This window comes from Pelagibius sp. (genome assembly GCF_965227505.1).
In the GTDB taxonomy this organism is placed as follows: domain Bacteria; phylum Pseudomonadota; class Alphaproteobacteria; order Kiloniellales; family Kiloniellaceae; genus Pelagibius.
This window is the reverse complement of record NZ_OZ245757.1, coordinates 4327390-4383144: the sequence shown is the minus strand read 5'-3', so window position 1 is coordinate 4383144 and position 55755 is coordinate 4327390. Positions and strand designations below refer to the sequence as shown.

Annotated in this window: 55 protein-coding genes (1 of these 55 only partly in view); 26 read left to right on the top strand and 29 right to left on the bottom strand. The window is 66.7% G+C overall.

Features of this window, described 5'->3' with window-relative positions:
* A protein-coding gene (locus tag ACO06P_RS20675; protein ID WP_420347117.1) for a pentapeptide repeat-containing protein crosses the window boundary here: on the top strand, positions 1-168 show its final stretch. Its footprint begins 915 nt before the window's first position; the window shows 168 of its 1083 coding nt (coding positions 916-1083); its start codon lies beyond the left edge, outside the window; it ends in the stop codon at positions 166-168.
* Between the two features lie 14 nt (positions 169-182).
* On the opposite strand, the gene ACO06P_RS20670 is transcribed toward ACO06P_RS20675, so the two are convergent.
* Positions 183-1475, bottom strand: coding sequence for a class I SAM-dependent RNA methyltransferase (locus ACO06P_RS20670; protein ID WP_420347116.1), 1293 nt, complete (start codon positions 1473-1475; stop codon positions 183-185).
* A gap of 237 nt (positions 1476-1712) precedes the next feature.
* Between ACO06P_RS20670 and sppA the strand changes: the two genes are divergently transcribed.
* Positions 1713-3545, top strand: coding sequence for a signal peptide peptidase SppA (gene sppA / locus ACO06P_RS20665; protein WP_420347115.1), 1833 nt, complete (start codon positions 1713-1715; stop codon positions 3543-3545).
* Positions 3546-3589: 44 nt separating this feature from the next.
* On the opposite strand, the gene ACO06P_RS20660 is transcribed toward sppA, so the two are convergent.
* Together ACO06P_RS20660 and ACO06P_RS20655 are read right to left on the bottom strand one after the other, a co-directional pair.
* The gene (locus tag ACO06P_RS20660; RefSeq protein WP_420347114.1) at positions 3590-4357 is read right to left on the bottom strand and encodes a TlyA family RNA methyltransferase; all 768 of its coding nucleotides are present in this window, start codon (positions 4355-4357) and stop codon (positions 3590-3592) included.
* Complete coding sequence (locus ACO06P_RS20655) at positions 4354-5760, bottom strand: MATE family efflux transporter (protein WP_420347113.1); 1407 nt, start codon at positions 5758-5760, stop codon at positions 4354-4356. Before ACO06P_RS20655 ends, ACO06P_RS20660 begins: the two co-directional genes overlap by 4 nt.
* 249 nt (positions 5761-6009) lie before the next feature.
* On the opposite strand from ACO06P_RS20655, the gene ACO06P_RS20650 reads away from it, so the two are divergent.
* Positions 6010-7329, top strand: coding sequence for a GAF domain-containing sensor histidine kinase (locus ACO06P_RS20650; RefSeq protein WP_420347112.1), 1320 nt, complete (start codon positions 6010-6012; stop codon positions 7327-7329).
* Positions 7330-7409: 80 nt separating this feature from the next.
* Here the strand turns inward: ACO06P_RS20650 and dxs are convergent, their stop codons facing one another.
* From dxs to ACO06P_RS20630, 4 genes are all read right to left on the bottom strand, one after another.
* Positions 7410-9356, bottom strand: a complete 1947-nt coding sequence (gene dxs / locus ACO06P_RS20645) for a 1-deoxy-D-xylulose-5-phosphate synthase (protein ID WP_420347111.1) — start codon at positions 9354-9356, stop codon at positions 7410-7412.
* 140 nt (positions 9357-9496) lie between these two features.
* Complete coding sequence (locus ACO06P_RS20640) at positions 9497-10381, bottom strand: polyprenyl synthetase family protein (RefSeq protein ID WP_420347110.1); 885 nt, start codon at positions 10379-10381, stop codon at positions 9497-9499.
* Between the two features lie 24 nt (positions 10382-10405).
* Positions 10406-10657: an exodeoxyribonuclease VII small subunit gene (locus tag ACO06P_RS20635; RefSeq protein WP_420347109.1), complete on the bottom strand. Its 252-nt coding sequence runs from the start codon at positions 10655-10657 to the stop codon at positions 10406-10408.
* A gap of 113 nt (positions 10658-10770) precedes the next feature.
* Positions 10771-11700 (bottom strand): histone deacetylase family protein, encoded by a 930-nt coding sequence (locus ACO06P_RS20630; RefSeq protein ID WP_420347108.1) that lies wholly within the window; start codon positions 11698-11700, stop codon positions 10771-10773.
* A 270-nt stretch (positions 11701-11970) separates the two neighbouring features.
* Between ACO06P_RS20630 and ACO06P_RS20625 the strand changes: the two genes are divergently transcribed.
* Positions 11971-13104: an efflux RND transporter periplasmic adaptor subunit gene (locus ACO06P_RS20625; RefSeq protein WP_420347107.1), complete on the top strand. Its 1134-nt coding sequence runs from the start codon at positions 11971-11973 to the stop codon at positions 13102-13104.
* Complete coding sequence (locus tag ACO06P_RS20620) at positions 13104-16409, top strand: efflux RND transporter permease subunit (protein ID WP_420347106.1); 3306 nt, start codon at positions 13104-13106, stop codon at positions 16407-16409. The genes ACO06P_RS20625 and ACO06P_RS20620 overlap by 1 nt, the downstream gene beginning before the upstream one ends.
* Before the next feature lie 98 nt (positions 16410-16507).
* Here the strand turns inward: ACO06P_RS20620 and ACO06P_RS20615 are convergent, their stop codons facing one another.
* A complete protein-coding gene (locus ACO06P_RS20615; RefSeq protein ID WP_420347105.1) occupies positions 16508-16735 on the bottom strand; it encodes a sulfurtransferase TusA family protein in 228 nt (75 codons plus the stop codon).
* A gap of 193 nt (positions 16736-16928) precedes the next feature.
* Here ACO06P_RS20615 and ACO06P_RS20610 point away from each other — a divergent pair, with 193 nt between their 5' ends.
* The 9 genes from ACO06P_RS20610 to ACO06P_RS20570 all read left to right on the top strand — a co-directional run bounded on the left by ACO06P_RS20610 (position 16929) and on the right by ACO06P_RS20570 (position 24012).
* Positions 16929-17339: an ArsR/SmtB family transcription factor gene (locus ACO06P_RS20610; protein WP_420347104.1), complete on the top strand. Its 411-nt coding sequence runs from the start codon at positions 16929-16931 to the stop codon at positions 17337-17339.
* 345 nt (positions 17340-17684) lie between these two features.
* Positions 17685-18131 (top strand): helix-turn-helix domain-containing protein, encoded by a 447-nt coding sequence (locus tag ACO06P_RS20605; RefSeq protein ID WP_420347103.1) that lies wholly within the window; start codon positions 17685-17687, stop codon positions 18129-18131.
* A 142-nt stretch (positions 18132-18273) separates the two neighbouring features.
* The gene (locus tag ACO06P_RS20600; protein WP_420347102.1) at positions 18274-18723 is read left to right on the top strand and encodes a thermonuclease family protein; all 450 of its coding nucleotides are present in this window, start codon (positions 18274-18276) and stop codon (positions 18721-18723) included.
* 122 nt (positions 18724-18845) lie between these two features.
* Positions 18846-19358 carry a hypothetical protein gene (locus ACO06P_RS20595; RefSeq protein ID WP_420347101.1) on the top strand — a complete coding sequence of 171 codons (513 nt, stop codon included), beginning with the start codon at positions 18846-18848 and terminating at the stop codon, positions 19356-19358.
* The gene (locus ACO06P_RS20590; protein ID WP_420347100.1) at positions 19355-19987 is read left to right on the top strand and encodes a hypothetical protein; all 633 of its coding nucleotides are present in this window, start codon (positions 19355-19357) and stop codon (positions 19985-19987) included. The genes ACO06P_RS20595 and ACO06P_RS20590 overlap by 4 nt, the downstream gene beginning before the upstream one ends.
* Before the next feature lie 155 nt (positions 19988-20142).
* Positions 20143-21192 (top strand): tRNA preQ1(34) S-adenosylmethionine ribosyltransferase-isomerase QueA, encoded by a 1050-nt coding sequence (gene queA / locus ACO06P_RS20585; RefSeq protein WP_420347099.1) that lies wholly within the window; start codon positions 20143-20145, stop codon positions 21190-21192.
* Positions 21189-22346 (top strand): tRNA guanosine(34) transglycosylase Tgt, encoded by a 1158-nt coding sequence (tgt, locus tag ACO06P_RS20580; protein WP_420347098.1) that lies wholly within the window; start codon positions 21189-21191, stop codon positions 22344-22346. The genes queA and tgt overlap by 4 nt, the downstream gene beginning before the upstream one ends.
* Positions 22291-23454 carry a tRNA epoxyqueuosine(34) reductase QueG gene (queG, locus tag ACO06P_RS20575; protein ID WP_420349663.1) on the top strand — a complete coding sequence of 388 codons (1164 nt, stop codon included), beginning with the start codon at positions 22291-22293 and terminating at the stop codon, positions 23452-23454. Before tgt ends, queG begins: the two co-directional genes overlap by 56 nt.
* A 3-nt stretch (positions 23455-23457) precedes the next feature.
* Entirely contained in the window at positions 23458-24012 is a 555-nt protein-coding gene (locus ACO06P_RS20570; protein WP_420347097.1) for an AAA family ATPase, read from the top strand.
* Positions 24013-24037: 25 nt separating this feature from the next.
* On the opposite strand, the gene ACO06P_RS20565 is transcribed toward ACO06P_RS20570, so the two are convergent.
* Complete coding sequence (locus tag ACO06P_RS20565; protein WP_420347096.1) at positions 24038-24415, bottom strand: hypothetical protein; 378 nt, start codon at positions 24413-24415, stop codon at positions 24038-24040.
* Positions 24416-24778: 363 nt separating this feature from the next.
* Between ACO06P_RS20565 and cysG the strand changes: the two genes are divergently transcribed.
* The 7 genes from cysG to ACO06P_RS20530 all read left to right on the top strand — a co-directional run bounded on the left by cysG (position 24779) and on the right by ACO06P_RS20530 (position 31058).
* On the top strand, positions 24779-26212 hold the full coding sequence (cysG, locus tag ACO06P_RS20560; RefSeq protein WP_420347095.1) for a siroheme synthase CysG: 1434 nt from the start codon (positions 24779-24781) through the stop codon (positions 26210-26212).
* 14 nt (positions 26213-26226) lie between these two features.
* A complete protein-coding gene (locus ACO06P_RS20555) occupies positions 26227-26547 on the top strand; it encodes a DUF2849 domain-containing protein (protein ID WP_420347094.1) in 321 nt (106 codons plus the stop codon).
* A 20-nt stretch (positions 26548-26567) separates the two neighbouring features.
* On the top strand, positions 26568-28223 hold the full coding sequence (locus tag ACO06P_RS20550) for a nitrite/sulfite reductase (protein WP_420347093.1): 1656 nt from the start codon (positions 26568-26570) through the stop codon (positions 28221-28223).
* The gene (locus ACO06P_RS20545) at positions 28210-28779 is read left to right on the top strand and encodes a DUF934 domain-containing protein (RefSeq protein ID WP_420347092.1); all 570 of its coding nucleotides are present in this window, start codon (positions 28210-28212) and stop codon (positions 28777-28779) included. The genes ACO06P_RS20550 and ACO06P_RS20545 overlap by 14 nt, the downstream gene beginning before the upstream one ends.
* Positions 28780-28860: 81 nt before the next feature.
* Positions 28861-29628: a phosphoadenylyl-sulfate reductase gene (locus ACO06P_RS20540; RefSeq protein ID WP_420347091.1), complete on the top strand. Its 768-nt coding sequence runs from the start codon at positions 28861-28863 to the stop codon at positions 29626-29628.
* A gap of 116 nt (positions 29629-29744) precedes the next feature.
* Positions 29745-30059: a hypothetical protein gene (locus ACO06P_RS20535; protein ID WP_420347090.1), complete on the top strand. Its 315-nt coding sequence runs from the start codon at positions 29745-29747 to the stop codon at positions 30057-30059.
* A 201-nt stretch (positions 30060-30260) separates the two neighbouring features.
* Entirely contained in the window at positions 30261-31058 is a 798-nt protein-coding gene (locus tag ACO06P_RS20530; RefSeq protein WP_420347089.1) for a cell wall hydrolase, read from the top strand.
* 122 nt (positions 31059-31180) lie between these two features.
* Here the strand turns inward: ACO06P_RS20530 and ACO06P_RS20525 are convergent, their stop codons facing one another.
* From ACO06P_RS20525 to ACO06P_RS20485, 9 genes are all read right to left on the bottom strand, one after another.
* On the bottom strand, positions 31181-31531 hold the full coding sequence (locus ACO06P_RS20525; RefSeq protein ID WP_420347088.1) for a PilZ domain-containing protein: 351 nt from the start codon (positions 31529-31531) through the stop codon (positions 31181-31183).
* Between the two features lie 110 nt (positions 31532-31641).
* Complete coding sequence (locus tag ACO06P_RS20520; protein ID WP_420347087.1) at positions 31642-33177, bottom strand: class I adenylate-forming enzyme family protein; 1536 nt, start codon at positions 33175-33177, stop codon at positions 31642-31644.
* 12 nt (positions 33178-33189) lie between these two features.
* Entirely contained in the window at positions 33190-34440 is a 1251-nt protein-coding gene (locus ACO06P_RS20515; protein ID WP_420347086.1) for an MFS transporter, read from the bottom strand.
* 4 nt (positions 34441-34444) lie between these two features.
* The gene (locus ACO06P_RS20510) at positions 34445-35845 is read right to left on the bottom strand and encodes a cytochrome P450 (RefSeq protein WP_420347085.1); all 1401 of its coding nucleotides are present in this window, start codon (positions 35843-35845) and stop codon (positions 34445-34447) included.
* A gap of 162 nt (positions 35846-36007) precedes the next feature.
* The gene (locus ACO06P_RS20505) at positions 36008-36268 is read right to left on the bottom strand and encodes a hypothetical protein (protein ID WP_420347084.1); all 261 of its coding nucleotides are present in this window, start codon (positions 36266-36268) and stop codon (positions 36008-36010) included.
* Between the two features lie 62 nt (positions 36269-36330).
* A complete protein-coding gene (locus ACO06P_RS20500) occupies positions 36331-36951 on the bottom strand; it encodes an acyl-homoserine-lactone synthase (RefSeq protein ID WP_420347083.1) in 621 nt (206 codons plus the stop codon).
* A 188-nt stretch (positions 36952-37139) separates the two neighbouring features.
* Positions 37140-37910 (bottom strand): helix-turn-helix transcriptional regulator, encoded by a 771-nt coding sequence (locus ACO06P_RS20495; protein WP_420347082.1) that lies wholly within the window; start codon positions 37908-37910, stop codon positions 37140-37142.
* Between the two features lie 218 nt (positions 37911-38128).
* The gene (locus tag ACO06P_RS20490; RefSeq protein WP_420347081.1) at positions 38129-38581 is read right to left on the bottom strand and encodes a helix-turn-helix domain-containing protein; all 453 of its coding nucleotides are present in this window, start codon (positions 38579-38581) and stop codon (positions 38129-38131) included.
* A 615-nt stretch (positions 38582-39196) separates the two neighbouring features.
* Entirely contained in the window at positions 39197-40702 is a 1506-nt protein-coding gene (locus ACO06P_RS20485) for an ATP-binding protein (protein ID WP_420347080.1), read from the bottom strand.
* Positions 40703-41416: 714 nt separating this feature from the next.
* On the opposite strand from ACO06P_RS20485, the gene ACO06P_RS20480 reads away from it, so the two are divergent.
* A complete protein-coding gene (locus ACO06P_RS20480; protein ID WP_420347079.1) occupies positions 41417-41983 on the top strand; it encodes a sigma-70 family RNA polymerase sigma factor in 567 nt (188 codons plus the stop codon).
* Positions 41980-42738 carry an anti-sigma factor gene (locus ACO06P_RS20475; protein WP_420347078.1) on the top strand — a complete coding sequence of 253 codons (759 nt, stop codon included), beginning with the start codon at positions 41980-41982 and terminating at the stop codon, positions 42736-42738. Before ACO06P_RS20480 ends, ACO06P_RS20475 begins: the two co-directional genes overlap by 4 nt.
* A gap of 114 nt (positions 42739-42852) precedes the next feature.
* Here the strand turns inward: ACO06P_RS20475 and ACO06P_RS20470 are convergent, their stop codons facing one another.
* The 4 genes from ACO06P_RS20470 to ACO06P_RS20455 form a co-directional block, all read right to left on the bottom strand.
* Entirely contained in the window at positions 42853-43968 is a 1116-nt protein-coding gene (locus tag ACO06P_RS20470; RefSeq protein ID WP_420347077.1) for a DUF1513 domain-containing protein, read from the bottom strand.
* Positions 43968-45011, bottom strand: a complete 1044-nt coding sequence (locus ACO06P_RS20465; protein ID WP_420347076.1) for an imelysin family protein — start codon at positions 45009-45011, stop codon at positions 43968-43970. The genes ACO06P_RS20470 and ACO06P_RS20465 overlap by 1 nt, the downstream gene beginning before the upstream one ends.
* A gap of 66 nt (positions 45012-45077) precedes the next feature.
* Positions 45078-46586 carry a di-heme oxidoredictase family protein gene (locus ACO06P_RS20460; RefSeq protein WP_420347075.1) on the bottom strand — a complete coding sequence of 503 codons (1509 nt, stop codon included), beginning with the start codon at positions 46584-46586 and terminating at the stop codon, positions 45078-45080.
* A gap of 73 nt (positions 46587-46659) precedes the next feature.
* Positions 46660-47937 (bottom strand): imelysin family protein, encoded by a 1278-nt coding sequence (locus tag ACO06P_RS20455; protein ID WP_420347074.1) that lies wholly within the window; start codon positions 47935-47937, stop codon positions 46660-46662.
* 234 nt (positions 47938-48171) lie between these two features.
* Here ACO06P_RS20455 and ACO06P_RS20450 point away from each other — a divergent pair, with 234 nt between their 5' ends.
* Positions 48172-48357, top strand: a complete 186-nt coding sequence (locus tag ACO06P_RS20450) for a (2Fe-2S)-binding protein (RefSeq protein ID WP_420347073.1) — start codon at positions 48172-48174, stop codon at positions 48355-48357.
* Positions 48358-48639: 282 nt separating this feature from the next.
* Here the strand turns inward: ACO06P_RS20450 and bfr are convergent, their stop codons facing one another.
* Together bfr and maiA are read right to left on the bottom strand one after the other, a co-directional pair.
* Positions 48640-49122 carry a bacterioferritin gene (gene bfr / locus ACO06P_RS20445; protein ID WP_420347072.1) on the bottom strand — a complete coding sequence of 161 codons (483 nt, stop codon included), beginning with the start codon at positions 49120-49122 and terminating at the stop codon, positions 48640-48642.
* Positions 49123-49255: 133 nt separating this feature from the next.
* Positions 49256-49900: a maleylacetoacetate isomerase gene (maiA, locus tag ACO06P_RS20440; protein WP_420347071.1), complete on the bottom strand. Its 645-nt coding sequence runs from the start codon at positions 49898-49900 to the stop codon at positions 49256-49258.
* 200 nt (positions 49901-50100) lie between these two features.
* Here maiA and ACO06P_RS20435 point away from each other — a divergent pair, with 200 nt between their 5' ends.
* Positions 50101-51192: a TRAP transporter substrate-binding protein gene (locus tag ACO06P_RS20435; RefSeq protein ID WP_420347070.1), complete on the top strand. Its 1092-nt coding sequence runs from the start codon at positions 50101-50103 to the stop codon at positions 51190-51192.
* 181 nt (positions 51193-51373) lie between these two features.
* Here the strand turns inward: ACO06P_RS20435 and ACO06P_RS20430 are convergent, their stop codons facing one another.
* The 4 genes from ACO06P_RS20430 to ACO06P_RS20415 form a co-directional block, all read right to left on the bottom strand.
* Positions 51374-51898, bottom strand: coding sequence for a peroxiredoxin-like family protein (locus ACO06P_RS20430; protein WP_420347069.1), 525 nt, complete (start codon positions 51896-51898; stop codon positions 51374-51376).
* Positions 51899-51981: 83 nt separating this feature from the next.
* The gene (locus ACO06P_RS20425) at positions 51982-52563 is read right to left on the bottom strand and encodes a TetR/AcrR family transcriptional regulator (protein ID WP_420347068.1); all 582 of its coding nucleotides are present in this window, start codon (positions 52561-52563) and stop codon (positions 51982-51984) included.
* Between the two features lie 219 nt (positions 52564-52782).
* Entirely contained in the window at positions 52783-53205 is a 423-nt protein-coding gene (locus tag ACO06P_RS20420) for a GFA family protein (RefSeq protein ID WP_420347067.1), read from the bottom strand.
* A 31-nt stretch (positions 53206-53236) separates the two neighbouring features.
* Positions 53237-54010: a sulfite exporter TauE/SafE family protein gene (locus ACO06P_RS20415; protein WP_420347066.1), complete on the bottom strand. Its 774-nt coding sequence runs from the start codon at positions 54008-54010 to the stop codon at positions 53237-53239.
* Between the two features lie 105 nt (positions 54011-54115).
* Here ACO06P_RS20415 and ACO06P_RS20410 point away from each other — a divergent pair, with 105 nt between their 5' ends.
* Positions 54116-54979: a protein-L-isoaspartate O-methyltransferase family protein gene (locus ACO06P_RS20410; protein ID WP_420347065.1), complete on the top strand. Its 864-nt coding sequence runs from the start codon at positions 54116-54118 to the stop codon at positions 54977-54979.
* A gap of 4 nt (positions 54980-54983) precedes the next feature.
* Here ACO06P_RS20410 and ACO06P_RS20405 read toward each other — a convergent pair whose 3' ends face one another.
* On the bottom strand, positions 54984-55688 hold the full coding sequence (locus tag ACO06P_RS20405; protein ID WP_420347064.1) for a 5'-methylthioadenosine/adenosylhomocysteine nucleosidase: 705 nt from the start codon (positions 55686-55688) through the stop codon (positions 54984-54986).
* Positions 55689-55755 lie beyond the last annotated feature (67 nt).

Below are 55755 nucleotides of genomic sequence, written 5' to 3'. Positions count from 1 at the left end.
AATCTGCGCAACGCCACCTTCTCGGGCAGCGATCTGCGCGGCGCCAACTTCATCGGCGCCATGCTGGAAGACACGCGCTTCGGCGACGCCAACATCGGCGCTCTGCCGGAAACCGGGATGGAGACGGTGTTCCCCGACGGCTTCCTGCTGGACCGCGGGGTCGGCTGAGCGTCTCCGCAAGCTCAGCGCGCGAAAACCGCAACCAGTTCCAGATGCCCCGACCAGGGGAACTGGTCGATGGGGGTCGCCTCCGTCAGGCGGTAGCCGCCGTCCACAAGGCTGCGGGCATCGCGCGCGAAGGTGGTCGGATTGCAGGACACGGCAATAACCAGAGGAACGTCGCTTTGCGCCAGTGCGCGGACCTGTTCCCTGGCCCCGGTCCGAGGCGGATCGAAGACCACGACATCGCCGCCGGAAAGCTCGTCGGCCTGCACCGGAAAGCGGGCGAGGTCGCGCTGCTCGGCGGTGATGCGCGCGCCCCGCGCATCCTGGCGCGCCGCCGCGGAGAGGGCGGCGACCGCCGCCTCGGAACCCTCGGCGGCGTAAACCTGAAGGCGCTCGGCGAGCGGGAAGGTGAAGGTCCCGCAGCCGGCAAAGAGGTCTGCGGCGGTCTCCGCCGTCGCCGGGATGGCGGCCAGCACGCGTTCGACAAGCGCCTGCTGCCCTTCGGCGGTCGGCTGCACGAAGCCGCCCGGCGGCGGCACCACGGCAGTGGCGCCGAAGGTCAGAACCGGGCTGCGGCGCAGGGCAACCGGTTCCGCCTCCTCCCGGCCGGCACTCCAGGAAAGGCGGGCAAGATCGGCCCCGGCGGCAAAGTCCGCCAACCGCTCGCGGTCTTCCATGTCCAGGCGGTGGCGCGATTCGATCAGCACGTCCAGCCCGGTCTCGCTGTCCAGCGCGGTGACCCGCGCCTCCTCCCGGGGGTCCAGAACGCCGTCAAGCAGGCCGCGCAGGGGTGCGATCAGCGCAGTCAGAGCGGGGGTCAGCAGCAGGCAGTCATGGATGTCGACCAGGCGGTGGGACTCGCGCTCGTGATAGCCCAGCAGAACCGCCCCGCCCTTGCGCTCCGCCGAAAGCACGACGCGGCGGCGCCGGCCGGGCGGCACCCGCAGCATCGGGTGCAGCCGTTCCGCCTGCAGCCCCCGGCGCGCCAGGGCCTGCGGCAGCAGGGCCGCCTTCCAGTCGGCATAGGCGGTGTCCTCGAAGTGCTGCAGCGCGCAGCCGCCGCAGGGCCCGAAATGCGGACAGGGCGGCTCGACCCGCGCGCCGCCCTCGGCCAGCAGTTCGACCGCCTCGCCCTTGAAACCGCCGCTGCGTTCGCCGGTGATCCGCACCGACACCCGGTCCCCGGGCAGGGTCATGGGCACGAAAAGCGGGCGCCCTTCGCATTCGCTGAGCCCGTCGCCCTTGGCCCCGAGGCTTTGCACCACGACCTCGACCTGGCGGCCACCACCCTGGCGCGCCCTACGCCGCACGGGGGGCCCGCAATCGGCAGGTTCCCGGGCTTTGGCGGACCGCGGGACTGTGTGCTCTGGACTTCATGCTGGCTCCGGCTGCGCGAAAAGCGCGAGACTGCGCCCAAGCCCGTCCAGTGACAAGAGGGCGTTTTGCTGCCCAGCCCGTCCGGCCGGCCCGCAGGCAGCGGCAATCCGTCCTAGGCTGGCACGGAAATTTAACTGGCCCTCGGGCGGCCCAGCCGCTGATATAGCGCCATGACCCGAATCATCCTGTTCATCCTCAAGTGTTTCGTCGGCCTTTTCGCGGCCGTTGGCTTCCTTGTCGCTGCCGGCATCCTTTTCGCCGGCCTGCTGCTGCAGCGCTTCGACGGCTTCGAACCGCAACTGGCCGAACTGCCGCAGGAGACCGTGCTGGTGCTGGATCTGGCCGACGGCCTGGTGGAACAGCAACCCGACAACCCGCTGGCGCGGGCTTCGCTGGGCTCGGCGCTGGTGCTGCGGGACGCCGTCGACGGCCTGCACCGCGCGGCCCGCGACGAGCGGGTGAAAGCGCTCATCCTGCGGGCCGGCTGGGGGCAACCCGGCCTCGCCCAGGTGCAGGAACTGCGCGCGGCCATCGACGACTTCCGGGCGCAGGGCAAGCCGGTGACCGCCTTTGCGGAGACCTTCGGCGAGGCCGGCAACGGCACCCTGCACTACTACCTGGCGAGCGCCGCCGGAGAGCTCTGGATCCAGCCCTCCGGCGATGTCGACATCACCGGGTTTTCCATGCAGCAGCCCTTCCTGCGCCAGCTTCTGGAGGACTATGGCGTGCGCGCCCAGGTCGGCCAGCGCGAGGAATACAAGGGCGCCATGGCGATCTTCACGGAGGCCCGCCTGCCGGAGGCGCAGCGCCAGAACCTGCAGCAGTACCTGGACTCCAGCCTGTCGCAGATCGTCACCGCCGTCGCCAAGGCCCGCAACCTCGAGACCACGGCGGTCCGCCAGCTGATCGACAGCGCCCCCCACCGGGGCCCCGACGCCTTGCAGGCGGGGCTCGTCGACAACCTCGGTTACTGGGACCAGGCGCGTGACGCCGTGGAGACGGCGGCGGGGTCGGAGTCCGAGCTGGTCTCGCTGCGCGACTACGCCCGCGCGACCCGGGAGGACTCCGAGGAGGGCCCGATCATCGCGCTGGTCCACGGCAGCGGTCCTATCGTGCTGGAACCCGGCGAGAACGACCCGGTGTTCGGCCGGGTGCGCATGGGCGCCGTCGACGTGGTGAACGCACTGTCGGAGGCGATCGACGACAGCGAGGTGGCGGCGATCCTGTTTCGCGTCGACAGCCCGGGCGGGTCCTACGTCGGCTCCGATGCGATCTGGCGCGAGGTCCAGCGCGCCCGCGACCTCGGCAAGCCGGTGGTGGTCTCGATGGGCAACATCGCCGGCTCCGGCGGCTACTTCGTGGCGGCGCCGGCGCACAGCATCGTGGCCCAGCCCGGCACCCTCACCGGCTCCATCGGCGTGGTCACCGGCAAGTTCGCCCTGAACGAGCTCTGGCGCGACCTCGGCGTCAACTGGGACGGCGTCCAGGCCGGCCGGCGGGCCAACCTCTGGAGCCCCCATGCCCCCTTCACGCGCGAGGAGTGGGAATGGCTGCAGGCAACCCTGGACGCCACCTACGCCGACTTCACCGACAAGGTGGCGCGCGGGCGCAACCTGTCGCCGGAGGCCGTTCAGGCAGCGGCCGGCGGACGCATCTGGTCGGGCGAGGACGCCCTGGCCGCCGGACTGGTGGACGACCTTGGCGGATACAGCAAGGCGCTGAGCGTCGCCAAGGAGGCGGCCGGCATTCCAGCCGACGCCGCCGTCCGGCTGCTGCCCTATCCGGAACGGCGTGACCCCTTCTCGGCCTTCTTTGAGGACACGCTGGGCGGGGAAATCGACAATCCGGGCGCTCAGGCCCTGGTGCGCAGCCTCGCCCGCCTGGTCCAGGCCGTCGCACCGCTGATCGAGGCGATGGAAGCGATGAGCGGCGATCCGCGCGGCCAGACGCTGCACAGCGGCCCGCTGCCGCAAAGCGCGCAGCCGCGCCCCGGCGCCTTTTAGGGAGCATCTTCGGGATAGCGCCGGCCCGCGAGGGAAACGCCGCGTTAAGTCGGCGTCTTGCGGGCCACCATCAGGAACTCCTTGTTGCCCTCCGGGCCGGTCACCGGGCTTTCGACGATGCCCTCGACCTGCCAGCCGGGCTGGGCGTTCATCCAGGCCTCGATCCGCTGGCAGACCTCTTCGTGCAGCGCCGGATCGCGCACCACGCCGCCCTTGCCGACACGGTCCCTGCCGACCTCGAACTGCGGCTTGATCAGCACGGCGAGGCGCGCCTCGGCCCGGGTGAGCGCCAGCGGCGCCGGGAGGACGACCTCCAGGCCGATGAAGCTGGCATCGCAGACCAGCAGGTCGACCGGCTCCGGCACCTCCGCCGCGCTCAAGGTGCGGGCGTTGCAACGCTCCAGCACGACCACGCGCGGATCGTTGCGCAGCTTCCAGGCCAGCTGGCCGTGCCCAACATCCACGGCATAGACCCGCGCCGCCCCGTGCTGCAGCAGCACATCGGTAAAGCCGCCGGTGGAGGCGCCGATGTCCAGGCAGACGAGGCCCGCCGGATCGAGATCGAAATGCGCCAGGGCGTGGGCCAGCTTCAGGCCGCCGCGGCTGACCCAGGGATGGTCCTGGCCGCGCACCTCCAGCGGCTGGTCCGGCGCCACCGCCTCGCCAGCTTTCTGGACCTTGCGCTCGCCGGCAAAGACCTTGCCGGCCATCACCAGCGCCTGCGCCCGGGCGCGGCTTTCCACCAGTCCGCGCTCGACCAGGGCCACGTCGATGCGAATCTTAGGGGCGCGGGTCTTGGCCGCGCGGCTCATGCGAGCGCCAAGCCCCCGTTGGGCAGGAAATGGGCACGGCGGTGGAACCGCCAGACAGCGGTCAGCGCGACAAAGGCCAGCCCCACCGCAAGGCCGGTCCAGACCCCCTGTCCGCCCAGGCCAAGGGGAAAGGCCAGGACGACGGAGGTCGTGAAGCCAACGCCCCAGTAGCCGGTCATGGCCAGCCACATCGGCACCTTGGTGTCCTTGAGGCCGCGCAGGGCCGAAATGGCGATCACCTGGGCCCCGTCGACGAGCTGGAACAGGGCGGCGATCACCAGGAAGGCGACCGCCAGTTCCACCACCGGCGCGTTGGCAGGCAGGTCGCGATCCAGAAACAGGCCCACCAGCTGGGGGCCGGCGAACCAGAACACCAGAGCCGAACCGGTCATGAACAGCATGCCGACCAGCAGCGACGACCAGCCCGCACGGCCGACCGCCGCGGGATCGCGGGAGCCCGCCGCCAGACCGACCCTGACCATGGACGCCTGGCTGATTCCCAGGGGCACCATAAAGGCCACCGCAGCGCACTGCAGCGCGATGGCGTGGGCGGCCAGGGCCTCCGTGCTGATCAGGCCGGCGAGGAAAGCCGCCCCCGCAAACAGGCTGGTTTCGGACAGGAGCGTGAGGCCGATCGGCAGGCCGATGCGAAACAGCTCGCGAAAACGCGGCCAGTCCGGCCGCCAGAAACGCACGAGGATCGCATAGCGTTTGAAGCGCCGGTCCCGCAGCACGAAAACGAGCATGGCCAGCAGCATCAGCCAGGACACAATGGAGCTGGTCACACCGGCCCCCATCAGTTCCCAGCGGGGCAGGCCGAAGTTGCCGAACATCAGGCCATAGTTGCCGATCGCGTTGGCGGCCACCGCCGCCAGGGTGATGATCAGGACCGAGCGCGGGCGCGAATGCGCCGTGACGAAGCAGCGCAGGACGACGAACCACAGCGACGGCAGCATCGCCCAGGTCACCGCCTTCAGATAGTCGTCGGCCCGCAGCGCGGTGTCCGCCTCCTGGCCGAAGAGCAGCAGCAGCCAGCGCCCGTTCCAGATGATCAGGCTGAAAAGGGCGGCAAACAGCAGGGTCAGCCAGAAGCCCTGGCGCACCGTCCGGCGCACGCCGTGGAAGTCCCGCGCGCCCAGCGCCTGGGCCGTCATCGGGGTGACGACGGTGGCGATGCCCATGCCGAACAGATAGAGCGGGATGAAGATGTTCATGCCGAGGGCGCCGGCCGCCAGATCCGCGGGCCCCAGCCAACCCATCATGACGATGTCGGTGGTGTTGATGCCGATCATCGCAAGCTGGGTGAGCGCCAGCGGCGCCGAGAGGCGCAGCGTGGCCCAGATCTCGCGTCGCCATAGGGAGTGCGGTGGGGGCGCTGTCAGAGGGGCGGTTGTCTCAGCCATTGTTTTTGACATCGTTTGCACTATGAAGACTATATATGGCCGTGAAAACCCGCATAAGCTGCAGGGCGGTCATGCAAACGGCGACTTGAAAGCCTGGAACACAGGCCCTGCATGATCTGCCATGGGCTCCGGACAAAGGCAACGGCGAAGAAGGGCCCCGATTTGCACAAGTGTTAACAGTTCATTAATCATGACAAGACTAATGACCATCTGGGCCAAGCGATACTCATCCGGGACGATCACCGCCGCATGAACCCGATTCCCTTTGACGAAGTCCAGCGACTGGCCTCTCTGCAGGCTCTGGATATCCTGGACACCCCGCCGGAGCCGGCATTCGATCGTATTACCCGCTTGGTCGCGGGACAATTCGACGTCCCCATCACCCTGATTTCCCTCATCGATCCGGCCCGGCAGTGGTTCAAGTCCAAGGTCGGGCTGGCTGTCGACGAGACGCCGCGCGAGTACTCCTTCTGCCAGTTTGCGATCATGGAAAACCGGGTTCTGCAGGTGCCGGACGCGACCAAGGACCTGCGCTTCGCGGACAATCCGCTGGTCCTCGGTGACCCGGAGATCCGCTTCTACGCCGGCGCCCCGCTGGTCACCCGCAACGGCTTCCGCCTCGGCACCCTCTGCCTGATCGACACCAAGCCCCGCCAGGCTATGGACGAGGCCCAGCAGGCACAGCTGCGCGACTTCGCCGATCTGGTCATCGGAGAAATGGAACTGCGGCGTCTGCGCCGGCTTCTGGGCGCCGAGTCCCAGGGGATCAGCCAGGAGGTCGCGGGGGCCCTCAACAGCCTGCAGCGCGCCGAGGAGGAGCTTTCCCACCAGGCGCAGATGGACGTCATCGCCCATCTGGCGCATGAACTGCGGACGCCGCTGTCGGCCATGCTGGGCTTCGCCGAGATCATCCGGCGGGAGTTCTTCGGCCCGATCGAGGACGAGCGCTATCCGGCCTATGCCACCAAGATCGAGAACTGCGGGCATCATCTGCTGAACGTTCTCAACGGGATGATGGACCTCGCGCGGGCCGAACGGGGCGGTCTGCGGCTGCAGGAATCGGTCATCGACCCGGAAAGCGTTGCGCGGCTCTCCGTCGAACTGGCCCAGCCGGAACTGGACCGCTTCGGCGCAACGGCGGTGGTGAGTTCCAGCCTGAAGGACCCGAGGATGCTGGCCGACCAGCATCAGCTCACCCAGATGCTGGTCAATCTGGTCGGCAACGCCGCGCGCCACGTTGCAAAGGGCAGCGAGATCGCCATCCGTACCGCGCAGCGCGCCGATGGCGGTTTCGATATCTCGGTCTCGGACGACGGCTGTGGCATGAGCGAAGCCGAGGTACGCGAGGCCGTCGAACCCTTCGGCCGGATCAGCGGCAGCGAGGCACGCCACCCCTCGGGCCTGGGCGTCGGCCTGCCCCTGACCAAGCGCCTCATCGAGATGCATGGCGGCACCCTGGCCATCGACAGCAAGCGCGGCGCCGGCACCACGGTCACCCTGCGGTTCCCCGCTTACCGGGTGCGCGAACCCGGAGCGCCGGCGAGCACCCAGCCGATCAATCTGCAATAAGGGACCGGGCGCGCCGCAACGCCGCCTCTCCTTTGCGCCCCGGGGATCACGGGGCGGATCAGCCGGGGATTAGCCGGAGATCAGGCGCGGGCCGGTGACTCGACCTCCTGCTGGCCCAAGGCCTGCAGCGCCGCGGCGAGGATGCCTTCGCGGTCGACCCCGGCCAGCGCCAGCTGACGCTCCGGCTTGTCGTGATCGATGAAGAAGTCCGGCAGGGTGACCGGGCGGAAGCGCAGCCCCTTGTCGAACAGTCCCTGGCGCGCGAGGAACTGCATCACCTGGGTGGCAAACCCGCCGATTGCGCCCTCCTCGACCGTGATCAGAACTTCGTGCTCGCCGGCAAGACGCCGTACAAGGTCCTCGTCCAGCGGCTTGGCGAAGCGGGCATCGGCCACCGTCGTCGACAGGCCGCGGGCGGCGAGATCGTCGGCAGCGGCCAGGGCATCGGCAAGGCGCGTGCCCAGCGACAGGATGGCAACCTTGCTGCCTTCACGCAGGATGCGGCCCTTGCCGATTTCCACTGCGCTCCCCCGCTCCGGCATCTCGATCCCCAGCGCCTCGCCGCGCGGATAGCGCAGCGCGGAGGGCCGGTCGTCGATCTGGCAGGCGGTCGCCACCATGTGCATCAGTTCGGCCTCGTCGCTGGGCGCCATGATGACAAAGTTCGGCAGACAGCCCAGGTAGGTCAGATCGTAGCTGCCCTGGTGGGTAACCCCGTCGGCCCCCACCATGCCCGCGCGGTCGATGGCAAAGCGCACCGGCAGGCTCTGGATCGCGACGTCGTGGACGACCTGGTCATAGGCGCGCTGCAGGAAGGTCGAGTAGATCGCCGCGAAAGGCCGGAAGCCCTCGCAGGCCAGGCCGGCGCAGAAAGTGACCGCGTGCTGCTCGGCGATCCCCACATCGAAGGTGCGATCCGGGAAGCGTTCGGCAAACTTGTTGAGGCCGGTACCGGACGGCATGGCGGCGGTGACGGCGACAATCCTGTCGTCATGCTCCGCCTCGGCGATCAGACCCTTGGCGAAGACGTTCTGATAGGCCGGCGCCTTGGGGGCGGGCTTGGCCTGCTTGCCGGTGACGACATCGAACTTCGCGACGCCGTGGTACTTGTCCGCCGCCGCCTCCGCCGGCTCGTAGCCCTTGCCCTTCTGGGTCACACAGTGGATCAGCACCGGGCCCTCGTAGTCCGCGTCGCGCACGTTCTTCAGCACCGGCAGAAGATGGTCGAAGTTGTGGCCGTCGATAGGCCCGACGTAGAAGAAACCCATTTCCTCGAACAGCGTGCCGCCGGTCAGCAGGCCGCGGGCATATTCCTCGGCGCGGCGCGCCGCCATCTCGATGGGGCGCGGGAAGCGCTTGGCCACAACCCGCCCGAGGCTGCGCACGGACTGGAACGGCTTGGAGGAAATCAGCTGCGAGAGGTAGGCGCTCATCGCCCCCACGGGCGGCGCGATGGACATGTCGTTGTCGTTGAGGATGACAATCAGACGGCTGTTCATGGCTCCGGCGTTGTTCATCGCCTCGTAAGCCATGCCGGCACTCATCGCGCCATCGCCGATCACCGCAATGACCGCGTTGTCATCGCCGCGGAAGTCGCGCGCAACGGAGAAGCCCAGGCCGGCGGAAATCGAGGTCGAGCTGTGCGCCGCACCGAAGGGGTCGTAAGGGCTCTCCTTGCGGCTGGTGAAGCCGGAGAGCCCGCCGCCCTGGCGCAGGCTGCGGATACGGTCACGCCGGCCGGTCAGGATCTTATGCGGATAGCACTGGTGGGAGACATCCCAGATCAGCCGGTCATCGGGCGTGTTGAAGACATGGTGCAGGGCCGTCGTCAGTTCGACGACACCAAGGCCGGCGCCCAGATGGCCGCCGGTCACGGAGACCGCCTCGATCATCTCCGCACGCAGTTCGTCGGCGAAGTCACGCAGCTGTCCTTCGTCGAGTTTGCGCAGATCCGAGGGGTCGGAAACGCTGTCGAGCAGCGGCGTCGGGCGCCGATTATGACCGATCTCTGCCAAGGCTTCTGCCACTCCTATGCTCTATCTGCTTTATCGTTATCTTTTGCTGCATCTTTTGCTGCGGCATCCTTCAGCGCGGCGCCTCTTCCTGCGAACCCCTTGCCACGGCTTTGGAGCCCCGATCGCGGAAGCGTCCGGGTCTTACCGGGGCCTCACGACCGTCGCGCGACCACAAAGGCCGCCGCCTCTCTCAAAAGGTCCGCCTTTTGGCCGAAAAGATCAAGCCGCCGACAGGCTGAATCCACCAGGGCCTCCGCCTTGTTACGGGCGCCTGAGATGCCAAGCTGGCCGACGAATGTGGCTTTTCCGAGACTTGCGTCCTGGCCCGTCGGCTTGCCGAGCGCTTCCGGCGTGCTTTCGGCGTCCAGGATGTCGTCGGCGATCTGAAAGGCGAGGCCGAGATCGCGGGCATAGTCCTTCAGCGCCTGCCGCTGAGGCTCGGGCGCCTGTGCCAGGATCGGGCCGGCCTCGCAGGAAAACAGGATCAGCGCCCCGGTCTTCAGGCTTTGCAGGTGGGAGATTCCGGCCAGGTCAAGCTCAGCGCGCTCCGGCGACATATCGATCATCTGGCCGCCCACCATGCCCGCCGCCCCGGCCGCGGCGGCCAGTTGCCGCAACAATTCAACCCGCACCGCCGCAAGGTCATGGGTCTCGGGCCCGGACAGAACCGCGAAAGCCTCCGTCAGCAGCCCGTCGCCGGCCAGGATCGCGGTTGCCTCGTCGAAGGCGATGTGAACCGTCGGGCGGCCGCGCCGCAGGTCGCTGTCGTCCATCGCCGGCAGATCGTCGTGGATCAGGCTGTAGCAGTGCACCATCTCGATGGCGGCCCCGACCCTGAGCGCCTGCTGCTCGGGGACATCGAAGAGGCGGGCCGATTCGCGCACCAGGAACGGCCTCAGGCGTTTTCCGCCCGACAGGGCGGCATAGCGCATCGCCTCGACAACGCGCCCGCGCGGTCCGTCGGTCTTCGGGAGCATCCGGTCGAGCAGGGCCGAAATCGTTTCTCCCTGGCTGGCCAAGGCATCCTGAAGTTTCATCGTCTGCGCCCCGGTCACCCCTGTTCAGTCGACATCGAGCGCGGTGGTGTCGGCCGTGCCGTCGGCCGAAAGGCTGATTTTCTCGATCTTGGCCTGCGCCTCGCGCAGTTTCTGATCGCAATGGCGCTTCAGGGCCGCGCCGCGCTCGTAATCCTCGATCGCGGAGTCAAGGGCGCCCTGTCCCTGCTCCAGCTTGGCCACGATCTGCTTCAGGGCGTCGAGCGCCTCCTCGAAGCTCATCGCCTGGATGTCGTTGGGAACCTCGTTCTTGGGCATCCGTTTCCCCCCCGGGGTGTGTCTGGTCCTCGTGCGCCATGTCGACCGCTGCGGGCGGCCGGCGTCGTTCCCAATTCAGCGGTCCCGCCCTTTAACGCAGTCGGCGCCAGAGGTCAAAAGCGCATCAGCGTGCGGACATGGGCTGCGGCACAGCTGGCCAGAGCCGCATGATCGTAGCCCCCCTCCAGAACCGAGACCAATCGCCCCCCACAGGCGCTGCGGGCCAGCTCCATCAACTGCTGCGTCGCCCAGGCATAGTCCTCCTCGACGAAGTTCAGGCTGGCCAGGGGGTCGTCGGCATGGGCATCGAATCCGGCCGAGATGAACACGAACTCCGGCTCGAAGCGCGTCATGGCCGGAATCACACAGTCGCGCATCGCCTGCCGGAACTCCGCCGATCCGGCCGGCGGCGGCAGCGGCACGTTGATGATGTTGTTTGCAACGCCGCGCTCTTGCGCGCGTCCGGTTCCGGGATAGAACGGAAACTGATGCGTCGAGGCGTAGAACAGGTCCGGATCGTCCCAGAACATGGCCTGGGTTCCGTTGCCATGGTGGACATCGAAATCGACCACGGCGACGCGGTGGCAGCGGTGCACCTCGCGGGCATGCAGGGCGCCGACCGCGACATTATTGAACAGGCAGAAGCCCATGGCCTGGCGCGGCTCGGCATGGTGGCCCGGCGGGCGGACCGCGCAGAAGGCGTTGTCGGCTTCGCCCGCCATCACCGCGTCAACCGCCGCGACCACCGCGCCGGCGGCCCGCAATGCGGCTTCGCCCGAGCCCGGCGAGACGATGGTATCGGCATCCAGCATGCGGTCGCCATGGTCCGGTATGGCGGCCAGAACCTCGTGCACGAAGCTGTCAGGATGGACCCGCGCAATCTGTCCATGCTCGGCGCGCGGGGCTTCGCGGCGCAGCAGACCGGAAAACTCGGGACTGTCGAGAGTCTTCATGATGGCCTTGAGACGGCCCGGATTTTCCGGATGAAGAGGCCCGGGATCGTGCTGCTCGCAGGCGGGATGACTGAAAAGAAGCGTACTCATACGGCGGCCCTGGCTCTGGGGGGTCGGCCCATCATAGCCCGTGACCGCCCGGCGTCATCCCTGCAATTTCAACCGAAATGCGGTTTCCTGCCTAAATGAATTGTCAGGAGACAGCGGCGCAGACTGGGCCTATGCTGCCGCAGTTGTTGGCTTGGCCCATTGACTCCCTGCGGCCAGACGCCAAATCAATGATCTATTTAGTTTTTTTGAGATCCCGCCAATTTGCGCGAGAGTCGCGGCGTCGGCAGGGTGTTTGGAGATAGGCGAAACATGGGGTTGAAGGCGGCACGCCGGTGTCTGGCGATTGCGGTGGTCTGTCTTGCGGGAGCGAGCCTTGGCAGCGGTTTCGCGGTTCAGAACGCAACGGCGCAAAACAACGCCTCCCTGGTGCGTGTCGATGCCGTGCGCAGCGAACCGCTGACCCAGACGGTGCCTGTGGTGGGCCGCCTCGTCGCCCGACAGGCCGGGTCGGTCGCCGCCCGGGTCAGCGGCCCGATCCAGGAGTACACCGTCGAGGTCGGCGACCGGGTTGCGGCCGGCGATGTCATTGCCGTGCTCGACAGGGTGTCGATGGAGGCCGAACGGGATCTGGCGGCCGCGGGCCTTTCCGTGGCCCGGGCAGAGTTGAGGACCAAGCAGGCCGAGATCACCCTGGCACGACAGGAACTGCAGCGCCTGGAGGGGCTGAAGCAGTCCGCCGCCTTCAGCCAGGCCCGTTTCGACGATGCCCGTCAGGAGGTCGCCATCGCCGAGGCTGCGGCCAGCGAAGCGGAGGCCGCGGTGACCAGCGCCCGCGCCACGCTGCGCTTGGCCGAAATCGACCTGGAAGACGCCACCGTGCGCGCGCCCTATGACGGGGTGATCACCCAGCGCCTGAGCGAGGCCGGCTCCTATGCGCAGGACGGCGCGGCTGTGGTGCGCATGATCGCCGATCAGACCCTGGAGGTGGAGGCTGACGTGCCGGCCAACCGGCTGCTGGGACTCACCTCCGGCGCCGCCGTCGAAGTGGTGCTGGACGACGGGACCCTGATCGGGGCGACGGTCCGGGCCGTGATCCCCGACGAGAATCCGCTGACCCGGACCCGTGCCGTGCGCTTCGTGCCGCGCTTCGGAGAGATCAACAGCCCGCTTGCCAACGAGCAGTCGGTCACCGTGATGGTGCCGGTTGGCGCGCCGCGGGACGTCGTCTCCGTTCACAAGGACGCCATCATCAAACGTCCCAACGGCACCATTGTCTTCGTTGTCTCCGAGGGTCAGGCACAGCCGCGCCCGATCGTGCTGGGCGAGCCGGTCGGCAACCGCTACGAGGTCGTCCAGGGCCTCGACGAAGGCGAGCAGACCGTGGTGCGCGGCAATGAACGCCTGCGCCCCGGCGCCGCCGTCCAGATCGACGGAGAAACCTGATGAACCTCATCAAGCTCGCCATCGAAAGGCCGATCGCGGTCATAGCCGCGGTGCTGATGGTGGTGATGTTCGGGATCGTCGCGCTGCAGACCATCCCCATCCAGCTGGCGCCCGATGTCAACCGGCCGGTCATCACCGTATCGACGAACTGGGGCGGCGCCGCGCCGGCCGAGGTCGAGCGAGAGATCACCAACCGCCAGGAAGAAGAGCTGAAAGGTATCGAGGGCCTGGAGACCATCACCTCGCGCTCCGAGCAGGGCCGGGCCCGCATCACCCTGGAGTTCGCCGTCGGCACCAATATGGACCGCGCTCTGCTGCTGGTCTCCAACCGGCTCGACCGGGTGAACGGCTATCCGGACGAGGCCGACGAACCCTCGCTGGATACCGCCGGCAGCGAAGACAGTCCCATCGCGTGGTTCATCATCACCCGCGAGGACGGCAACGAACGGCCCATCCACGAGTACGGCGACTTCGCCGAGGACATTCTGCGCGAGCGCATCGAACGCGTTCCCGGCGTCAGCCGCGTCAATGTGTTCGGCGGGACGGAGCGGGAAATCCAGGTGATCGTCGAACCCAAGGTGCTGGCGCGCTACCGCATGACGGTGAGCGAGGTCGTCGATGCCCTGCGCCGCGCCAACGCCTCGCTCAGCGCCGGCGACGTGGACGAAGGCAAGCGGCGCTACGTGGTCCGCACCGAGGGCGAGTTGAACACCCTGGAAGCGATCCGCGACGTCGTGGTGCGCAGCGATTCCAATGACGACAGCGGCCGCCTGGCGCGGGTGCGGATCGGCGACATCGCAGAGGTTTCCTACGGCTACAAGGAAGCCGGGGCCTCGATCCGCATGCTCGCCCAGGGCGCCATGGCGATGAACGCCCAGCGCGAAACCGGCGCCAACGTCATCGAGACCATGGACGGCATCAAGGCAGCGGTCGAAGAACTGCGGGCCGGGGTGATCCCGGCCGAGGGCCTGAGGCTGCGCCAGGTCTACGATGAGACGGTCTACATCAACTCCGCCATCGATCTGGTGCAGCAGAACATCTGGGTCGGCGGGACCCTTGCCGCCATTATTCTTCTCGTCTTCCTGCGCTCCGTCCGCGCCACCCTGGTGGTGTCCATCGCGATTCCGGTTTCGGTCATCGGCGCCTTCGTGGCCATGGCCGCCATGGGACGCTCCATCAACGTGATCTCCCTGGCCGGCATCGCCTTTGCGGTCGGCATGGTGGTGGATGCCGCCATCGTGGTGCTGGAGAACATTTACCGCCTGCGCGAACAGGGCCGGCCGGCCCGCGAGGCCGCCTATCTGGGCGCCAAGCAGGTCTGGGGGGCGGTGCTCGTCTCCGCCCTGACCACCGTGATGGTGTTCATCCCCATCCTGGTGATGCAGCTGGAGGTGGGCCAACTGTTCCGCGATATCGCGGTGGCCATCTCGGTCTCCGTCATGCTGTCGCTGCTGGTCTCGGTCACCGTGCTGCCGGCGCTCTCCAGCTGGCTGCTGAGCGGCGGCAGCAAGAAGCTGGACGAGAAAAGCATCACCCGTCTGCGCCTGCCGCTGGTCGACTGGCTGGCGGAAAGGCTCATCGCCATCATCATGGGCTTCGTGCGGCTTGTGGTCGCCAGCCGCCTGGTGGCTTTCGTGGTCGTGGCGTCCGTCACGACAGCGGCGTCAATGGGCGCCTGGCACTTCCTGCCCAAGCTGGAATACCTGCCGGAAGGCAACCGGAACCTCGTTTTCGGCATCATCATTCCGCCGCCGGGCTACAACCTCGGCACCACCACCGACATCGCCAAAGGCATCGAAGCCGCGACCCGGCCGCTCTGGATCACCGAAAGCGGCATGGAAGCCGACAGCTACCAAACCCAGGAAGAAGACGGCTTTTCCCTGGACGGCATCGGGGAAGGCTTCACCGGGGCTTTGAGGTCTCTTTGGCCCGGCGGGGCAGAAAACGCCGAGCCGCCGCAGATCGAACGCTTCTTCTTCGTCGCCACCAGGGCCACCACCTTCCTAGGCGCCACCGCGGTCGACCCGCAGCGCGCTTCGGAGCTGATCCCGGTCCTGGAGGGCCCGGTGTTCCGCGAGCCCGGAACCTTCGGCTTCATCAACCAGCCGTCGATCTTCGGGCGCGGCATCGGTTCGGGCCGCAAGATCGACTTCGACATCTCCGGTCAGGAGCTGGAGACCATCCTCGGCGTCGCCCAACAGGCGGTGGGCCGAATCTCGCAGATCCTGCCGCGCAGCGAGGGCCACCAGCTGCGCCCGAACCCGGGCCTGGAACTGGGCGCACCGGAAGTGCGGCTCTTCCCCAACCGCCTGCGCCTTGCCGACAACAACGTGACCGCGCGCGAGCTGGGTGAAGCCATCGACACCTTCAATGACGGCCTCAGGGTGGCGGAGGTCACCGTCGGCTCCGACCGCCTGGACCTGATGCTGAAAGGCCCGGATTACAACGTCGTCGAGACCCAGGGCATCGCCAGCCTGCCGGTGGTGACTCCCAGCGGCGACATCATTCCGGCTTCGTCTCTGGCTGAAGTGGTGCTGACCTCGGGACCCACCGAAATCCGCCACCGCGAGCGCTTCCGCACCGTCACCCTGGAAATCCGCCCCGCCCCCGGCATTCCACTGGAAGCCGCCCTGGACACCCTGCGCAGCGAGGTCATGGAGCCGATGGAGGCCGAGGGCCTGCCGCCCGGGGTCACGTTCAACATTTCCGGCACGGCCGATAAACTGACCCAGACCTGGGAAGCCATGGTCCTGGATCTCCTGCTGGCGCTGGCCATCGTTTTTCTGGTCATGGCCGTGCTGTTCGAGAGTTTCATCTATCCGCTGATCATCCTGCTTTCGGTGCCTCTGGCCGCCGCCGGCGGCGTGGCCGGGCTGGTTGTGCTCAACACCTCCGTCTACCAGCCGCTCGACATGCTGACCCTGCTCGGTTTCGTCATTTTGATCGGCATCGTGGTGAACAACGCCATCCTGCTGGTGCATCAGACGCTCTATCACCTGCGCGAAGAGGGCCTGGCCGCCGGCGCGGCGATCGTCGAGGCGACGCGCAACCGCATCCGGCCGATCTTCATGTCGACCCTGACGTCGGTCTTCGGGATGCTGCCGCTGGTGCTGTTCCCCGGCGCCGGCTCGGAGCTCTATCGCGGCCTGGGGTCGGTGGTGGTCGGCGGCCTCTCCCTCTCCGCCATGCTGACGCTGCTGATCATCCCGCCGATGATGGCGCTGCTGGTCGGCGCGCTGGAAGGGCGCAAGGCCGCGTCCGGCCCGAAGGTGGCGGGCCCCGCACAGCCGGCCCCCGGAGAGTAAGGCCGGCAGAAGCAAGGCGCAGGAGGAAACAAGGCCCATGAGAGTGGGCCCGGCAGGCCGGGGCTGTCGGGAACGGTCCCGGCGCGGCCCCGCCGCTTCTAGCCGGCTTTCCTGATCTGGAAGGTAAAGCGGCCCTCCGCCTCGTCCCAGGACAGCAGTTCATCGCCCGTGGTCTGGCAAAAAGCCTGGAAATCCGCGACCGCGCCCGGATCCGTGGCGATGACTTCCAGGACCGCGCCGGCTTCGACCGATTTCATCGCCTTTCGGGCCCGCAGGACGGGCAGCGGGCAGCGCAGCCCGGTAGCGTCGAGCACGGTTTTCGACATCTCAGACATCTTTCATTTCTACATCCGTTGTTAGTAAAATAGAGGTCCTCCACGGCGAATCGGCGCCATTCCCCCAGAAATCCCGCCGTTCCGCAAGACTTCGGAAAACCTCACCGCCTTTCGGATAATTGGGAACAAAAAAAGTTCGCGGCTTGCGCTTGACCTGCCCCACCCCCGAACAACGTTTCCTAATATGCCATACGGACCACTTCTTCTGACCGCCGGACGGGCGAGCCGCCTGCTCAAAGCCATGGGCAATGAGCGGCGCCTGGTAATCCTCTGCCACCTGTCCGAACGCGAACACTCCGTGACCGAGCTTTGCCGGCTGGTTGGGCTCAGTCAATCCGCCCTGTCCCAACATCTGGCCAAGCTTCGCCGGGACAACCTGGTGAAGACCCGCCGCAACGCGCAAACGGTGCTCTACTCGGTATCCAGCCCCGAGGTGGGCAAGATGTTGAGCGCCCTGAGCGAGCTCTACGTGAACTGCTGCGCGGCGCGGCAGCCCGCACCGACCGATACCGCTTCGGTGGACGGCGCTGCCAGCCGCTCCGGCGGCGCAGAGACAGCGGCCGAGGGCGCAGCCCTGCGCAAGCCCAGCACCTGAGCCAAACCGACCGGGCCTCGCATAGAGGAATTGATTCTTCTGTCGAGCCGCATCCGCGCCCGTTCGCCTGCCTAGACGCTGCAGCGCGGAGAAGGCTGCACGCGCTGGTTTACGATGCCTCTGCACGTTTTGACCTGCGATGTTCGCGGCGTTTCTTTCGCGCGTGCCGGGCCGGTCGTTCAACCCAGTGTTGTTCATGAACAAATGAATACGTCTGCATGAACAAATCGATCACTTGATCCGCGAGAAGCTTGCGCAGTAAGTCTGCGCGGTCACCCTTTGAGACAAAACTCCGAATCACCAACCCATCGCCGCGGGGTCATTCAGAATGAGAGAAATGACAGCGTGTCTGAGACTCCCACGATTACTCCCGCAAAGCCCGACCCCGTCGACGTCTCCATAGGTTCCAGGTTGCGGCTCCGGCGCCTGGCCCTTGGCCTCAGCCAGAGCAGCCTGGCGAACTCTTTGGGTATTACATTTCAGCAGATTCAGAAATACGAGCGCGGCACCAACCGTATCGTCGCCAGCCGCCTTTACCGCCTGTCCCAGGTTCTGCAGGTCCCGGTTCAGTATTTCTTCCAGGAGCTCTCCGCCAGAGAAGCGCCCGGACAGCCGCCCGCCGCCGGCCAGACCGACATCGAGTCACCGGAACGTGTGTCCGACCTGATGACCCAGCGTGATATGCTTCGTCTCGTCCAAGCCTACAGCCGAATTGAGGATGCCACGGTCCGGCGGCAGATCTATGCATTGGTCAAGACAATCGGCGAGCATCGCTGCGGTCCTTCCTGCTGAGGGGCCTGCTGAGAGGTCTTTCGGCGGGTCAAGTAACGGGCGTCGGCGTGCCCCGGCTGCAGCCGGGACGGGCCTTTTCGTCCTGGCCGCCCTTGCTGTGGCCTGGTCTCAGCAGAGCGCCCGGTCCGAGAGCGGTTCGCCGGTGCGCGGCACGGCCGAGATCATCGATGGCGACTCGCTCTCCGTTGCCGGGCAGAACTACGATCTGGCCGGGGTCGATGCGCCCGAGCTGGCGCAGCGCTGCACCCGCAAAGAGCGCTTCTATGACTGTGGATTGCTTGCGCAGGCGGCCCTTATGGATCTGACCGCCGGTGTCGAGGTCGAATGCCGGCGGCTGAAAGGCCGCGCCGCATCCGCCGATGTACCGCTGGCGCGCTGCACCGCGGCGGGATACGACCTCTCGGAGGGCATGATCTACACCGGCTGGGCTCTGGTCCGGCCTGATGACGATCCCGCAGAGCGCTATGGGGCGCTCTTCGGTCCGATTCAGCACGGCGCGGAGGAAGCCCGGCGCGGCCTCTGGAAAGGCGAGTTCGTCGCGCCCTGGGCCTGGCGCGACGGCCAGCGTCTGGCGGGCGAAGCGGGCCGATAAGCCGGCGGCATCGGCGCCGTGAAACGGCTTCTGCGGATGCATTGTCTCTGGACGCCAAGGCCACTGCAGCGCCACTATGGCGGCTGTTGACTGCAGTGCCTTCGGGGGAAGGAACGATGGCGGTGGCACGACTTCCGACGATGACAGCGGCCTTGAGCCTGCTTGGTCTTTCTGCGCTCTGGCCGGTCCCCGCCGCAGCCCAGGACGGCGGCTACTTTTCACCCACCTATGCGTCCTCTGCCCAGGGCTCTCCCTATCGCGACGTCTACTCCCGAACCTTCGGATCGGCGACAGCCGCCCCTGAAGCCCTGCAGACCCCTCGTGCCGCCGCGCCAGTGGCCGCCTCCGGCCCCGCCGGTGAGGTCGTCTTCGTCATCGACAGCAAGGGGCTGGCCACGTATCGCGCAGACGATTACGCCGGCGGTCGTGGCGATGCGATTGCGCGCGGAGCGGTTCCGCCGATGCCGGAAACGGCAACCATCGCCGGGGCCGTGCCGCAGGTCCCCACCGTTGCGGACAACCTCTACCTGCGGCCGCCGCTGGAAACCGCCGGCGGGCCGCAGCCGGCCACGCCGGTGCTGCTCATTCCCTCACCCGAAACCAAGGCCCCGACGAGCGCCTCGGGCGAACAGTGAGTCGCACCGCCGTCTTCGAGCGTTTCCAAAGCGGCCGCAGAGCCCTTGCAGAAGCGATCGCCGCGCTGCCGCAGGCCGATGCCGTTTCGCTCCCGCTGCTGGGGCCAGAGGCCATCGAAGCCTTGATCGCGGACTCTCAAAGCCTGCGCTACCGCCCGGCACGACCGGTGATCGGAGAAGGCGACAAGCGCGTCTGGCAGGACTGCGAAGTGAGCTGCGCGGTTCCCGATGACGGCGCTCTTGCCGCCTGCGCTGCGGCGCTGGACGCCGCCTTCACCGATGCCCTGGCACTGTTGACGCCGCCGCCCCTGACGGAAGGCTTTGCCGTCAACGATCTCATCGTCCAGCGCTACCCCAAAGGCTCCGGCGGGATCACGCCCCACCGCGACCATATCGCCTACCGCGGCCTCATCTCCGTCATCACCCTGAGCGGACGCTGCCGCTTTGCGGTCTGCCGCGACCGCAGCGGGGCGGAGGCCCGGGCGGTGGCGGCGCCGCCCGGCTGGCTGGTGCTGATGCGCGGACCAGGGCTCTATGGCAGAACCGACCGCCCCTTTCACTTCGTCGACCGCTTCGAGACGCCGCGGGTCAGCGTCGGCCTGCGCTACGACCGCAGACTGGCGGTTTGACCGGCCGCCGGTTCTTCAGCGGTGCCTCTCCTGGGAACCAGCCGGGGAGTTCACCGGGGTGCTTGGCCTGTCCCCGCGCGGGTGATACGACAACCGTCCCGGCTTTCGCCCTGAACCGAACACCTCCCAGATCCGGCCTTCGCCCAGAAACCGCCATGCGCACCGACGACTTCGATTTCGACCTGCCGCGCGCGCTGATCGCCCAGCATCCGATCGAGCCGCGCGAGACCGCGCGCCTGCTGCATGTGGGGCCGGTTCTGGCGGACCGGACCATCGCCGACCTGCCCCGCCTGTTGCGCCCCGGCGACCTGCTGGTCATCAACGACACCAAGGTGATCCCGGCGCGGCTGACCGGCACAAGGGGCAGCAGCGGCATCGAGGTCACCCTGCACAAGGCGGTGGACGCCGGCACCTCGGCCAGGACCTGGAAGGCTTTTGCGCGCCCGGCGCGTAAGCTCTCTGCCGGCGACCGGATCGTTTTCGCCGAGGACTTCGGCGCCGCGGTCGCCGAAAAGGGCGAGGGCGGCGAAGTCACCCTGGTCTTCGACGAAGCGGGCAGCGACCTGCTGGCCGCGTTGGACCGCCACGGGATCATGCCGCTGCCGCCCTACATCAAGCGCGACTCCGGGGGCGATCCGCAGGACCGGGAGGACTACCAGACGGTCTTCGCGGAACGGGCCGGCGCCGTCGCCGCGCCCACCGCCGGCCTGCACTTCACCGAGAGCCTGCTGGCCGCACTCGAAGGGGCCGGGATCGACCGGGTGGCGGTCACCCTGCATGTCGGCGCCGGCACCTTCCTGCCGGTGAAGACAGACGACCCCGCCGCCCACCGGATGCACAGCGAGACCGGCGAAATCACCCGCGACGCCGCGGACAGGATCAATGCTGTCCGGGCCGCTGGCGGGCGCATCGTCGCGGTCGGCACCACCGCGCTGCGCCTGCTGGAGAGCGTTGCCGCGGACGACGGCACGGTCACGCCCTTCGTCGGCGACACCGATCTTTTCATCCTGCCGGGCCACCGCTTCAAGGCCGTGGACCTGCTGCTGACCAACTTCCACCTGCCGCGGTCGACCCTTTTCATGCTGGTCTGCGCTTTTGCCGGCAAGGCGCGCATGGAGGCCGCCTACGCCCACGCCGTCGCTGAGCAGTACCGCTTCTACTCCTACGGCGATGCCTGCCTGCTGGAGCCGGAGGGCGCCCGGTGAACAGGGCCGAACAAACCGCTGCCGGCGCCCACGGCCTCCGCTTTGCGGTCAGTGCCGTCGACGGCAAGGCCCGCCGCGGGCAGCTTGAGACGGCGCACGGGACGATCAATACGCCCGCCTTCATGACCGTCGGCACCGCCGCCACCGTGAAGGGACTGACTCCTGACCAGGTGCGCGAAAGCGGGGCCGAGATCCTGCTCGCCAACACCTACCACCTGATGCTGCGCCCAGGGGCGGAGCGGGTTGCGCGCCTGGGCGGCCTGCATCGTTTCATGAACTGGCCGCGGCCGATCCTGACGGATTCCGGCGGCTACCAGGTGATGTCGCTGCAGGAACTGCGCAAGATCACCGAGGAGGGCGTCACCTTCCGCTCCCACCTGGATGGCGAGCGCCACGCCCTGACGCCGGAGCGGGCGGTGGAAATCCAGGAGCTTCTCGACGCCAACATCACCATGGTGCTCGACGAGTGCACGCCTTACCCGGCGACGGAGGCGGAAGCGCGCGAGTCCATGGAGCGTTCCATGCGCTGGGCGGCCCGCTGCCACAAGGCCTTTACCGTGCGGCCGGGCTATGGGCTCTTCGGCATCGTCCAGGGCGGTGTCTATCCGGCGCTGCGGCGTGCCTCCGCCGAGGCGCTGATCGAGATCGGTTTCGACGGCTATGCGGTCGGCGGGCTGGCCGTCGGCGAGGGACAGGCGGTGATGTTCGAGGTGCTGGACGCCACGGTCCCGCATATGCCGGCAACCCATCCGCGCTATCTCATGGGCGTCGGCAAGCCGGCGGACATCGTCGGCGCCGTCGCCCGCGGCATCGATATATTCGACTGCGTGCTGCCGACCCGATCGGGGCGCACCGGCCAGGCCTTCACCCGCCGCGGCAGCGTGAACATCCGCAACGCGCGCCATCAGGACGATGCCCGCCCGCTGGATCCGGACTGCCCCTGCCCGACCTGCACCAACTACTCCCGCGCCTATCTGCACCATCTCTTCAAGGCGAAGGAGATGCTTGGCCCGATCCTGCTGACCCGCCACAATCTGGCCTATTATCAGGAACTCATGGCCGGCCTGCGCCAGGCAATCGAGGACCAGCGGCTTGACGATTTCATCGCAGCGTTTACCGGGCAACAGGACGCGGGAGACCTCCCTGCCCTCTAAAAAGGCGGCAATCCGGGAGCGGGCCCTGGCGCTGGGGTTCGACGCCGTGGGCTTTGCCAGGGCGGAGGTCGCCCCCGACGCAGCCGCCGCGCTGAAGGAGTTCCTGGCGGCGGGCTATCACGGTGAGATGGACTGGCTGGCCCGCAATGCGGAACGCCGCGCCAACCCGAAGGCGCTCTGGCCGGAAGCGCGCAGCGTCGTCGTTCTGGGCCAGAACTACGGCCCCGCCGAAGACCCCCTGGCGCTGCTGGACGAACCGCAGCGTGCGGCAATCTCCGTCTACGCCCGCAACGCCGACTATCACGACCTGATGAAGAAGCGTCTGAAGGCCCTGGCGCGCTGGATGCATGAGGATCTGGCGGCCGGAGTGAAGGTCTTCGTCGACACCGCGCCGGTGATGGAAAAACACCTGGCGCAGGCCGGCGGCCTCGGCTGGCAGGGCAAACACAGCAACCTCGTGTCGCGCGCGCTGGGCTCCTGGCTGTTTCTCGGCGAGGTCTACACCGATCTGGAAGTCGAAGCCGACAGGGCGGAAAGCGATCACTGCGGAAGCTGCCGCAACTGTCTCGACATCTGCCCTACCGACGCCTTCCCGGCCCCCTACAAACTCGACGCGCGGCGCTGCATCTCTTACCTCACCATCGAACACAAGGGGCCGATCCCGCTGGAGTTCCGCAAGGCCATGGGCAACCGCATCTACGGCTGCGACGACTGCCTTGCCGTCTGCCCCTGGAACAAGTTCGCGCAGCCGACCCGCGAGGCCGCCTTCCTGCCCCGTGCCGAACTCACCGCGCCGCGGCTGGCCGACTTTCTCGACCTCGACGACGCCGGCTTTCGCAGGCTCTTTGCCGGCTCGCCCATCAAGCGCATCGGGCGCGACCGCTTCCTGCGCAATGTGCTGATCGCCCTTGGCAACGCCGGGAACAAGGCACCAGCAAAAGCAATCGAGGCCCTGCTGAATGACCCTTCCGCGCTGGTACGCGGCGCGGCGGTCTGGGCCCTGCTCTGCCTGTTGCCGCAGGAAGCCGTCGCGCGCCTGCGCAGCAGACATGCGGCCGCCGAGAGCGACCCCGGCGTCCTCGACGAATGGGCCCGGCTCGACTCCTGAGCGATGATCCGATTGCACATCACCGGCGCTTCCGGCAGCGGCACCTCGACCCTGGGCCATGCGCTCTCAGAGCATCTGGGGGTGGCCCGCTTCGATACCGATGAATTCTACTGGCAGCCAGGCGATCCGCCCTACACGCTGAAACGACCGGTCGAGGAGCGTCTGCGCCTGTTGAACAGGGCCTTCGCCGAGGCCGGATCATGGGTGCTTTCCGGCTCCATCGGCCATTGGGGCGCGCCGCTCATCCCACAGTTCGACCTGGTGATTTTCCTCTCAGTGCCCACCGGGGTGCGCCTGGAACGCCTGCGCCGGCGGGAGGTCGAGCGCTACGGCAACCGGATCGAACCCGGCGGCGACCGCCATGACGCCAGCATCGCTTTTCTTGAGTGGGCCGCCGAGTACGAAATCGGCCCCCCGGAAGGGCGGAGCCGCGAAATGCACGAAACCTGGCTGGAAACCCTCCCCTGCCCGGTTCTGCGCCTGGAAGGGGACCGAGCGGTGGTCAGCCAGCGCGCCGACAGCCTGGCAGCTCTCGCCCGGCACGGGCTGCCGGTCTGAGGCAGGACAGACCTTTTCGGCCCGGTTATTGGGGTTGGGAGGCTGTCGGCCGCTTGGCCTTGTCCGGCGGGAAGCAGACGAAATTGACCCGGTTGGGTTGGGTCAGCGAACAGCCGTTCCAGAAAACGTCCTCGTTCTTGCGCACCAGGCGCCCGCCGTCGCAGATGTAGGCCGCTTCGTCGTCGACTTCCGAATCCTCGTTCACCGCCGGGCTGTAGCAAAGGCCGAAGGCATAGGGCCGCAACCGCGGCAGCAGGCCGGCGCTTTCCGCCCGAGCGGACTCCACGGCCTCGTCCGAACCGGAAACCTGAAACGGCATGGCGCTGCAGGCACCCAGAAGACCCATCGCCACGACGCAAAGCAACGGCGCCGCCAAACGCCCGGCAGACAACCCACGGATCATTCAATCACTCCCTCGAGACGGCCGCTCCCTCGAGACGGCTGATTGCTTTCCTGCGGCCGCGGTGACGGCCCCCCTCCAGCGCATTGATACGCAGGCGGCGGCCCCCTGTCATCCGGGAAGCTCCGTATCATCTAATGCACACTATTAGTTAGTGTAATACCCAATTTATACATTTTCCTATGGACAATTGAAAATGATCACCCTACGTTTTTTGTGAAATTGGCCCGGGCATGCCTAGCACCGACCGCCACTGGCCGATTGCAAACTGGGTACGGCACTCTAACACACTGACTTGTATCGGATTTTCGTTTCGCAGCATGCTGCCGCGGCAACGGAGACCCGACCGGCACGAAAGCAGGACCCATGCGGTATTTCCCGGCCTTCCACGATCTTTCCAGCCGCTCCGCCCTGTTGGTGGGGGGCGGCGAACTGGCGCTGCGCAAGCTGCGCCTGCTGCTGAAGGCGCACGCCAAGGTCACCCTGGTGGCGCCGCGCCTCAGCACCGATATGGCCGAGCAGGCCCGCGACAGCCGGGTCCTATGGATGTGTCGTCCGTTCAGGACCGAAGACGTCCGGGGACGCGCCCTGGTGATCTCCGCCAGCGGCAAGCCGGCCGTGGACGAGGCGGTGGCCGCAGCGGCGGCCGAAGCCGGCGTCGCCGTCAACGTGGTTGATCGGCCCGACCTTTCCAGTTTCATCATGCCGGCGGTGATCGACCGCGACCCCCTGGTGATCGGTATCTCCAGCGGCGGCGACGCGCCGATCCTGGCGCGCCAGCTGCGGGCCCGGATCGAAGCGATGCTGCCGGCCCGCCTCGGCGCCCTGGCGCGCTTTGCCGGAACCTTCCGCGCCGCCGTCGGCGCGACCATTCCCCCCGCAGGCCGCCGGCGCTTCTGGGAGCGGTTCTTTACCGGACCGGTCGCCGAAGAAGTACTGGCCGGGCGCGAAACCGCAGCCCGCGAGGCCATGCTGGGCCTGATCAACGGCCCGGCGTCGCAGGCCGCGCCGGCCGGTTCGGTCGCCATCGTCGGCGCCGGTCCGGGCGACCCGGACCTGCTGACCTTCAAGGCCCTGCGCCGCCTGCAGGAAGCCGATGTCGTGCTCTACGACAAGCTGGTCGGCCCGGAAATCGTCGACTATGCGCGCCGCGATGCGGAGCGGATCTACGTCGGCAAGGCCAAGGCCAACCACAGCAAGAGCCAGGACGAGATCAACGCCCTGATGGCCGAGCACGCCCTGGCCGGACACCGGGTGGTGCGCCTGAAGGGCGGCGACCCCTTCATCTTCGGGCGCGGCGGCGAGGAAATGGATTATCTGGAGGCCCGCGGGGTCACGGTCGAGGTCGTCCCGGGCGTAACGGCGGCGGCGGGCTGCGCCGCGGCAGCGGGCATTCCGCTCACCCTGCGGGGCACGGCCCTGGCCGTCACCTTCATCACCGGCCATGCGCGGGACGGCGAGCCGGATCTGGACTGGACGAGCCTGGCCAGCGGCAAACAGACCTTGGCGGTCTACATGGGCGTCTCGACAGCCGGCGTTGTCGCGAAGCGCCTGATCGAACACGGGCTCTCCGCCGGGACCCCCGTCGCGGTGATCGAGAACGGCACCCGCGACGACCAGCGCATCGTCACCGGGCGGCTGGAGGACCTGGATCTGCGCCTGCGGCAGGCGGCGGTCACGGGACCTGCGCTCATCATCATCGGCGAAGTCGCCCGCAAGGCCATGACCGGCGAAGACCGTGGCCTGGAGGCCGAACTGACCGCCCTCCCCCGGCGCTTGCCCGAAGCGTTGGCCGTCTGACGGAGATCACAGCGATGCCCCAGAAACCTGTGCCTCTGAAAGCCGTCACCGCCAACCGCCTGCGCGAAGGCGATGTCGTCTATCTCACCGAAAGCGGCCTGTGGACGGCCTGGCTGAACCAAGCCGTAACCAGCAACGACAGCGCCGCCCAGGACGACTTGCTGAAGCGTGCGGAGGCCGACGTGGCCGCACGCAAGATCGTCGGCCCCTATCTGGTCGAGGTCACCGAGGTGGACGGCATCCTGCAGCCGCTGTCCACCCGGGAGACCATCCGTGCCGCCGGCCCGACCGTGCGCGCCGACTATCGTAAAGCCCCCTTGGTGGCGGAAGCCTAGGGCGAGAGGAACACAAGACGATGTACCGCTACGACGAATTCGATCTGGCCTTTGTCCGTCAGCGCACCGCCCAGTTCCGCGGACAGGTGGAACGCCGTCTCTCCGGTGAACTGAGCGAAGAAGAGTTCCGGCCCCTGCGCCTGATGAACGGGCTCTACCTGCAGCTTCACGCCTATATGCTGCGCGTTGCCGTGCCCTACGGCACGCTGTCGTCGCGCCAGATGCGTAGGCTGGCCAGCGTCGCGCGCGACTACGACCGCGGCTACGGCCACTTCACCACGCGCCAGAACATCCAGTACAACTGGCCGAAGCTGGAAGACGTGCCGAAGATCCTGGAGGAGTTGGCCGAGGTCGAGATGCACGCCATTCAGACCAGCGGCAACTGCATCCGCAACGTCACCGCCGACCACTTCGCCGGCGCCAGCGCCGACGAAATCGAGGACCCGCGCATCTACGGCGAGATCATCCGCCAGTGGTCGACCCTGCACCCGGAATTCTCGTTCCTGCCGCGCAAGTTCAAGATCGCCATCACCGGTGCGCCCAACGACCGCGCCGCTGTGCGCTTCCACGACATCGGCCTGCAGGTCCGCCGCAACGCGGCCGGCAAGGTCGGCTTCGAGGTGATCGTCGGCGGCGGCCAGGGCCGCACCCCGGTGATCGGCACCACCATCCGCGAGTTCTTGCCCAAGGCCCACCTGCTGAGCTACCTGGAGGCCATCCTGCGGGTCTACAACCAGCTCGGCCGGCGCGACAACCTCTACAAGGCGCGCATCAAGATCCTGGTGCAGCAGACCGGCGCCGAGGCGTTCACCCGCCTGGTCGAAGAGGAATGGGCGCATCTGAAAGACGGCGCACTCACCCTGCCGGCCGAGGAGATCGCCCGCATCGAGAGCTACTTCGCCCCGCCGGCCTTTGAGGACCTGCCGGAGAGTGACCGCGGCTTCGAGGCGCGGCGCTTCGAGGATCGGGACTTCGCCCGCTGGGTGCGCAGCAACGTCTCCGCCCACAAGGTCCCCGGCTATGCCATCGTCTCCATCTCGCTGAAGCCCGAGGGCGAGGCGCCCGGCGATGCCAGCGCCGCGCAGATGGACGCCGTGGCCGACCTGGCGGAAGCGTTCAGCTTCGATGAGATCCGCGTCACCCACGAACAGAACCTGGTGCTGCCGCACGTGAAGCTCAGCGATCTGGCCAAGGTCTGGGAGATGCTGGTCCAGCACGGCCTGGGCACGCCCAACATCGGTCTCGTCTCCGATATCATCGCTTGCCCCGGGCTTGATTACTGCAACCTGGCCAACGCCCGCTCCATTCCCGTCGCCCAGCGCATCACCCAGCGCTTCAGCGACCTCAACCGCCAGCACGAGATCGGCGATCTGAAGATCAAGATCTCCGGCTGCATCAATGCCTGCGGCCACCATCATGCCGGCCACATCGGCATCCTGGGCGTCGACAAGAAGGGCGAGGAGTTCTACCAGATCACCCTGGGCGGCAGCGCCGATGAAAACGCCGCCGTCGGCAAGATCGTCGGCCCTGCGTTCTCCTACGACGCGGTGGTCGATGCCGTCGACAACATCGTCGAGACCTACCTGGATCTGCGCCAGGACAACGAGAAGTTCAACGATACATACGCCCGTGTCGGCATCGCGCCGTTCAAGGAGAAGCTCTATGCCGCTGCTTAAAGACGGACGGATCGCCGACGACCCCTGGTCCGACCTCCCCGAGACGTCCGAACCGGCAGACGACGCGCCGGCAAACGACAGCCAAACCGCGCCGACGGAGACCCCTTCTCTGGAGGTGGACCTGATCGTCACGCTGGATCAGTGGCGCGATCAGCGCGCGGCGCTGCTGCGCCGCAACGGCCGCCTGGGCCTGCGTCTGGCCAGCGACCAGCCGCCCGAAGACATCGCTGGAGACCTGAAGCACTTCGACCTCATCGCCCTGGAGTTCCCGAAGTTCAACGACGGACGCGCCTATTCCTATGCGCGCCTGCTGCGGGAGCGCCACGGCTTCAAGGGCGAACTGCGGGCCGTCGGCAATGTGCTGCGCGACCAGCTCTTCTTCATGCTGCGCTGTGGCTTCGACAGCTTCGCGGTGGCGGACGAGAAGACCGCGGCGGCCTGGAAGGACGCCATCGAGGAAATCCAGATCTGGTACCAGCCGACTGCAGACGGCCGTGCGCCCAGCGGCGCGCTCGGCGCCGGCTTCCGATCTTCGCGCGCGGTTGCTGCCGAGTAGCGCCGCAAGTCACAGAGCTCGGGCAAGAGCCTGGACCGGGGAGTCGCAAGAGTGCTGGCCTCACGGACGAGCAGATCGGCGTTGACGGTTCGCCCCGCGGCCAACCAGGACCGGGCCCTGCGGCTGCAGGAGCGCGCCCGCCTTCTGGAGCTGCGCTACGGCGCCGCCGCCAGCGAGGTAGACAGCGAGACGGTGCTGGAAGCGGCGATCAAGCATGTCTTTCCCGGACGCATCGCCGTGGTGTCGTCCTTCGGCGCGGAGTCCGCTGTGCTGCTGGACCTCGTCGCCCAGGTCGACCCCGCGACCCCGGTGATCTTCCTGGAGACCGGGAAACACTTTCCGGAGACCCTCGCCTACCGCGACCGCCTGGCGGAGCGGCTGGGACTGACAGACCTGCGCTCGGTGACGCCGGCGACCGAGGATCTTGCCCGCGCCGATGCGGACGGCACCCTGTGGCGGCGCAACCCGGACCTCTGCTGCCGCCTGCGCAAGGTGCTGCCGCTGGAGCGGGCCCTCAGCGGCTTCAGTGCCTGGATCAACGGCCGCAAGCGGTTCCAGGGCGGCCTGCGCGGCCAGATCCCGGTCTTCGAGGCCGAGTCCGGCCGCATCAAGGTTAACCCCCTGGCGCAGTGGGATTCCGCAGAGCTGCGCCGGGCCTTCGAGTCGCGGGGCCTGCCGGCCCATCCGCTTACAGACCAGGGCTATGCCTCCATCGGCTGCGCGCCCTGCACGGCCCCCTCCGGGGGCCCTGAGGGCGCTTCCCGCAGCGGGCGCTGGCAGGGCAGCGCCAAGACCGAATGCGGTATCCACAAGGCTCCCTGGGCGCGGCGCCCCAACCCCCTCGTTTAGAGCCCCCCTCGTTTAGCGCCCCATCGTCCAGCACGCCTGCCCGGCGCGCCCTTTCTTAACCACGTCCGTCAACCAGCAATGCCTGCGCCTGCGCCCCCTTCCCGGGCGCCCTACGGTTGACACAGAGGCCCACCGGCCCGCCGGGCGGCGCTACGGTTGTTTCAGACTCCAATATTCAATGGTTAACGCCTCGCCCGGGCGAAAGATCCGGCAGGCCGGCGGCCAGTAGATTGCGCCGCGAGTCCTCTTTTGCGCTGGCGAAAGGTGATGTAATCGCCAGGCGTTTGTTTAGTTATCCTTTCAGCAATATCAGAATACCAACACAGAAAATCGAGAAAAAGTTTTCTTATCCAAATAAAAATACTCAGAACGAAATTTTCTTTCTCATCAATACAAAGCTGTTTTCAAAGATATTCGGCATTAATAGTTAATTTTACTAGAAAATGTGGCAAATTTATCTCAAACTTTTGGCGAAAGTTCTTGATATGCGATGTTAAGATTGTGTAAACCTTTACTAGCGGTTAAGCGTACAAGGGAAGGGAGAGGCCGAAGCACGGCCTTCGGTAAACCATCGCCCGCCCCACCACGACAGAGCGCAGACCGCGCCGCGTTCACAGGGTACAGGACAGACAATGAGTCGCAGTGAAGCCATATCGGCCCCTCGGTGGCCCAACCGGAAGCGCTGGCTTGCCCGCGCGCGCCGGGGCTGGGTGAAAGCCGGGGCGAAGCTGGGCTTCAACCTGCGCGGTCTTTCCGCCGGGGCGGTCTGTTCTGCGGTGTCGGCACCCATCGCCTGTGTGATCGCGGGCGCCGCGCTTGCCCATGTGGCGACCAGCGACAGCACAGAGAGCGCCTGGACCCGGGTGACCGCCCAGAGCTTCATTCCCGTCGACGTCAAGGACATCGACCCCGACTTCTTCTTTATCCGCCAGGTCGGTCTCCGCCAGCTGGATCTGGAGGAGCAGCTCGCCAGCGTCTACACGCCCGACCCGGGCAACCTGCGCGATGAGCTGACCTGCCTGGCGCAGAACATCTACTTCGAGGCCCGCAGCGAGCCGCTGGAAGGCCAGCTGGCGGTCGCCCATGTGGTGATGAACCGCGTCGCCTCCCGCAATTTCCCGGAGACGGTCTGCGACGTCGTGCGCGACGGCACGGCCGAGGTGCTGCACAAGTGCCAGTTCTCCTGGTACTGCGACGGCAAGGAGGATCTCGTCACCGACATGACCGCCTGGGCCGAGAGCGAGCGCCTGGCCAGCAAGGTCTACTGGGGCCGTGTCAGCGACAACACTGGCGGTGCGCTTTGGTATCACGCCGACTATGTGAGCCCGTCCTGGCGCAAGGCCTTCGTGCGGGGCCCCAAGATCGGCCTCCACATCTTCTATTCGCGCAAGCCCGCACCGGCCCCGACCCAGGTCGCGCAGACCGACTGAGCCGGTTCGACAGGCTCGCTGTCAAAGACAGCGTGACCGGCCGTCATGCCCCTCTTCGAGAACCGTGTGAGGAAAACGCACCGCTCCATCCGTAAGAGTGAAGCGGGCTTGCTGGATCCGTTCTAGACGAGATGCTCGCGGCCCAGCAGGATCGCTTCGATGAGCCGGAAGTTCTCGTCGGAGATATCGAGGAAGCGGCCGCCAAACATGCCGTCCGGGCCCACCTCGCGCCCGATCTCTATCTCCAGGCGCATGCGCCGGCCATCCGACAGCCAGATGTCGAGCCGCCCGCGGTGGCCGAGCGGCAGCTTTGGCGCTGCCCGGTCCGTTGCATCGACCGCAGCCCCGAAGCCGGCAATGGAAATGTCCACCAGAGAGACGGCATGGCCGTCGATCTCTGCGGAAAGCTGAAGCCGCCGGCGGCGGTCGCGGCGGCGCTCTTTCCCTCGGACGGTAAAGCTGCGGTTTACCATGATGCCCTGTCTGGATGACGGGTGCGGACGGACGGAAGTGGTATACGGACCGCAGGCTAGCCAGCGATGGTGTACAATCCGTTAGCATCGCCGGCCAGCCGCCGGGAGCGCTAGCGCAACAGGTGGCGCGCGACCTTGCCTGTCGGGGTCAGCGGCAGGCTCTCTTGAAACTGTAGCAGACCCGGACACTTGCCGTCGGGCAGCGTCCGTGCCAGCCAGCCGAGCAGGTCGCCGCCGCTGAGGGCGCAGCCTTCCTTGAGCACCACAAAGGTCTTCGCCTCCTGACCCAGAACGTCGTCGGGAATCCCGATGACCGCCGCCTCGCGGACCGCCGGATGGCCTTTGAGCGCCGTTTCCACCTCGGCCGGGTAGATATGCTCCTCGCCGCGCAGGATCTTGTCGTCAACGCGCCCGAGAACGTCGAGCCGGCCGAAGCCGTCGAAGCGTCCGATGTCGCCGGTGTGGAACCAGCCGTGCCTGAGACGGGTCCCTGTCACGTCAGGCAGATTGAGGTAGCGCTTCATCACCCCGGGCCCGCGCACCAGAATCTCGCCCTCCTCACCCGGCGCCAGCGCCCTGCCGGCCCCGTCGGCGACGACCGCTTCGACACCGGGCACCACCTTCCCGACAGTGGTTGCCCGTGGCAGCGGCATATCCGCCCCCCAGGCCACGATCGACGTCACCTCGGTCAGGCCGTAGCCGGGAACCAGGGGGAGACCGAAGCGCGCCTGGAAGGCGGTGCGGAGATCGTCCTGCAGCGGCGCGCCACCGGTCGCACAGAGGCGCAGGCTGCGCCGCACCGCGGCAGTGTCCACCGCATCAGCGCGCTCCAGCAGGTAGCGGTAGAAGATCGGCATATGGACGAAGTAGGTCGCCGCCTCTTCGACAATGAGGCGCCAGATCAGGGCGGGATCGAAGCGCTCTACCAGCACCATGGTCTCGCCGTTGAGAACCGCCAGGTTCATGCCGCAGATCTGGCCCATCACGTGGAACAGCGGCGTCGAAACCAGCCGCACGGCGGTGGCCGCCGGCGCCGCGAGGCCGCGGTTGATCCGCACCATCTCGATGAGGTTCGACTGGGTGAGTTCGACGCCCTTGGGACGCCCCGTCGAGCCGGAGGTGTAGAGGATGACGGCCGTCTCCTGAGCTGCGTAGCTGCGCGTGGCGCAGCGGTCTGACTGACCGGCCGTCAGATCGGCAAGGGCGGGATAGCCCGCCACCGTAGAGGCTGCCTCGGGACGGGCGGGAATGACCCAGACCTTGGCGCAGTGCGGCGCGGCATCGGCTGCCGGCAGGGCTTCATCGGCATAGGCCCGGTCGCCGCAACCCTCAAAGCAGAGCAGGGCCTCGGCACCGGAGTCTTCAAGCTGGAAGCGGATGTCCCGTTCTCTGAGCGTCGTGCTGAGCACGACGGCAACCGCGCCGATCTTGAGGATGCCGTAGTAGGCGGCCAGAAACCCGGGCCTGTTGTTGCAGGCAAGGGCGATGCGGCTGCCGGGGCCGAAGCCTTCGGCCTGCAGACCGTTGGCAACCCTGTTGGCCTCCCTCACCACCTGCCTGTAGCTGTAGCGCCTGCCGTCGTGGACCACGGCCGTTGCCGCCGGCGTTCGGGTGGCAGTGGCATCGAGGAAACTGGCAACGTTCATCTTTGCCTCCTCTCAAAGCAGGGATGTCTGACGTTGTTGGGACTGGGGCTGGGGTTGAGGCTGGGGTTGGGGCTGGAGCTGTGCCTGGGGCTGCGCGCGCGGCCTGTACAGCAGGATCAAGGCGATCAGCGCACTGACAACGAGAACGGCGCCGGAGAGATGCGGCCAGCTTGTCCCGAGACTGCCGAGGGCAAACCCGCCCCAGATCGGCCCCAGAATGCGCGCAATGCTGAGAACGGCGTGATTGACGCCCAGCACCGCCCCCTGCGCCGAAGCCGGTGCCGCCTTGGACAGAAGAGCCTGCAGGCAGGAAAGGCTCGTCGCAACGCCGGCGCCCAGAAGCATCATCGCAAAGGCAATCGCAAGGTCGCCGGGCCAGAAGGCGAAGAGCAACAAGCCGAAGACCATGGCGAGGGACGAAGCGGCGGCGACGGCTTCCTCGCCGATGCGCCGGCAGAGCAGCGGAATCAGAACCCAGAGACTGAACAGGGCGGCCACGCCGGCGCAGATGAACCCCAGGGCGACGTCGGATGCGCGCCACGCGAGCACCCGGTCCGACCACAGGCCCAGCGTCGCTTCCATCGCCGCATAGGCGAAGGCCAGAAGCGCCATGATCACGATGGGCCCCAACAGCAAAGGCGCCAGAAACAGCCTCTGCGGAACCTTCAGGAGGCCTGCCCGCGAGCTGGCGAACCGGACAGCGGCTCCGGCCTGCCCCGGCTGGCGGACCTCCCGCAGCAGGAGGACAGCCAGGACAACCGCCAAAACGGCAAAGCCCGCGCCACCCAGGGCGCCCGCCTGATAGTCGTCGCCCTCTGGCCCCAGCAGCCAGCTGCGGCTGAGCAGCGGCCCGACGATAAAGGCGAGGGCGAAGGCGGAATTCACGTTGGCCATCCCGTGCACGCGGCGCTTCGGACAGGTGCTGTCGGCCATGAGCGCCTGGATCACCGGCACCGCCGCGTTGCTGACGCCTGCGAGGGCCCGCGCCGCAAAGAGCATCAGCAGCGAGTCGGCATAGGCCATCAGGAGATAGGCAAAGGGGGCGGTCGCCAGTGCCAGGCAGGTCACGCCGCGTCGGCCGAAGCGGTCGCTCAGGCGCCCGAACAGCGGCGCCAGCAGCAGCACCATGGCCGTATCGGTGACCAGGATCATCGACACCTGAAGCGGGCTCGCTCCCAAGGCCAGGGCCTGGAAGGGCAGCGCCGGATAAACGATACCCAACCCGATCAGATAGATCAGGATCACCAAGACGGGCGCGGGCATAACCCTAAGCCGTCCGTGCAAAGGGCCGCATCTTGAGGCCCTGGGGCCTGAGCGTGATCATCGGCTCCGGCCTGACGTCCTGCCCCGGAAGCAGGTGCAGGTCGAAGCGGCGCACCACCGAACTGATGGCGATGAGGGATTCGAGAACCGCAAAGCGCTCGCCAAGACAGCTGCGCGGTCCGTCGCTGAAGGGAAAGTATGCGAAGCGGCGGCGCGGGTCGCCGGTCTCGGGATCGAAGCGCGCCGGATCGAAGCCTTCCGGGTTGTCCCAAAGCTCCGGCCGGCGGTGGACGGCAAACACGTTCAGCATGACGTTCGTCCCGGCCGCAACCGGCAGCCCGGCGATTTCGTCTTCGGCAAGCGCCGTGCGCGAGAAGGTCCAGAGCGGAGGATAAAGCCGCAAGGCCTCGTCGAAGACGCAGCGCGTATAGGTCAGCCCGGCCAGCTCGGCGAAGGCCGGCGGGCGCCCCGCGGGCAGAGCCTCCGCCTCGGCCGTGACGCGGCGAAGGGATTCCGGGTGCAGGGACAGCAGGTACCAGCACCACGCCAAGGCATTGGCCGTGGTCTCGTGACCGGCGAGAACCATCGACAGGATCTGGTCTCGCAGTTTCCTGTCGGTGTCCTGGCCCTGCGCGGCCAGAAGCAGGTCCAACAGATCGCCGCCTGCGTCTTCGCTGTCCCGGCGTTCCTCTGCGCCGGCGCGACGCCGCTCTGCGATCATGGTGTAGACAAAGCGGTCGAGGACGGCGAGCGCCTTCGCCACCGACCGGTTGCGCGCCGTCGGCAGCCAGCGGGGCATCTGAAACGGCGACCAGACGCGGCGCTCCGCGTCGCGCAGCACAACGGTCATGGCCTGAAAGACCTCTTCGTGGTCACCGTCCAGCCGGACGGAGAACAGGGTGCGCATCAGAATGTCCAGGGTCAGCCGCATCATCTCCGGCACAACGTCGAGCGCCTCGCCCCGGGCCGCGGGCAGTTGCCAGCGCTGCAGCATGTCGTCGACCGCATCCTGCATCGCCGCGGTCATGCGGCGCAGCTGGCAACCCTGAAAGCTGCGCAGCGCGGTCTTGCGCTGCCCCAGCCAGTCATCGCCCTCGGCCAGAAAGATGCCTTCGCCCAGAACCGGCCGCATCATGTCGTAGAAGCGGCTCTTCACGTAGTTCGGGCGATTGTCCTGCAGAACGTGACGGATCATCGCTGGGTCGTTCACCATCAGGACCCGGTCCGGTCCCAGGTGCAACCAGACCGCATCGCCATGGTCCGCGGCCACCCGCGTGAAGAAGCGCAGCGGATCGCGGCGCAGTGCCGGCGCGAGGCCCAGCAGCGGCAGTCCCTTCAAGGCCGGAACGGCGGACCCGCGGTCAAGATCTCCAAACCCTTCGCAACGATCGACGACAAGGCTCATGGTGCAGATCTCCTGTTGGTCCGGACCCGGGCGTGAAACGCCGTCACCAGCCAGTCCGCGGACGAGCGGTCCGCTTTCCGGAGCGTGACCGACACGCCGGATGAAAAGCGCCGGACGGGCGGCGCATGGGAAGTCAGGGCGCGGAGCGGCAGCCGCGCCGGTCTAGTGGCGCTGCGTCGATGGGACGTTGGAAACGTCGGGCACCGGCTTGGCGTCTTTGCGCTCCACCTGAGCCACCGACTTCTCGGTCAGCGCGATCGAGTCCTCGACGGCCTCCGCAGCGACTCCGATCAGGTGGGCGGCAAAGGAAAGCCCTGTGCGTTTGGCTTCGATCCTCAGGTAATCGAGGCATCGCTTGATGGCCTCGGCATCCTGAAGAGGATCGCAGAGCCTCAGCTCAATCGGCATCTCATTCTTACTCATTGCACTCTCCAAAAAAGTCTCTCATCAAAGTGTCTGGCTCCGCACCCGGGTCCCGTCCCGGCCTAGGCGACGGCCTGCTGTTCCAGGGCGAAGGCGTTGCGGATGACCGAGCCGCGAATGCCGGCAACCGCGCGCAGGTTCGCCAGCGTTGCATGGGTCATGTCAAAGCGGCCGGCGAAGGCGATTTCCTTGCCGATGCGTCTGCCTTCAGACTGCCGGCGCGGCGGACAGCCCAGCCGTGGCAGCAGGCGCTCCATCCTGGCGTCGTAGACGGTGATGAGTTCGCGGATGCCCATCGCCAGGCAGGTCTCGGTCACCGCGCAGAGCAGCTCGCTGCTGGTGCGCCCGCGGGTGCTGCGGCCCTCCACCGCAAAGCGGCTGCCCTCCCAGACCAGCGGATGATAAGGCGCCTTCTCGCCTTCCAGGAGCTCCGGGAAAACATCGCGCAGCATGTAGGGACCGGTCGTCGGCAGGAACCGCCAACTGCCGACGAGCGCGCCGTCCTGGTCGCTGGCAAGCAGGTAGGTCGGATAGAGCGTGTCGAAGCCGTCGCGCTCCTCACCCGCCTCGGAAGAAACGTCCCAGCCCAGCCGCTGCCTGAAAACGCGGAAGCGCTGTTGAAACATCGCCCTCAGATCCTTGGCGTAAGCGCTGTAGAAATCCGGCGTTACAACGTCGATCACGGCGCGGTCCCCCCCTGGTTTCGGATCCCGGCAGGCCTTGCTTCGAAGGCCCCGAATACGCCGTGATTTCAGCGCGCCGCGATGCGATCCGCAGCCCCCCAGAAATGGGGGGGAGAAACCCGCAGCAGGAAGCTGCCGGGAGGGGCAACGCCCCCCGCGCAGCACGCTTCCTTATTGAAATCAGATGGTTAGGGGATGATGTATCCGCTCATGACCGCTTTGACGACGGCATGATGCTTTGAGAAGACGCCCAGCTTGCGGGTGCCGTTCTTCAGGTGGAACAGTACCGTCTCTTCGGAGATAGAGAGGATCTGGCCGACCTCCCAAGCGGTCTTCCCGCGCGCCGTCCACAAAAGGCAGTCGCGTTCGCGGTCGGTAAGGCGCACGCGCTGCGTTTCCGGCGCGTCCTGTGAAAGCCGCAGAAAAGCCTCGTGAACCTGGGCGGCGATCCAGACGAGGTCATGGCGGGACTGCCGATATGTTCCCTCGAAGGCCGGCTGGGCCTGGCGGGCGGTAACATTGAGGGTCGACAGTCCGCTGTCCGGACCGTGGATGGGTACGGTCGCCCCAAGGCCCAGGCCGAAATCCTCGGCCTCGTTCAACAGCCGGCGCTGACCGCTGCTGAGGTCGCCCCGTGCGGTCAGGGTCAGCCAGTCAAACGGCAGCGTGGTGCCGGTTGCGGCAAGGAAAGTCGGATCGATATCGCCATAGCCGCGCGCCAGATAGTGCCCAATCCAGGAATCCGGGAAGGTGGCGAGAAACTCGTGCACCACGCGCCCGTTCGGCGAATCGGCCGGGACGAAGGAGCGGATGCGCTTGCCCAGCGGCGGTCGGACATGAACGTAGGAGTAGGCCGCAAAACCGAGCGCCTCAACCAAACCCTGAAGAAGGCCGCCGATCTCCTCAGTCGTCTTCACCCTGCTGAGGGCATCGACCTGATCGATCGGCAGGCCGGTCATGACCGATCCCGCCAAGCCGTCGTGAGAGAAGAACCCCACAAGCCGCGATGAGGAGGCCGGCCGCCTTGACCGGCCAGGGCAGTGCGCCAGCCTAAGCGCACAGAAAGAAGGTCGGAGGCCGCCACCTTGCGGAGGCGGGCGACCCGCGATCGCGGGAGGCAACCCATTGCCGCTTGCGCGAGGTCCCCCATGCCCTCCCTAGGATCTGTCGAAAACGCTCAGCCTTCGGACGTTCTGCCCAAGGTCTTCAACAAGGATAGCACCTCGGCGCGGACCTTGGAGTCCGGAATCCGATAGTAGGAGCTGATCAACTGCAGAGTTTCCCGCTGATTGGTGAAATCCGGATCAGAGGAATGAATAGCCCCGGCCCCGCCGGCCGCAGCGTCGGCGCCGTTCGCCACCGCCTCGCCGTCGGACTCCACACCTTCAAAGAAGTAGGTGACCGGCACGCTTAGGATGCGAGACAGCTCATAGAGCTTGCTCGCTGAAATACGGTTGGCTCCGCGCTCATACTTTTGAATCTGCTGGAATGTCAGGCCGAGCGCATTGGCCAGCTTTTCTTGTGAATATCCCAGAAAGACGCGACGAAGCCTCACGCGGCCGCCGACATGAACGTCGACGGGATGCGCCTGCCTAGCCTTCCCGACTGGTGTTTCGTGAGCAAGCATCATTTCACCCTACATTTCGATGATTCCATGACCCCGAAGTGATTATATTCTATAGGTACCGCAGACGACAAAGGAAAATCTCTCGTAAAGATGGTAAAAATTCGATCCAACGCCCAGCCTGGCGGTCAACCTACGATCAAATCCAGGGTCAAGCTGTAAAGCCTAAGTATTTCTGATTATTTGTACTAGTACGTCAACTCACTTCGCTGTGACAACCTAAACGTGAGCAAAGGCGGTAGATTCGTAGACGAATCGACTACGATTCACCTGCCAGGGAGCCTGGCTTGCCCAAAAATCCCAGAATTGTGCGGGTTTAGGAGTAGGCGGCGTGGTAAGCGGTGTCATGAGGGAGCACACTTTGAACGCGTATGCACCCATAACGTGTCATTCGTAATTCATTTGGGAAAATGAATTTACCATCAGTGTTAACTTGACGTTACTTTCCTGCAACTTGCTGGTCGCGCGCGGATACAGGGCGACTGGTGAGGGGGCGAAATAGGGGACGGGGTCAACAGGGAACGGGGTCAACAGGGTCGGCATGGCACGCGCGATGCCGGCACGAACGCAAGTTTGGGGGACGTCAGAAGCGGCGAGGGCGGCAGCGAGGACGATGCGCCGTCAGGACGGCCAGCGCAGAACGAATCGGCTTCCCCGCTCCAGGCCATCGGATTCGATGGTCAGATCGCCGCCGATCGAACGGGCCGCTGCCCGCGCAACCGACAGCCCCAGACCGGCGCCGGAGGTTTCCAGCACGCGATCGGCACGCCAGTAGGGCTCGAACACGGCCTCGCGCTCTTCGCGGGGGACACCCGGCCCGAAATCCCGGACCGAAATCTCATAGCGCCCCTGCCCTTTGGACAGCGTGACCTCGACCGCCTCCGCCTCCGGCGCGTACTTCACCGCATTCTGCAGCAGGTTCGACAGAACCGTGTGGAGCATGACCTGGGCGCCGCTTTCAATCGGCGCGCCGATCCGGTCCGAAAGCCGCAGTTCCTGGTGCGCCTTGAGAGCCGTCGAGACTTCTCGCCAGACCGCCGAGCAGAGATGGGCCAGATCGATCGACTGCACCTTGCCCTCGCCGCCGACCTTCCCGATGAGCAGGACATCGTCAACCAGCCCAGCCAAGGCATCGACACCGCGGCGGATGGTCTCCACCTCCTCGCGCATCTCGGCGGGCCCCATGCGGCCGCCATAGCGGTCCAGGGCGTCCGCGGCGGCGCCCACAGCCTGCAGCGGTGTCCGCAGCTCGTGCGAAACCATGGAAACGAAGCGCGACTTGTCCTCGCGCCGCTGGCGTTCATGATCGAGCGAGGCTGAAAGCCGCCCCTCGTGCGACACCACTGCCTCGACCCGTCGTACCGTCAGCACCAGAAGAAAGACCAAAACCAGAAGCGCGCCCAACAGCAGCGGCGCGACGCCCCAGAGCAGATCATCGCCCGGCCTCTGGTTACGCCAGTAGATGCAGCCGATCGGCCGGCCGTCGAACCCGAGGATCTCGTGATCCAGGAACCCTTCGGCCGCCGGGCCTTCGGCAAAGCCGGCATCCTTCAGAAAGCTCGCCAGGCTCGGCGCGCTGAAAAAATCCTGGTCCAGCGGGCGCATGAAAACCAGCAGGGACGCGGTTTCCGGACTGGGCGGGTCACCCACCTGGGCAAAGGGCGAGATGATGCTGGCACCAACCATGTGCAGGCGTCCGCCGACGACAACGAAGCCAGCCGGCGGCACCGCTTCTATGCTGCGGCCCAGGCGGGCCGCGTCCAGCAGCCCGTTTACCGTCGCCGGCAGCTGATCGAACAGATCCACCCGCGACGGCTCGCCGTCCAGGAAAGCGATTTTTGTCTGGTTCTGCGGCCCAAGAACCCAGATGCCGGTGACACCAAAGGCCTCCAGCAGATAGGCGCCCAGTTCCTCCCGCGCCCAGCGCTCGTCGAGCCCCACATCGAGAACGTAGATCGCCTCGTCCCACCAGGCATAGTCCACCACCAGATGGCGGAAGGCCTCGCGCCGGGCATCCAGGCTGGCCGAAACGAGAGACTCCTGCGCCTGCGCCTGGCTGTCGTTGAGCTCCCGCGCACCCCAGTAGAGCGCAAAGGCAACCGCCATCAGCGTGAGCACAGCAAGCATGAGGATCGGAAGCAGGAGGCCGCGGCGACGGCGTGCGGCACGCCGTCGGGTTCTGGTCAGCCGCGAGGACGAAGCCCCCTGAGGTGCAGCTGAAGAAAGCCCGGTCATCTGACACCCATGATCCAAATCGCCCGGCGCGGAAGGCTGCCGGTCTGCTTAGGTAAACCCCACGAATCGCACCGTATTATATGCCAAAGCCACTAGGCTTCGGGTATAGCTGACGCCACGAAATTCGCCAATGAATACCCAAAAAATATTCGTCAGACCTTAACTTAGTGTAACAGAGTAATGAGCTTTACGTTACGGATAGTTTGTTTCAACAGTATGTCTGATCAATATGATTAGCGAGTGTGGACTGTAAAGTATTTCTAGCAGAACGGGCATATGCCGAGAGGTCCGGCGGCCGAAACGCTCCAAGCCCAAATCGCTCCAAGCCCAAATCGCTCCAAGCACCGCGCCGCAACCCAGCTTTGCAGGATTGATGCTGGTTCGACAGGCGAATCGGCCGTTATGATCCTGCCCGACGTCGCCGCGTCATGGGTGCACTCTGGCCGACAGCAATCCCCAAGCATGCGTTGAAATCGACCGCCGCCGCCGGATCCTTCGGGGTGCGGCGCACATGGTGGTCGATCTCTTTGGCCCGGCCAGCCATACTTCAAGGACTGGCAGCCGGACCGCAAGCCGGAGCGGCCCGCTTATTTTAGGGTAAACGTAATGAAGCCGAAGGCGAGCTTCGAGTCCTCGGAACGACTGGGTCTCCTGCTCTCGCGTTGCAGCTTGGGCGACCAATCAGCCTTTGCGGATCTTTATGAAGCCACTTCTGCGAAACTCTTCGGCATCGCCTTTCGTATATTGAAACGTGAGGCCTGGGCGGAGGAGGCTCTGCAGGAGGCCTACATGAAGATCTGGCGCTATGCCGACAGCTACAATCCGGGCCGGGGGCGGCCGATGACCTGGATGATAAACGTTGTTCGCAACCAGGCGCTGGATCTTTTGCGCAAGGCTGACTATCGCGCCGCCGAAGAGGAATGGAGTCCTGAAAAGGACCGGCGAATGAGCGGCGAGAACCCAGCGGCCCAGGCCGAGACAAGCCAGGAGATGCAGCGCGTGCTGGGCTGTCTCTCCGGTCTGACGGAAGAACAGCGGGACTGCATCCTGCTGTCATACCACCAGGGTTATACACCCACGGAGGTGGCGAACCGGATTGGACGCCCGGTCGGCACCGTGAAGACCTGGATCCGCCGCGGGCTGATCAAGGTCAGGGAGTGTTTGGATCAATGAGGTACGACGACCCGGAGCTGCAGGAAGCGCTCGCCAGCCAGTATGTGGTCGGCGCCCTGCAGGGCCCGGCGCGGCGGCGATTTGAGACCCTGATGCGCACGCGCCCGGCGCTGCGCAACAAGGTCGAGGCCTGGGAGGATCGGCTGACGCCGCTCACCGAAGACACCCCGCCCCGGCAACCGCCGGAGCGCGTGTTCCGCGCCCTGCGCAAAAGGATCGATCCGCAGGCCGAGGCTGAACGCTCCAGTTTCTGGGACAGCCTTGCCTTCTGGCGCCCCTTTGGCGCGGCGGCGGCGGTGCTGGTGGTGCTGGTCGGCGGCTATGCCGGGTTCATCCTCTCGCAACCAGCACAGCAACAGCAGCAGCAGATCGCCGCGACGGCGCCCGAGCAGGTGCTGCCGAGCTATGTGGCGGTGCTGGAGGACGCGGCCGAGCAACCCGCCCTGGTCGTGACCGCCTACAAGGGCCCCTGGCGGCTTTCGGTAAAGCCGGTTCGCCCGCTGGAAAGGCCGGATGCCGAAGTCTTCCAGATCTGGGCCGTGGAGCGCGGCAGCGGCACGATCCGTCCCCTGCTGCAACTGGCCGGCGACGATCGGGCCGGCCGGCCCCTGGATGAGGACGCCTGGAACGCGGTGAAGACATCGGAGTCGCTGATGGTGACGCTGGAAAGCAGCGGCGCAGCCCCTGCGGCGCCCAGCGGCCCGGTGCTGTTCTCGGGCCTCTGCATTGCACTCTGGGAAAGCAGCAGCACTTAGCCCCGATGGGAAGGACGTGGCTCCCGAGGATCGGGGGCCCAAAGGAAAGCAGCCCCGAATCGGCCCGAACGGCCGCCCCATGGCCTCCCCGTGGCCTCCCCGTGGCCTCCCGCTTCAGCACGCCAGCAGATGGTTGTCCCAGGCCAGCCCATGGCGCCGGTCGTCCCGCAGGGTCTCGGACCGCCGGCTGACCGCATCGTAGATCAACAAGCGCCCTGCGCCGCTTGAGACGGCAAAGCGACCGGCACCGCCCGCTGCGGCGAGGCCGCAGCCGTCCGGCACCTCAAGGCTGCCGAGGAAGCCCCCCTCCTGCGACGACCAGAAGGTGATCAGGCCGCCCCGCGGGGCGGAGACGGCGAGCACGCCGCCCTCATCATCCAGCGCCGCGCCGCCGGCATAGTGGCGCATGCGCCGCAGAACGCCCTCGGGCCCCTTCGCCAGAGTGATCGGGGCGCTGTCCCGCTGCAGGCCGACCAGCGGCACCAGGCGGTCGCGCGGCCCCTCGTTTTGCAGCGCCAGGCACACCTGGTCCTCGGCGGTCACGGCCATGTGGCGGATCGACAGCCGGTGCAGATCGCCGGGCAGCGTCAGGCGTTGCAGCAAAGCGCCGCTTCCGGCATCGACGTAGGCGAGGTTCGGATGCATGCTTTCCAGGTTCAGCTTGCGCCGCCCGCTGTTGGGGTGGGTTCTGATCCCGCCGTTGGCAACCACCAGACGCCGCCCGTCCGACAGCAGCGCCAGTTCATGGGGGCCGACGCCGTGGGAGGGCAGTTCGTCCTCGCGGCGGTAGCCCGCGGCGGCATCGTACACCCCGATTACCCCCTGGCCTTCGGCGTAGGCGTTCTCGGTCGCGAACAGCCGGCGGCCGTCCGGGCTGAAGACGGCATGGCCATAGAAGTGCCGCCCGGGGGCCGCTTCGATCTGCCGGACGATGCCGCCGGCGAAGGGATCGATGACCAGCGCAAAGCGCCCGGGGCGCCGCGCCAGAACGACAACCTCGTCGCGTCCGGGCCGCCGCGCGGCGGCATGGCCGCGCCCGGGCAACTGAAGGTCGGAAAGCAGGCGGCCGTCCGCAGCGACCGCCTTGACCGAAAAGCGCCCGGCCGCATCGCCGCAGGCGCTGACGAAGACGCGCACCGGCCTCGCGCCCCGGGCTGGGCGCACAGACAAAGCCAGCGGAGCAGCGACTGCCCCGGCCAGCAGACTGCGCCGGTCAATGGCCATCACCATCAATCGCCGTCAAAGCTGTTGAACCCCAGGGGCAGGTCCAGGGTCTGCGAGAAGGGCCCGCTCAGCAGCGCGAGAAGATCGCGCAGGTGACTGCGCAGGTCATCGAGATGTTGCCAGCCCTCGGGCTGATCCAGGGCCGCCTGCAGCGAGTCCGGCAAGGCGTCAAGCCGGGCGCGGGCCTGGGCAAAGGCGGTCGCGATGTTCTTGTCGACCTCTTCGCCGCCGGCTTGCCGGCGCAGAAGCGCAGCAAAGCCGGCCTGCCCGCCATCCCTGTAGAGGGCTTCGGCGCTTTCGATGTTGATCCTGATGTTGCGCAGCGAACGCGCGCTGCGCCAGGATTCCGCGCGCCGCGGCTTTACAGCCTTGGCGCTTGTGCTGAGCGGACGGTCGAGCTTGAGGTCCGTCGTTGCCACCAGAGCCGCACGCAGCGCCTTGGCGAACTGCAGGCTCGCCTCCTTGGCGTCCATGTAGGCGGCATTGCCCTCGGCCGCGCTCCTGATCACAGCTGCATAGGGCGTCGGTCCCTCGCGCCAGTCGTCCAGCATTCCCCCGGCGATGCTCTTGAGATTGGCCCCGATGGCGACCGCCACGTCGCAGGCGAAGGCGGGATCGGCACCTTCCGGCGGCGCGAAGAACAGGCGCTCGAGCGCCGGCAGGCCCTGCACCGCAACCGAGCCCTGGGCGAAGCGCTGCGGCTCCAGCGCGGCCGGATCGGCCTCGGTCACGAGTCTGCTGAGATGGCGGCCGGTAATGCCGCGCTTGTCGGGCCAGAACTGTATGCGGTCGGCGCGCAGAAACAACTCGCTGGGCCCCAGGCGCAGATGCTGAACCGCCATCCAGGCATCCGCCATCTCGTGATAGGCGGCGATGCTGGCATCAGCCCCGAGGGTTCCCGCACCGCAGCCTTGCCGCAGGGCCGCGTCCAGGGCACTGCCTGCGTCGGCCAGGGCTTCGTAGCGCGGCAGCAGATAGTCGGCGACGACAACCTCGTTCAGCGCGGCAAAGTCGTCGGCAGCAGCCGGGGCCGTGAACGAGACCGCCAACCCCACTGTTGCTAAAGCCGACAGTCTTCGAACGGACGGACTCATTTGCCGGTTCATCCCTTCCCCTCAGAGCGAATTCAGGAATGCCAGAAGCGCCTCGCGCTCCGACGTGCCGAGCGCCACCACCCGGTCCCGCGCCGCCTGAGCCTCACCGCCGTGCCAGAGAATCGCCTCCAGCAGGCTGCGCGCCCGGCCGTCGTGCAGGAACTGCGTGTGGCCGTTTACCGTTTCTGTGAGCCCGATACCCCAGAGCGGCGGCGTGCGCCACTCCCGCCCGTTGGCAAGCCCTTCCGGCCGGTTGTCGGCCAGGCCCTCGCCCATGTCGTGCAGCAGCAGGTCGGTGTAGGGCCAGATCAGCTGGAACGACTGCTCCCGCCCGACCGCCTCGCGCTGGGTCACGTACTTCGGGCGGTGACAATCGATGCAGCCGCTCTCGTAGAAGACCTTCTTACCAGCCAGGACCTGGGGATCTTCGGGGTTGCGGCGTGCCGGCACCGCCAGGTTCTGGCTGTAGAACGTGATGAGGCGCAGCATCTCGCTGGACGCTTCGAAGCCCTCGTGCCGGGCAGAGGCTCCATGCGGCGCGTCCAGGCAAAGGTTCTGCGCCGCCGTGCAGTCGCCGGCCGGTGCCGGCGCCAAAGGCGCGGAAATCCCGATGTCGCCGTTGATGGCATGGGTGCTTTGCTGCAGCATCGTGGGCTCGCCCGCCTTCCAGCCGAAGCGCCCGAGGGCAACCGCGCCGGCCTCCTTGTCCCAGACACGGTTGGCGCGGCCGGAGATGCCGTCGCCGTCGGCGTCGTCCGGGTCGGCCCAGGAGAGGATGTCCTCTTCGGCAATCGACTCGAGCAGGCCGAGCCCGATCATCGGCGGGGCCACCCGGGGCGACATCATCACCTCGGGATGCAGCGGCCCGTAGCCCAGGTTGGTGATGCTGTAGGTCGGCCTCCGCAGGCTCACGACCTCTCCATCGGCCAGCGTCACCGGCTCTTCCTCGTAGACGATGTGCATCTTGCCTTCGGCGGCGTGGCCCTGGATGGCGAGGTCCTGAAGCTGGCCACCGTAAGTCGGCTCCGGGATGACGTTGCGGCGGTTGGCAGCCAGATCCGCACGCTGTTCTTCGGTCTCAGGCGGAATGCTGAGGCGCAGAAACATGGAAACAGCCGAGTCATCCGGCCAGTTCGCCACCGGCGGGTGCCCGCGCCCGTCCTTCAGGTGGCAGCGCTGGCAGGAGCGGGCGTTGAACAACGGTCCCAGACCGTCGGCCGAGTCCGTGGAGGCCGGCGAAGAGACCCAGAGTCGCTTGAAGAGCGCGTTGCCGAGCTTGAAATCGAGCTGCCGCTCGAAGTCCATGTTTCCGGAATGCTGTGAGAAGGAATTGGTGTCGAGACTTCGCTTCTTCGAAGTGGCCGCCCCCGCGGGCAGCGCCTCGAAAGGCTCGGCGCGGGTGAAATCCGCAGTCGGTCGGATGACATCCGCAATACGCGCCGCCTCCTCGGGCGTCGGGCCGGCAAGCGAACCTGCCGGCCCGCTCATTATGGCGATCAAGGCGAGAAAGGAGAGGGAAGGTCTGATCATGATGCGAGCTGTCCGATCGCCGCCCCTGCCCCAGTCTCGTGGCGGCCGCCTCTACGTGCGTTGCGCCTCTGTCTTACTGAAACACCGCCTGCGGATCGTCGAGACTGTCGGAGCCCTCGAAAGCGATCTGTCCCAGGCCGAGCGTGGCAACCGCCCGCTCGATCGATTTGGTCTGGGTGGTCAGCGACTGCACCACGGTCTCGATGACCGCGTTGCCCTCGGCGTTGCCCTCGCCGATCATCTGGTCATAGGCTTCGACGGTCTTGGCGCGGTCCACCATGGCCTGCATGGCCGTGCGGGCGGCCCCCAGCTTTTCCTTCATCTCCGTATCGACGGCAGAGTCCTTGCCCGCCACCAGGTCCGACAGGCTGGGGCCGCTCACCACGCTGCCGTCGACCCGCTTGTAGGTGCCGAGATAGACGTTGGTGATGCCGATCTGGTTGTAGAAGTGGGAGTAATGCGTGTTGTCGCTGAAGCAATCATGCTCCTCTTCCGGGTCGTGCAGCATAAGGCCCAGCTTGATGCGCTCGCCCGCCAGTTCGCCATAGGAGAGCGAGCCCATGCCGGTGAGCATGGTGGTGATCCCGGCCTCGGGGTTGCCGCTCACAAGGCCTTTGCGAGCGGGGCCGTTCTCATCCCAAAGCGCCACCATCTCCTCCAGGTCGTCGATCAGCAGGTCGGTCGCGACCTTCAGGTAGGCCGCGCGGCGGTCGCAGTTGCCGTTGGTGCAGTTTGCGGTGCTGAAGTCGCTGGCCGGACGGTTGCCGGCGCCGGGGCCGGAGCCGTTCAGATCCTGACCCCAGAGCAGGAACTCGATGGCGTGATAGCCGGTTCCCACATTGGCCTCCACCTCCTCGGCCTCGTGCAGCACGTCTGCGATCAAGGTCTTGGTGATGACCGACGCATCGACGGACTCGCCGTTCACCTTGAGGGTCTTGTTGGCGATGACGTTGGCCGTGAAGATCGGGTTCTCGTCGGACTCGGTGCCATAGAAACCGCCGTCCACGTAGTCGATCAGGCCCTCGTCGAGCGGCCAGGCGTTCACCTTGCCCTCCCAGTCGTCGACCACTGCGTTGCCGAAGCGGAAAACCTCGGTCTGCTGGTAGGGCACCCGGGCGGCGATCCAGGCGTCGCGCGCCGCGGCCAGGCTGCCCTCGGTTGGATTGGCGATCAAAGCGTCCACCGCTTTTTGGAGGTCCCGCGCGGTGATCAGCGAATCCTCGTAACCTGCGTGGGCGATATCCGCATAGGTTTCCAGCACCGCCACCTTTGCACCTGCATGGCCGTCCGCCAGAGCGACAGCCGGCATCAGCGCCAGGCCTGCCGCCGCCAGTGTTCCGGAGAGTCTCATCTGTGTTTCCCCTTTCTGCTTTGATTGCCCGATTTGATTGTCCGAGCGTTCGTCACGCCGCCAGTGATCGCGACTGAATCTCATTCTCAATTACTGTGGAAAGTCAGGGTCTTGCGGCCATCGCCGCTGGCCTCCGTTCCCCCCTCAATCCCCTGTTAATGCAGGCATCTTACTCTCATCAACGCGATTGACAATCATTATCATTCGCACGATACTCAGGCGTCGGAGGAGCTTATGTACGTCTGCATATGCAACGGTTACCGCGATGCCGAGATCCGCGAAATTGCGGAAAGCGGCGTCCGCTGCGCCCACGAGGCCTATGCCGCGCTCGGCAACGGCCCCTGCTGCGGCACCTGCATCCCCTGCGCCCAGGAAATCGTCGACGAAGTGCATACCGCCGCCCGGGTAGCGGCGGAGTAGCGCCTTCGCGATGTTCCTCTGGCGCAACCTGCCGGACGGTCAACTCGCCGCCGTACTTCAGTGGTTGGTGAATCGGCGTAGAAGCGGAAGCCGGAATGCGGCGCGTACCACGCCTGCGGCCGAACCCCCGCCTCAAGGCCAGCTTCTCCCGCTCAGCAAGGCAAAAACCCCGGCCAGGGGACGAGGCCATGGCCGGAGGCTTCAAGGGTCAGTGGCGAAGTAGGCGCCGCGTCAGCCTTTCAGATGGCCCCGAACACAGGGCCCCGAAGACCGCGGCCCCGCTCACGAACCGCTGTCGTGGCCGCTTTGGTGCTGGACGAAGTTCTCCAGGCCCATCTTCTCGATAAGGCCCAGATTGGTCTCCAGCCAGTCGACGTGCTCTTCCTCAGATTCGAGGATGTCGACGAAGATCTCGCGCGACACATAGTCGCTGACGCTTTCGCAGTGGGCAATCGCCTCACGCAGGTCCGGAATGGCGTACTCTTCCAGCTTCAGGTCGCACTGCAGGATCTCTTTGACGTTCTCGCCAATCATCAGTTTGTTCAGATCCTGAAGGTTCGGCAGCCCTTCGAGAAACAGGATGCGCTCGATCAGCTTGTCGGCGTGCTTCATCTCGTCGATGGATTCTTCGTACTCGTGCTCGGCCAGCCGGGTGACGCCCCAGTCCTTCAACATCCGCGAGTGCAGGAAGTACTGATTGATCGCAGTCAGTTCGTTCTTCAGCACCTTGTTGAGGTGCGCGATGACCTGCTTGTCACCTTTCATCGGCGGCGCTCTCCATCTATCCGAATTTCGTTATTGGGCGAGCATTCTAAGCTGCCGGCACCAGGGATGACTAGGATTCTGTGCCGTGAAGGCAGTGTATTCGTAAGAGACTCCGGGCATAGGCAGCAGAGAATCAGGTCTCCGCGTCCGGCTGGCGTTCGGGCGCCGCTTCGGCAAAAGCCGGGACCGCCATGCAGGCCTCGTGAATACGCCGGATGGTCGGATAGGGCGTCATGTCGCAGTCGAAACGGTTCCCGTTGATAACCTGGGGCACCAGGCAGATGTCGGCAAGGCCTGGGCGGTCGCCATGACAGAAGCGTCCGGTCTCGGGTTCCTCCGAGAGACGCTTCTCCAGCGCCGCGAACTCCACCGCCACCCAGTGCCGGAACCACTCGCCCTGGACGGCGGCATCATGGCCCAGCGGGGCGACCAGATACTGCAGGACGCGCAGGTTGTTCACGGGATGGATGTCGCAGGCGACGGCATAGGCGAGGCTGCGCACCCGCGCCCGCTCCAGCGGCGTCGCTGGCAGCAGCGGCGGATCGGGCTGCAGTTCGTCCAGATACTCGACGATCGCCAGGGACTGGGGCAGCAGCGCGCCGCCGTCGGTCTCCAGGGTCGGCACCAAACCCTGGGGGTTGAGCGCCAAGTAGGCCGCCCCGCGCTGCTCGCCCTTGCGCAGATGGTAGGCGACGTAGTCGTAGGCCAAGCCCTTCAGTGCCAGCGCGATGCGCACCCGGTAGGAGGTGGAGCTTCGAAAGTAGTTGTGCAGCTTCATTGCCTCTCCCCGTCCTCATCCATGTTTTGACCGGAGGCCGCCGCACCACCGGCGGGTGCTCTCAAGATGCCGCGGACTCCGTTGCCCGGCGCCTCATTCTATGTCATTCGTCCCCGAAGTCATTGCGGGCTAGAAGCCATTTCAGGCGCGTCGGTGGCGCGAAGAAGATGGGCCGAAGGGGCCGAAAGGGAGGACGTGAGATGCTGAAGACGACAGGGGAGAAGGTGACCGGGGAGAAGACCACTGGGGGCCGGCGCAGGGCGCTGGCTGTAGGGCTTGCCGGGGCGATGATTGCCGGATTGGGGTTTGCCGCAGGTCCGGCTGTGGCCCAGGAGGTGACCTTGCGGCTGCACCACTTCCTGCCGCCGCCCTCCACCACCCATAAGGACTTCATCGCGCCCTGGGCGGAAAAAGTGGAAGCCGAGTCCGGCGGGCGCATCAAGATCGAGATCTATCCGGCCATGCAGCTGGGCGGCAAACCGCCGCAGCTTTACGATCAGGTGCGCGACGGCGTGGTGGACATCGTCTGGACCCTGCCGGGCTATACCGCGGGGCGCTTCCCCACCATCGAGGTCTTCGAACTGCCGTTCATGGCCGCCTCGGCGGAAGCCACCAGCCAGGCCGCCCAGGCCTTCTACGAGAAGCACGCCCGTGCCGAGTTCGCCGACGTCCATCCGCTGATGGTCCACGTCCATGCGCCGGGCACCCTGCACATCCGCGGCACCGAGGTGCGCAGCCTGGAGGACCTGAAGGGGCTGAAGGTGCGCGCGCCGACACGGCTGACCAACATCGCGCTGAAGGAATTGGGCGCGACGCCGGTGGGCATGCCGGTTCCGGCCGTGCCCGAGGCGCTGTCGAAAGGCGTGGTGGAGGGCACCATGCTGCCCTACGAGGTCACCCTGCCCCTGAAGGTGCACGAGCTGACCCAGAGCCATACGGAGGTGGGGGGCGAGCGCGGGCTCTACACCGCCGTCTTCCTCTTCGCCATGAACAAGGCCCGTTACGAATCCCTGCCCGAAGATCTGCGCCGGGTCATCGACGCCAACAGCGGCATCCCGCTGGCCAAGAAGATCGGCCGGCTCTGGGACGAGGCGGAGGCGCCGGGGCGCGAAGCCGCCGCCAAGCTGGGCGACAGCTTCCATGTGATCGAGGGCGAAGAGCTGGCCCGCTGGCAGGCCGCGACCGCACCGGTGGTCGACACCTGGCTGGCATCCATGGCCGAGGCGGGCAAGGACGGCGAAGCCCTGCTGGCCGAAGCCCGCGCCCTGGTCGCCAAGTACGCGGCGGAGTAGGCGGAGGGGCAAGCGGGTACACAGCGGGCTTGTGGCTCACCCCCACCCTACCCCTCCCCCATCAAGGGGGAGGGAAAATCCATTGAGGCTTGTCACAAAACCCCTCCCCCCTTAATGGGGGGAGGTCGGGAGGGGGGTGACAGCCCGTCCGGTTCCGACCGGCTGATCCCCAGGCGCGCCCTCAGGCTTCGCCGCGGGCCGGATAGTCGTTGGCGTTGATGAAGTCGACCGCTTTCAGCACTTCTTCCAGCTTCGGGCGGGCGAAGGGCGTGGTCTGGATGAAGGCCGAGTAGAGTGTACCGTCCGGCTTGACCAGATAAAGGCCCGGCTCGTTGAACATCGCCGGCTCCTCGATGCCGATGGAGGTCTTGCCGCGGCTGGTGGAGATGTAGAGCCCCATCTTCCGTGCGTCTTCGATGCCGAGGTCATAGCCGAGGGTGAGATCGGGCAACTCCCAATCGGTCTTGGCAGCGCGGGCCCGCTCCTCGCCGTCGCTGCTGACGGCCACCACCTCGACCCCGCGCTCGGCAAACTCGCCGACCCGGTCGTTCAACTCCTTCAGGTAGCCGCGGCAGACCGGGCAGTGCAGGCCGCGGTAGGCCACGACCATGGACAGGCTCTGGGGCTTGCGCTCGGACAGCGTCCAGGTTTCGCCGTCGATGGTGGGAAAGGACATCTCGGGGGCGGCTTCGCGCGGCTTCAACATTTTCAGGGGTCTCCTTGATTGGGGTTTGTGCACTTCATTCAATGGGAATTCTGGAACGTTCGTTCAATAACAGGCCCAAAAAATCAATCGAGCGCCTGCAGCGCGATGCGTACGACGCTCTTCAAGGCCGCCCGTTCCGGCGCCACCTTGGCCATGACGCGCAGGCCGTTGGCGGTTGCAGTCAGGAAGCGCGCGAGGTCGCGCGGCGACTTGTCGGCTGAAAGCTCCCCGTTCTTCTGCGCGGCGGTGAGGGCACGGCGGAATGCGCTTTCCATGCTGCCCATGTTGGCGGCGACGGCCAGCGCCGTCTCGCGGTCGTGCGGCGCCATCTCGATGGCGGCATTGGTCATCAGGCAGCCGAGCAGCCGGCCTTCCCCGACCGAAAACTCGACCACGTCGCCAAAGAAGGCGGCCAGCTTCGGGCGCAGCGGACCCGGCTCTTCCAGGCGCCTCAGGCGACGCCCGGTGAAGCGGCGGCGGTAGTGCTCCACCGCTTCCAGAAAGAGGCCGTGCTTGTCGCCGAAGGTATCGTAGAGGGAGCCGCGGTTGACGCCGGTGGCCTCCACCAGGTCCTGCACGCTGGTGGCCTGATAGCCCTGGCGCCAGAACACCCCCAGGGCCGCCGCCACCACCTCTTCCTTGTCGAACTCGCGCGGCCGGGCCACGGCAGCCTCCGTTTTTGAACGTTCGTTCTATAACCGGGGACGCAGTCAGAGGTCAAGCCCGTCCCGCTGCCGGCCGCCATCACGTTGCGGTGAGGGCCGCCCACATGCGTTGACAGCCCACACGCCCCAATGGCTGTGCGCCGTCTTTCAGGCAGTCCCTGCGCCGCAGATCGTGGATGTCAGCCGGGTCGGGATCGGCATGCCGGCGTTTGGGGCCCCTCAGGGCGCTTCGATCACCGCCGGGGTCCAGCGCTCCCGCCGGCGCCGGCGGCGGGCCGCTTCGTCTTCGTGGGAGTAGTCGGCGGCAAGCGGCGGCTGGCTGAAGCGCCCGGCCTCCTCCAGCGCGTTGACGATGACGATGGCATAGTGTTGCCCCGCCTCCTCCAGGATCGCGGCCACGTAGACCCCGCAGCGCCGGCAGAGGAAGTAATCTGCAGTGGACAACCCAAAGCGGTAACGCTGGACGGCGGTGGGGTCGCGCAGGGTGATGCGGAGATGGCCGGCAGGGTCGGAGACGGCCAGCGACGCATGCTTGCGGCAGAAGCTGCACTGGCAGGCCCGCACCTCCATCGCCTCCGGCGCGATCGCGCTTTCGAAGGTGACCTCAATGGCCCCGCAGTGACATCCACCGTTGTGCCGCATGGCTCTCCCTCTGACTGCCTAGCCAACCAGCCTAGCCAAAGACGCCGTTGCGCCCAAGACTCTGCAGCACCAGCATGACGCCGGAGAGCAGCAGCAGCGAGAGCACGACGCGGCGGAACAGGCTTTCGCTGGCCTTGTGGTAGAGCCGCGCGCCCGTCCAGGCGCCCACCACCGTGGCCGGCACCGAGAACAAGAGCGCCGTCAGCACCGCGGTGTCGACCTGGCCGCCGAGGGCCATGCCGGCGGAGGCGGTGGCCAGCACGATGAGATTGAAGGGCTGGTAGACAGCGCGCTGGCCGGTGGCAGGTCCACCGCGCAGCTGCAGCCAGATCAGCGGCAGCGGCCCGGAAAGGCCGGCGAAGCCGCCCATGATGCCGCCGCCGATGCCGACCGCGGCATCGGAGGAGCGCCCGCCCCAGCCGCCGATCTGCAGGCGCAGGAGGCCGGAGAACTGCACCAGGGCATAGAGCACCAGAAAGATGCCCACCGCCGTGCGCAGCAGGTCCGGCGAGGCCGCCGCCAGGGCCATCACGCCCAGCGGCACGCCGAGGATGCCGCCGATCAGATAGGGCGCCGCCTGGGGCCAGTCGAAGCGGGGCCTGAGGCCGATGAGGCTGACGAGCTGCGCCGCCACCGAGGCCATCACCACCAGAGGCGGCACCGTGGCCGCCGGCAGCACATGGAACCAGAACCCCGAGGCCACCAGTCCGGTGCCGAAGCCGGCAAATCCGGTCACGAAACCCGCGGTCAGGGCGCCGAGAAGAAGGATTGTAAGGGAGGAGATATCAGGCAGGCTGGCAAGCATGTCCGCCGCATAGCACGGCAACCGATGCCCGCCAATGCTATTGTCGACAGCCGGAAGGGGAAGATGCTTCACGATCCGGGACCGGACCGCAACAAGGAGCCAGGGATGACGGATGACATCGAAGCCGCGCGGCGGTGGTATGCGGAGGACCTACGCGCGGTCAGTCCGGTCACGCGCAACGCCGCCGTGGTGGAGGCCTTCGCCCGGGTGCCCCGGGAGCGCTTCTGCGGCGCCGGGCCCTGGCATATCTACTCGCGCCGGCGCGGCGCGCCGGCCTTCGAGACGCCCGATGCCGATCCCCGCGCGCTCTACCACGATGTGCTGGTGGTCATCGACGAGGCGCGCGACCTGAACAACGGGCAGCCCTCGCTCTGGGCCTACGTCTTCGATCAGCTCGACCTCAAGGCCGGTGAGCGGGTCGTCCAGGTGGGCGCGGGCACCGGATACTATACCGCCGTTCTGGCCGAGGTCGTCGGGCGCAAGGGCCAAGTCGAAGCGGTCGAGTTGGATCCGGAGCTAGCCAGCCGCGCCAAGGCGGCCCTCGCCCTCTGGCCGCAGGCCTCCGTCGTCCCGGGGAACGGCGTGGAAGTGACCGGCGGGCCGTCCGCTGATGTGGTCATCGCCTTCGCCGGCGCCACCTATCCGGCGCGTGCCTGGCTCGACCGGCTCGTCCCCGGCGGCCGCCTGCTGCTGCCCCTGACCGGCGGGAACGGCTGGGGCTTCTTCCTCCTCGCTACCAAGACCGCAGACGGCTTCGCGGCGCGGTCCCTCGGCCGTTGCGGCTTCTTCCCCTGCGTAGGGGCGCGGCGTCCGGAGGAGGCCCGACGCCTCGGAAAAGCGCTGGAGGCGCTCGACGGCAAGACCGTACCGACTCAGGCCCTGCACCTTGGGGCGCCCCCCAAAGATGCAGCCGGGCTCTGGTTCGCCGGTGACGACTACTGGCTGTCGACAGAAGGCCTAGACCAATGAGCCTTTATCCCAAGGCGGGGATGAGGCGGTCCATGAGCCGGTAGGAGTTGCGGCAGACGGTTTCCAGGTTGGCCTTGAAATCGTCCGGCGCGGCTTCGTTGGCGGTGTCGGAGAGGCCGCGCACCACGACGAAAGGCAGCTTGTTGAGCTGGCAGGTGTAGCCGACGGCGGCGCCCTCCATCTCCGTCGCCAGGGCGCCGAACTCCCGCTGCAGCCAGCGCAGGGTCTTGGAATCCTCGACGAAGCGGTCACCGGAGACGACGGTGCCGATCATCAGGTTGGGCTCGGCCTCTGCGCCATTGAACGCACCGTCGAAGGCATCGGCGGTCTTTTCGATCAGGTCGGGGTCCGACTGGATCATGCGGTCCCCATCGGGCAGTTCGCCGTGGCGCCGGCCGAAAGCGGTCAGGTCGATGTCGAACTGGATGAGGTGGCTGGCGATCACCAGGTCGCCGACCCGCATATTGGGCAGCAGACCGCCGGCGACGCCGCTGAACACGAGGGCATCGGGCTCGTAGAGGTTGACCAGCATCTGCGTGCAGATGGCGGCGTTCACCTTGCCGATGCCGCAGCGCGCCAGCGCGATTTCGGTGCCTTTGAAATCGCCCTTCAGCACCGGGATATCGGCATGGCGGGCCTCGCTGACCCCGGTCATTTCGGCCCGCAGCAGGTCGATTTCCTCGGCCAGGGCCCCCATCACGGCCAGCATGTCCAATCCCCCAAAGCTCTCGGAAACGGCCGTGGTTCGGCGGCCAGATCTCCGGTTGTAGTCGATT

Bases quoted from the DNA above. Each gene is read 5' to 3' on its own strand.
- ACO06P_RS20430 (WP_420347069.1), bottom strand. From the start codon at position 51,898: ATGTTGAAGCCGCGCGAAGCCGCCCCCGAGATGTCCTTTCCCACCATC.
- ACO06P_RS20635 (WP_420347109.1), bottom strand. From the start codon at position 10,657: ATGCCCAAGAACGAGGTTCCCAACGACATCCAGGCGATGAGCTTCGAG.
- ACO06P_RS20520 (WP_420347087.1), bottom strand. From the start codon at position 33,177: ATGAACGTTGCCAGTTTCCTCGATGCCACTGCCACCCGAACGCCGGCG.
- bfr (WP_420347072.1), bottom strand. From the start codon at position 49,122: ATGAAAGGTGACAAGCAGGTCATCGCGCACCTCAACAAGGTGCTGAAG.
- ACO06P_RS20640 (WP_420347110.1), bottom strand. From the start codon at position 10,381: ATGAAACTTCAGGATGCCTTGGCCAGCCAGGGAGAAACGATTTCGGCC.
- cysG (WP_420347095.1), top strand. From the start codon at position 24,779: ATGCGGTATTTCCCGGCCTTCCACGATCTTTCCAGCCGCTCCGCCCTG.
- sppA (WP_420347115.1), top strand. From the start codon at position 1,713: ATGACCCGAATCATCCTGTTCATCCTCAAGTGTTTCGTCGGCCTTTTC.
- ACO06P_RS20405 (WP_420347064.1), bottom strand. From the start codon at position 55,688: ATGCTGGCCGTGATGGGGGCCCTGGCCGAGGAAATCGACCTGCTGCGG.
- ACO06P_RS20655 (WP_420347113.1), bottom strand. From the start codon at position 5,760: ATGGCTGAGACAACCGCCCCTCTGACAGCGCCCCCACCGCACTCCCTA.
- ACO06P_RS20450 (WP_420347073.1), top strand. From the start codon at position 48,172: ATGTACGTCTGCATATGCAACGGTTACCGCGATGCCGAGATCCGCGAA.
- ACO06P_RS20525 (WP_420347088.1), bottom strand. From the start codon at position 31,531: ATGGTAAACCGCAGCTTTACCGTCCGAGGGAAAGAGCGCCGCCGCGAC.
- ACO06P_RS20660 (WP_420347114.1), bottom strand. From the start codon at position 4,357: ATGAGCCGCGCGGCCAAGACCCGCGCCCCTAAGATTCGCATCGACGTG.
- ACO06P_RS20615 (WP_420347105.1), bottom strand. From the start codon at position 16,735: ATGTCGAAAACCGTGCTCGACGCTACCGGGCTGCGCTGCCCGCTGCCC.
- ACO06P_RS20550 (WP_420347093.1), top strand. From the start codon at position 26,568: ATGTACCGCTACGACGAATTCGATCTGGCCTTTGTCCGTCAGCGCACC.
- maiA (WP_420347071.1), bottom strand. From the start codon at position 49,900: ATGAAGCTGCACAACTACTTTCGAAGCTCCACCTCCTACCGGGTGCGC.
- ACO06P_RS20455 (WP_420347074.1), bottom strand. From the start codon at position 47,937: ATGAGACTCTCCGGAACACTGGCGGCGGCAGGCCTGGCGCTGATGCCG.
- ACO06P_RS20505 (WP_420347084.1), bottom strand. From the start codon at position 36,268: ATGAGTAAGAATGAGATGCCGATTGAGCTGAGGCTCTGCGATCCTCTT.
- ACO06P_RS20435 (WP_420347070.1), top strand. From the start codon at position 50,101: ATGCTGAAGACGACAGGGGAGAAGGTGACCGGGGAGAAGACCACTGGG.
- ACO06P_RS20555 (WP_420347094.1), top strand. From the start codon at position 26,227: ATGCCCCAGAAACCTGTGCCTCTGAAAGCCGTCACCGCCAACCGCCTG.
- ACO06P_RS20515 (WP_420347086.1), bottom strand. From the start codon at position 34,440: ATGCCCGCGCCCGTCTTGGTGATCCTGATCTATCTGATCGGGTTGGGT.
- ACO06P_RS20610 (WP_420347104.1), top strand. From the start codon at position 16,929: ATGCCATACGGACCACTTCTTCTGACCGCCGGACGGGCGAGCCGCCTG.
- ACO06P_RS20485 (WP_420347080.1), bottom strand. From the start codon at position 40,702: ATGCTTGCTGTGCTCACGCTGATGGCGGTTGCCTTTGCGCTCTACTGG.
- ACO06P_RS20620 (WP_420347106.1), top strand. From the start codon at position 13,104: ATGAACCTCATCAAGCTCGCCATCGAAAGGCCGATCGCGGTCATAGCC.
- ACO06P_RS20495 (WP_420347082.1), bottom strand. From the start codon at position 37,910: ATGACCGGCCTGCCGATCGATCAGGTCGATGCCCTCAGCAGGGTGAAG.
- ACO06P_RS20530 (WP_420347089.1), top strand. From the start codon at position 30,261: ATGAGTCGCAGTGAAGCCATATCGGCCCCTCGGTGGCCCAACCGGAAG.
- ACO06P_RS20475 (WP_420347078.1), top strand. From the start codon at position 41,980: ATGAGGTACGACGACCCGGAGCTGCAGGAAGCGCTCGCCAGCCAGTAT.
- ACO06P_RS20460 (WP_420347075.1), bottom strand. From the start codon at position 46,586: ATGATCAGACCTTCCCTCTCCTTTCTCGCCTTGATCGCCATAATGAGC.
- ACO06P_RS20470 (WP_420347077.1), bottom strand. From the start codon at position 43,968: ATGGTGATGGCCATTGACCGGCGCAGTCTGCTGGCCGGGGCAGTCGCT.
- queA (WP_420347099.1), top strand. From the start codon at position 20,143: ATGCGCACCGACGACTTCGATTTCGACCTGCCGCGCGCGCTGATCGCC.
- ACO06P_RS20630 (WP_420347108.1), bottom strand. From the start codon at position 11,700: ATGAGTACGCTTCTTTTCAGTCATCCCGCCTGCGAGCAGCACGATCCC.
- ACO06P_RS20415 (WP_420347066.1), bottom strand. From the start codon at position 54,010: ATGCTTGCCAGCCTGCCTGATATCTCCTCCCTTACAATCCTTCTTCTC.
- ACO06P_RS20510 (WP_420347085.1), bottom strand. From the start codon at position 35,845: ATGAGCCTTGTCGTCGATCGTTGCGAAGGGTTTGGAGATCTTGACCGC.
- ACO06P_RS20650 (WP_420347112.1), top strand. From the start codon at position 6,010: ATGAACCCGATTCCCTTTGACGAAGTCCAGCGACTGGCCTCTCTGCAG.
- ACO06P_RS20565 (WP_420347096.1), bottom strand. From the start codon at position 24,415: ATGATCCGTGGGTTGTCTGCCGGGCGTTTGGCGGCGCCGTTGCTTTGC.
- ACO06P_RS20625 (WP_420347107.1), top strand. From the start codon at position 11,971: ATGGGGTTGAAGGCGGCACGCCGGTGTCTGGCGATTGCGGTGGTCTGT.
- ACO06P_RS20480 (WP_420347079.1), top strand. From the start codon at position 41,417: ATGAAGCCGAAGGCGAGCTTCGAGTCCTCGGAACGACTGGGTCTCCTG.
- ACO06P_RS20545 (WP_420347092.1), top strand. From the start codon at position 28,210: ATGCCGCTGCTTAAAGACGGACGGATCGCCGACGACCCCTGGTCCGAC.
- ACO06P_RS20490 (WP_420347081.1), bottom strand. From the start codon at position 38,581: ATGATGCTTGCTCACGAAACACCAGTCGGGAAGGCTAGGCAGGCGCAT.
- ACO06P_RS20420 (WP_420347067.1), bottom strand. From the start codon at position 53,205: ATGCGGCACAACGGTGGATGTCACTGCGGGGCCATTGAGGTCACCTTC.
- ACO06P_RS20410 (WP_420347065.1), top strand. From the start codon at position 54,116: ATGACGGATGACATCGAAGCCGCGCGGCGGTGGTATGCGGAGGACCTA.
- ACO06P_RS20570 (WP_420347097.1), top strand. From the start codon at position 23,458: ATGATCCGATTGCACATCACCGGCGCTTCCGGCAGCGGCACCTCGACC.